The following is a 57671-nucleotide window of genomic DNA, read 5'->3' as shown; positions in this document are numbered from 1 at the left end:
CGTCTCGCTCAACGGTCATCAGGATGACCTTCCGCGCGGGCCCCCCCGCCTCGAGTCTCCTGGTCGTCGCCCACTGCTTCCGGAAGCCGCACTTCAGAAAACACCTGACGGCAGGGACGTTCTCGCTGAACACTCTCAGATAGACCCGGTCCAGCTTGGTGTGGGCAAAGGCATGCTCAAGCATGCACCTGATTGCATCTTGTCCGAAACCCTTGCCTCTGTATCGGTGGTCACCGATTCTCACGACGAGCTCAGCCTCGCGCTTGCGCCAGCTTATCTCCACTAGTCCTATTTCGCCAATGAGCGAGCCGTCGCGGGTCTCGATGGCGAACACCTTTGCCGTCCGGGATCGGAGGATCTTCTCGTAATCCCTTCGTTCATCGAGGTGCCGGTCGTCTCTCGGTCCAGGTACTGCTGCAACATAGTAGTCCGAGTCCCATCCGCAGACAATCTCAAGGTCCTTCTCGCCCAGCGGGCGAAGCACCGTCTTAGCTCCCTCGATCACTTGCGCGACACCTCTATTCCGTTCTTCACCTCCTCACCTGTCGCAAAGAAAGTTCGACCACTCGAGGTCAATACCTTCATGTAATTAAACCCGCTTCTAGCAGCCGCGCCCATGAACGCGTCCCCGACTCGTGAGCCATGGCGGCGCCGCGGTTGCCCCTTACCTGGGCTGTACTATAAGCTTAATCGCGGTGCGCTCCTCTCCGTCGATCTCGACATCGGCGAAAGCGGGTATCATGACGAGGTCCATGCCGCTCGGCGCCACGAAGCCCCTCGCTATGGCGACGGCCTTCACCGCTTGGTTGAGCGCCGCTGCCCCTATTGCCTGAACTTCGGCGAAACCGCGCTCTCTCAGCACGCCTGCCAGGGCACCCGCAACCGAATTAGGATTCGACTTTGAGGACACCTTGAGAACCTCCATGTATAATTCCTCCTAACATGGTGGGGACTACCTGCTGCCATCTTCATAGTTATATGCTCGTACCCAAAATCCTGCTAACCGCATATTCAGATCCTGAAAAAAGCTGGGCCGCGCATGCGCGCGGCCCAGCTGCCCTTCGAGGCTATTCGTTTTCCGCTACGAGCACTCGTTCGATATCCTTTGCCTTCCCTGTCCCCGTGTCAACAGTCACAAGAGCCCCGGAAACCTGCGCCCGACCAGACGCTGTTTCGAACTTCGCGGGCAGCCCGGACAGAAACCGCTGGACGATTATGTCCGTTCGCACTCCGATGACCGAGTCAACGGGCCCCGTCATGCCGAGATCCGTGATGTACGCGGTTCCGCCTGGCAGGATCCTTTCGTCGGCTGTCTGGACGTGTGTGTGGGTGCCGACTACGCTCGCGACACGGCCGTCAAGATACCAGCCCAGCGCGACCTTTTCGGAGGTTGCCTCGGCGTGGAAGTCCACGACGAAGAGGTCGCAGCTTGGTGACAGCTCCTCCAGAATTCTGTCAACCGTCCGGAACGGACAGTCCACGGGCGCCATGAAGACCCGGCCAGCAAGATTCACGACACACAGGCGCACTCCCCCGGCGACCTGAAATACCGCCGCGCCCCTCCCCGGGGCACCTGGGGGATAGTTGGCCGGTCGAAGCACGCGCTCGCTCGCGGCCAGGACCTGATAGAATTCTCTCTTGTTCCACACATGGTTGCCGGTGGTGATGACGTGAACGCCGCAGCCTAGAATCTCCTTTGACGTGTCGGCCGTCAGGCCGAATCCCCCGGCCGCATTCTCTCCGTTGGCGATCACCGCGTCCGCCCGCAGCCGCTGGACAATCTCCGGGAGCAGGGTCTGGCACGCCCTTCGTCCCGGCTTTCCCACGATATCGCCGATGAAGAGAATTCGCAGCATCATGATCTGGTGCGCTCGCTCCGCTTCTCAGCTTGTTTGTTGAAGACCAACACGCGCCCGTCGTCGCGGAAACCGATGAGCTTCCTGTGTTGTATGGTCTCCTTGAGATCTTCGAGCATATTCTCGATCATCTCGTCCTGGAACACCAGATCTCCGTCGAAGGCCGCCTCATCGGCCACACCCTCGGTCACGAGCGAGGGTCCCAGCTGTTCCCTGGCGAACTCGATTATGAGCGATATCTCCTCCTGGGTCAGAGTGGCAGCGTCCCTGGAGATTTCGATCAGCGATACTCCCTCGTAGTCTCGCCGCACCACTTGCAGCATGGGAGACATGCCGTGGACGAGCGCCGCGTATCCTTGCACGCTTTCGCGCAGGCCGTCGTGGAAGGCCTTCCACACATCATCCGAAAGCGGTGTCGACGCCATGAACGTGAACTTCAGCACCTTTCCCTGGGGGACGAAGTTCACCGTAGCGATCTCTGGGTACCGCACGAGTATGGAGATGAGAAGGCTGACGCTGTTCGCGGTGCTGTCGTCCACCCCGCGAGACTCGCCAACACGCCCTGCCACTTTGACCACCTTCCCTCAACACCTACAACAGGATTCTCTGCATTCAGCCAGACTCCTGCTTGACGCTCTTTCAGAAGGATATGGCAGGGTGAGACGCTGCCACCCTGCCTCCATCCTCAGACCTGAGACCTGCCCATCACTTCGCATAATCGACCACTCGTGTCTCCCGGATGACGGTGACCTTGATCTGACCCGGATACTCGAGCTCCTCTTCGATCCTCTTCACTATGTCCCTTGCAAGCCTCACCGCAGCCAGGTCATCTATCTTCTCGGGCTTCACCATTATCCTGATCTCGCGACCGGCTTGGATCGCAAAAGCCTTTTCCACACCGTCAAAGGAGTCGGCGACCTCTTCGAGCTTCGTCAGGCGTTTGATGTAGGCCTCCAACGTCTCGCGCCTAGCACCGGGCCGAGCCGCCGACACCGCGTCCGCGGCCTGAACCAAGACAGCCTCGATGGTTCTCGGCTCCTCGTCTCCGTGGTGAGTGGCAATGGCATGGATGACCTCCTGAGACTCCCTGTACTTGCGAGCGAGATCCACGCCTATCTGGACGTGTGGGCCTTCCACCTCATGGTCGACCGCCTTACCGATGTCATGGAGCAAGCCCGCCCGCTTCGCCACCGCAATGTTCGCACCGAGCTCAGCAGCCATGCCTGCCGCCAGGTGGGCGACCTCGAGAGAGTGCTTGAGGACGTTCTGCCCGAAGCTCGACCTGAATTTCAGCCTCCCCAAGAGACGTATGAGTTCCGGATGGAGACCGTGCACGCCCGCTTCGATGGCGGCGCTTTCTCCTTCCTCTTTTATGACAGCCTCCACTTCCTTCTGGGCTTTCTCTACCATCTCCTCGATTCGCGCCGGATGAATCCGCCCGTCGGAGATGAGCTTCTCCAAGGCTACCTTGGCTATCTCGCGTCGCACGGGATCGAACCCTGACAGGATGACAGCCTCGGGCGTGTCATCTATGATGAGGTCTATTCCCGTCAGCGTTTCGAGAGCCCTGATGTTTCGGCCTTCCCGTCCGATGATCCTGCCCTTCATCTCGTCGTTGGGAAGAGATACCACCGATACGCTCGTCTCGGCCACATGATCCGCTGCACACCTCTGGATCGCGGCCGCCACTATCTCCCTGGCACGCCTGTCTGCTTCCTCCTTAGCCTGGGTCTCTATGTCTCTTATCATGACTGCGGCTTCGTGCCGGATCTCGTTCTCGATATCCCTCAGAAGGAGCGCTTTCGCTTCCTCGGAAGACAACCCTGATATCCGCTGGAGCTCTGCCCTTTGCTCCGCATGCAGCTTCGCGAGCTCCTCTTTGGCCGCTTCGAGTTCCCGCTCCTTCCTCGAGATGGACTCCTCTTTGCGCTCGAGCACCTCCAGTTTCCTGTCGAGGCTCTCCTCCTTTTGAAGAAGCCGCCTTTCTGTTCTCTGTAGCTCGGCCCTTCGGGTCCGTTCTTCCTGCTCGATCTCGGTGCGGAGTCGGTGCGTCTCCTCCTTCGCCTCCAAGAGAATCTCTCTCTTGGCAGCCTCGGCCTCTTTCTCAGCCTCCTCGACGATCCTCTTTGCCGCGAGCTCCGCTGACTCGATCTTGGCCTCCGCCAAGGTTTTCCTGGCCAGATACCCGAGAGCGGCCCCAACCAGGACTGAAACGACGACTGCTACTATGACTCCGATAATACCGAATTCACCTCCCTCTCATGAACAAAGCCGAGCATGAACTCGGCCACTAGATGGAAGACACGTTATATGTCGTCATGAAGTCTAGTGCCGGAGCGTCTTCTCCGGCCGGAACCGGAATTCACGCTTATTGTACCTTTTCCGCCTGGCGGTGTCAAGGCAATCGCCAAGCGCCGAATCAAGCGGGCACAAAGGCAGGCGGCGGCGCCCGTTCGAGCTGGCGGCAGAGCGCCTGTCTCAACGAGCCACTGGGTCAGCGGAGCGCCGTCGAGTCCTCCTCTGGCCCGCCGAGCGAGCCCAGCACTTCGCGGAGCGCCCTTTCGACGACCTCCAATGAGAACCCGCGTCGGACGAGGAATCCGCACAGCCTCCGTTTCGCGGCGCCCAGGTCTTCCCCGGATGACGGACCGTGCCGCTCGAGCCAAGTTCTGGCGGACGCGAGCGCTATCGCGCTTTCTCTGTCCGCATCAAACGCAAGCCTCAAAGCATGCTCTATGAGGCTGTCGGGGACGCCCCGGCGGGAAAGCTCGGCCCGAACGCGCATGGGGCCGATCCCCCGCCTCTCCGCGCATCCCTCCGCGAACCTTACCGCCAACTTCTCATCGTCGAGATACTCAAGCCTCGTCATGTCCCTGACGATCTCGACGACGACCTCCTCTGGGAAGCCTTTCGCGCGAAGTCTTTCCTCGAGTTCCTTCACGGTTCGGTCGCTCATCGCCAGAAGCCTGAGGGCATACTCCCTCGCCTTCCGGCCCGGATGCGCCGGACCGCCATGCTTGATGTAGCCCTCCTCTACGCCCATCACCCTCTCCTCAAAGACTTGTCTCGTGAGCGTTCACCTACGCGACGCCACGCCCGGGCGCCGCATCCCGTCCCTTCAGAATACATTATCGGCCCCTTGTGCCATCCGAATGCCCGACCGCGCCCGCCTCCGTCACCCTTGGAACGGAATGCCCGAGGCGTTCGCCGAATGAATGCGTTCGCCGCTCAATGACTAGACGTTCTCGTCTTCATCGAAAACTCCTTCTAGGTCCCCGCTCTAGGAGCGGTCCCGTTGCCACGTCTAGGCACAGCCTCGCGGCGCACCTTCGCGGAACGGCTCGGAACAGTCGAAAAGGGGAAGAGCTCATCACCCTCCCCCTCTCGCTGACCGCAAGTCTTCGACACCACGTGCGTCCGACGCTCCGCGCTCTGCGCTACCTCAGCTCGTCTCGCCCTCGGTCGTGCTCGGCTGGCTGGGAGCAGGCAGTTTGAGGCCTGCCAAGTGCCTAACCTTGCTCTCTATCTCCGCCGCAAGATCCGGATTGTCCCGCAGGAACTCGCGGGCGTTTTCCCTTCCCTGTCCCAACTTGATGTCGCCGTACGAATACCAAGTGCCGCTGCGCGCTATGATGTCGTTGGCTTCACCCAGATCGAGTATGCTACCCTCTCGTGAAATGCCCTGACCGTAAATGATGTCGAACTCGGCCTCGCGGAAAGGAGGCGCGATCTTGTTCTTGACGACCCTTGCCCTGGTGCGGCTCCCGATCATCTGCTGACCCTGCTTGAGCACCTCAACCCGCTTCACCTCGAGCCTGATGGTCGCATAGAACTTCAGTGCCCGCCCTCCTGGAGTGACCTCGGGGTTTCCGAACATCACTCCCACCTTCTCACGAATCTGATTGATGAATATGGCGCAAGTGCGCGATTTGCCTATGGCTGCAGTGAGCTTCCGGAGGGCCTGCGACATCAGCCGCGCCTGAAGCCCCACGTGAGCGTCTCCCATCTCGCCCTCGATCTCCGCTCTGGGTGTGAGGGCCGCCACGGAGTCGATGACCACCACGTCCACCGCGCCGCTCCTCACCAGAGCCTCAGCGATCTCGAGGGCCTGCTCTCCTGTGTCGGGCTGGGAGATCAAGAGGTTGTCCACGTCTACGCCGAGCTTCTTCGCGTACACCGGATCAAGGGCGTGCTCGGCGTCGATGAACGCAGCGATGCCCCCGGCCTTCTGCGCCTCGGCGATGACGTGTAGTGCCACGGTGGTCTTGCCCGACGACTCAGGCCCGAATATCTCTATGACTCTCCCCCGAGGCATCCCGCCTATTCCAAGCGCGATGTCCAGCGAAAGAGCCCCGGTGGGGATCGCCTCGACGCCAAGTCGAGCGTCCGCCTCGCCCAGCCTCATAATGGAGCCCTTTCCGAACTGCTTTTCTATCTGCGACAAGGCCATTTCCAGAGCCTTCTCCTTCTCCATCGTCTTCCTCCTTCTCAGGAACACGTCCCGTGATCAAACCATGACCGACGTGGCCCAACCGCCGCACGCATTGCGCCCCGCGTCTTCGGTGCCCGCCTCCCTCGCTTGACCCGATCGAGCCAGGCGCCCGGCGGAGACACCTCCCGCATCTCCGCACGAGGCTCAGGACCGCCCGACCTGGGCCAAGCCTGTTGGGAGGACCGTACGTTGCCAGACCAGACAACACTCACCCACGTAATTGTACCTCATTCCGTGAGGCCTCACAACACGCGCGGACAGCCGTTCCACTGATGAAAACGCCGTGCCTACGCCCGGATGCGGCAAGAACACGTGTTCGCTTGAATATCCTCTCGTGTTCTCCGTGTGGCTTGTCCCTCCTACCTCTTGCCCGAGGCCGTCGTGCCTCTCATTCCTCGGCGCGCATCGTGAACGCCCCGCGGCCGCCTTTCTCGGCAGCCTTTACGTTCTCCCACGAAAGAGCGATACCGTGGCCACGGGACTGTATATCGGTCCGCTGCTCGTGAGCTCGCTTGCTACCAGCTGGATCTCGTCGACCCGCATGGCGCCCTTGAGAGGCGCGCAGCTCAAAAGCCGCTCCACCAACACGCCGAGATTGCGCCCCGATCTAGTCCTGCCCACGGTAAGGTGGGGCGAGAAGCCCTTGCCCTCACGCCTGAAGCCCTCCGCTTTCATAGCCTCCTCGACCGCGGAGGCAAGCGTCACGAAGGGCTGCTTCCCCGCTTCGACGCCAACCCAGATGATCCGCGGATCCTGAAGCCTCGGGAACGCTCCGGCGGCCCCCAGACTCAGCTCAAACGGGCCAATTCCGCCGGCGCAAGCCTCTAGAACCGTGGTCAAGGCCGCAAGCCTCGATTCCTCCACATCGCCCAGGAACTTCACGGTAAAGTGAAGGTTCTCAGCCTCCACCCATTTCACGTCAGCCCCACTCTGGGCGAGGTATCTCTGAAGAGCCACCACCTGCGGCCTCAGGGTCGGACTCAAGAAAACGGCGACGAAGCAGCGAACCATCCTCAGACTCAAGACGCAACCCCCCGAAAAGAGACTGATGATCTGTTCCACGTCCGACGCTGATTTCCTGCTTTTGCCATGTAGATCTCAAGGATTTTCGTTGGCCTCAGTGCGGCTGGCGTAAGACTGTCCTACGATCCTCCGCTCGAGATCGAACCCATGTCGTTCGCCGTGGATTCGTATGGTGTCCACTGCTACCAGTCGGACGGGCCCCGGGGCATCGCGTCCATTGGCTTCGCCCACCGCAAAGTGCAGGAGCGCAACGCTCATGGGCACTCCCCCCTCCACCTTGAACCCCCGCAGACCGGCTCCCCCCGTGGTCCCAGCGTTCACGCAGACTGTGGGCCCGCGTATTGAAACGGCGAGACGATGGTCATGACCGCTCAGGACGGCACCAACCTTGCCGATCGCTCCCTCGGCCGCTCTCGCATCGTGAACCGCCACAACGTCAGGTGCCCTGGCCGAACCGTCTCCAGACGGCGTTACGATCTCATCCAACCGCGCCCTCGCCAGCTCCAGCTCTTCATGGCTCGCCGGCGCCATATCGGCTCGAAGGGCTCCGGGATCCTGCACGGCGGCGATGCGGATCCCCATGAAGTCCACCACGCCCTCGGAGAGGAGGATCGCTCCGCCCTCGGACGACATAACCCTCGCGACCTCGGGTGAATCGTGGTTTCCCGGAACGAACAGGTAGGGGACGCCAAGCTCCCTCACCATGCGCGCGGCCATTCTCGCCTCGGGTAACGTGCCGAAGTCGGTGATGTCCCCCGTGTCGATGACGAGATCCGGCCCGAAATTCTCGACCACCTGGGCTACGAAATCGAAGGCTTGAGGGTTGTCGTGGATGTCCGACACATGGAGCACTCTCACCAACGGCTGACCGCTTTCGAGCTGATGAAATGATTCGGCCTTGTCAAAGAACGCGCGGATGTTGGCTGCGATGGTGTGCATGCTCCCCGCCACCTCGCCAGCCTTGAGAAGGCTGCCGTCCAAGAGGCCCAACATCCACGGGGCCGCCTCGATCACCCCTTCGTAGCGCGGGTTCGCGAGCCTTTCCCGATCGAAAGTGGCATAGGTGAGCCCGAGGAGCGTCGAGCTTGCCGCGAGACCTACGGCGGCCCCCACCAGCGCTCTCCTCGGGCTCAGCCCCGACATTGCCGCAGCGCCGAAAGCTCCTCCCGCCGCGGCCAACGCGGCTATGCGCAGCGCGAAACATGCCACGACTCTCCCAGAATCCGTCCTGAACTGCTCGCTGATGCTGGACGGCACCTCACCGCGCGCCATCGCGTCCTGAAGCGCGCCCGGATTGATGTTTTCAAGGGTCGCCTCGAGCTGAAGTGGAACGGCGTGGGTACTTGCCTCGACTCTGCCGATGGGGGGAATCGCAAGTGCGCTGTATCCCGGTATTCCGATTCGCGCGGATATGTGTACGTCGAGACCCGCAACACGATAAGAGATGGACCCAAAGAGGTTGACTGCCGCGTAGACGCTCGCGAAGGTCACGACCGCCCACGTGACTGCGGCCTTCGCGATTTCACTGCGCTGATGCCACGCTCGCGGAGTCGCAGGAGACCCGCCTGCGTATGTCCCGCGGATACTGCTCGTCGCCGTGGCTGGGCCACCCACCGCTCTGCCCATCATCTTCGCAGAAGGCGCCTACGCAGGAGGTCCAGCGCCTTCTTGGCGGCTCTCTCCCGGATCTCCGTCCGCGTACCGAACAGCATCAATCTCGTGCATGCGACCCCGTTGCGCCAGGCGAGCCCCACGTAAACCAAACCCACCGGCTGCTTCTGTCGGCCTCCAGATGGCCCCGCCAGCCCTGTGGTGGACACGGCCACATCCGCGCGTCCCAGGCCGAGCACCCCTCTCGCCATGGCCACGGCCACCTCGCGGCTCACGGCTCCATGCCTGTCCAGGAGCTCCGCCGGAACCCCCAGGACCCTCCTCTTTGCGTCATCACTGTAGCTCGTGACCGCCAGCCCCATCACGGCGGAGCACCCGGGCACCTCAGTGAGCTTGTGGGCAATGAGCCCCCCGGTCACGGATTCCGCGACGGCGCACGCCAGCTTGCGCTCGGCAAGAAGCCTCACTACTACTGCATGGAGTTCATCGTCGTCCGCTCCGTACACGTCTTCGCCCAGCCTCGCCCTGATCTCCGCCTCGACCGGCGCGATCATGGCCTCTGCCTCTTCAGCGGACCTCGCTTTCGCCGTTATCCTGAGCCTCACCTCACCAAGCGACACCAAGGGTGCCACCGTCGGATTGGCCCGGCCATGGAGAAGATCGCGAACCTCGTCTTCCACCGCCGTTTCTCCTCGGCCACAGATCCTCAACTCTCTCCAGCGGATGACGGTGCCGGCGCCTCCCGCCCTGTCTCTCAAATAGGGCACGACTGTGGACTCCATCATCCCTTGCATCTCGCCCGGAACGCCCGGCATCGAGATGACGGCCTTCGCGTCACTCTCCACTATGAACCCACACGCCGTGCCTCGATCGTTATGGATGACCAGCGCGCCCCGCGGTACCCTCGCCTGCGTCAACGCGCTCTCACGCGCGCGGTCCATCGGGTGCCCTGACCTGGCTAGGAGGGACTCGGCGTGGCGAAGGGCCTGGTCCGACACGACAAGAGGCAGGCCCGTTGCCCTCGCGACGGCCTCTCTCGTGGGATCGTCTTCAGTTGGCCCGAGGCCTCCCGTCGTAATCACCACGTCCGCTCTGGCGAGAGCGTCCGCAATCGCCGCTGCGACCCTATCCAAGTTGTCCCCGACCGTGACCCGATGGAACACGTCCACACCGACTTCCGCCAGCCGAAGACAGATGTACGCAGCGTTCGTGTCCACAATCTGCCCTAGGAGCAGCTCCGTTCCTATGGAGATCACCTCGGCCCTCACTGTGGTCACCTCGCGACGATGCGGCCCGGTCAAGGGCTTCCCCTGGGCAACGTCGCTTTCACGTCGCCCTCTGGCCGCGTCTTACCATCTCCCTGAATTCTTCGCCGTCCAGCTTCTCCCTCTCCAGCAGCACCACGCTGGCCTCCGCCAGAGTGTCCTTTGCCGCCTCGAGGATCTGTCGCACTCTTCCCTCTTGAGCCTTGAGGATCGCACTGATCGTCTCGTGATAGAGCTGTTTGGGAAGGTCGTCCACGCCGACCACGCCGAGAGGCGACATGCCGGACCCCACAAGACGCCTCGCGATTTCAAGGGCCTGTTCGAAATCGTTCACCGCGCCCGTGGAACGCACTCCGAAGCGGATCTCCTCGGCGACAGCCCCACCTAGCAGCACGGCGAGCTGGTCCTCAAGCCATTCGCGGGTGTACAGACACAAGTCCTCTTCGTGGCTCTGCCTTGTGTACCCCAGCGCCTTTCCCCTCGGCGTCACTGTGATGGCGGAGACCGATCCTGGACGCAATGTCTCGCTTGCCAGTGCGTGACCGACCTCGTGGAACGCAATCCTCTCGAGGTCCTCGCGGCTGGGACGACGGTCGAGCCTCTCGCCCATGGCCACCTTGTCCACGGCTTCCTTGAACTCTCTCGCTCCGATCGCGTTCTTGCCCTGACGCAGCGCCAAGATGGCCGCCTCGTTCACTAGGTTCTCGATATGGGCACCGGAGAACCCCAGCGCATCCTTGGCGATTTCCTTTAGATCTACATCCTCCGCGAGTGGCTTGTCCTTGGTGTATATTCGAAGGATGTGCAGCCTCCCCTCTAGGTCCGGCAGATTGACCTGCACCACGCGGTCGAACCGTCCAGGCCTCAAGAGCGCGGGGTCGAGGAGGTCAGCTCGATTGGTGGCCCCTATCACCAGGATCCTAACGTCGTCATACGGGTTGATTCCGTCCATCTCGACCAGCAGCTGATTGAGGGTCTGGTCGTACTCGAGATGGCTGGTATGCTTGCCTCGCTTTCCTCCGAGCACGTCGATCTCGTCTATGAATATCATGGCGCTGCCGCGCTTTTCACGGGCTGCACGAGTCCTCGCAGTCGCGAAGAGCTGGCGCACACGCTGTGCCCCCACCCCTGCGTACATCTCCACGAACTCCGATCCGCTCGCGGCAAGGAACGTACTCCCTGTGTAGCTGGCCGCAGCCTTGGCGAGCAGCGTCTTTCCCGTGCCGGGCGGGCCGGTGAGCAGGATGCCCCGCAATGGACGAATGCCCAAGGCCTTCGCCTTGTCGGCATTGACCACGAACTCGAGGGCTTCCATGAGTTCCCGCTTTGCGACTTCCTGCCCTCCGATGTCGCTGAAGGAAACGCGCGGGACTCCCGGACCATCCTGGTCGTGGCCCAGCACCTGAAAGCGCCTGCCCACACCCAAGCCTGCGCCCGCCTGGACGTACCAAAGCACCGCCGCTATGCCCACCACGAGCAGCAACGGCGTGATGTCGTAACCGGACACGGCGAGGAACGTGGCAGCAGCGAGCGACGCCCCCACACCGACTTCCTTCATCATGGTTGGATTCACTCACCCTTTCCTCCAGCCCGGGGCGCGCCCACCGGCAACCGGCCGTGTCACGCGTCTCCGGGGACGGGCTCTCTCACGTCCACACCCAGGGACTTATCTCCGCGGTCCTCCGCGCGGACTCCGCCAAAGGGAATGGTCCCGCCGGAGGACGGGCGCTCGCTCATCGCCGAGCGGACACCCCAGACAGGCTCGAAGCTGTGTCGTCGGGAAGCGCCGAGGCCTTTCGTCTCGGTATCACTTCGTAGAGATAGCGTTCACCCTTGTGCAGTTGCAGGTACACGTTCTGAGAGTCTACGTACACGCCGCACCTGTCCAACCCCGCCTCTATGGCCTGGGACTCGATTTCCTGCGCCATCTCCCGGAAGGTACCGCGCGCTATCGCTTCCTCCACTGCGAGGCGCATCCGTTGGTATGTCTCAGTGAGTTCGGCATTTCGGGTGTCCTCGACGACTAGTCGGAACGCCCCCCGCGTCATCCCTGCGATATCCTCGCCGAGATCCAGCAGAGTGGTCTGGATGTTCCGAACGTCTCGCAGCACCACACGCACCTCGACGTCAGTCGGCCCATCGCTCTTTACTAGACGCCAAGCCGCCACGTCTGAACGCCCTTCGAGCAACGCTTCGAGGGGCCTCTCTACTTGGATGTGGTACGCCGCGATCCGCCCTCCGGTGAGAACAGCCAAGGTCACGAAGAACGCAGCGGCGATCTTCCTCGCATCGAGCCCGAACAGTTTCACCTGCTCTCCCTCCCAAACGGGCTAGCAGGAATTATAACACAACGCCCTCGCCTCGCGCGAGGGCAAACATCAGGCAAACATGGCAATGTGCTCGCTCGGGACGCGTCTTGACAGGGCAGTCAAGACACTCCGTCCGTCAGCAAGACGGGAGGGCTGACAGCGCGCTCCTCCTCAGCCGCTGGATATTGTCACACGGGCTGCCCCCACCGAACACCGAGGTTCCCGCGACGAGGACGTTCGCCCCTGCCCGCACCGCAAGCGGCGCGGTGGCTTCGTAAATGCCCCCGTCGACTTCGATGTCGATCCGACGGTCTGCGGCCTCTATCATGGCCTTTACCTGCCTCACTTTAGCCTGCATCCCGCCGATGAATTCCTGGCCGCCGAACCCCGGGTTCACCGTCATGACGAGAATGAGGTCCACGAGGTCAAGGACGTACTCGAGGCAGTATGCAGGGGTAGCGGGACAGATGGCGACACCGGCCTTGACTCCCGCGGCTTTCACCGACTGGAGCGTTCTGTGCAAGTGAGGCGTCGCCTCAGCGTGCACTGTTATCAGAGTAGCGCCGGAAGCGGCGAAGCGATCGACGTACGCGTCTGGGTTTTCTATCATCAAGTGAACGTCAAGAGGCAGGCGAGTCGCCCGCCGCAGTGACGCCACGACCGGCGGCCCCACTGTGATGTTCGGGACGAAGTGTCCGTCCATGACGTCGACGTGCAGCATGTCTGCGCACGACTCCACTCGGGCTACCTCGTCAGCCAGATGCACGAAGTCCGCAGAGAGTATCGACGGCACGATTCTTACCAAAGCTTCCCTTTCCTTTCCGCCTCGATGATCTCTTCGAGAAACTTCACGTAGTGCGCATAACGCGAAGGGGACACTTCCCCCGCCTCCACGGAGGCTCTCACCGCGCAGCCAGGTTCCTTGTGATGGAGGCATCCCGCAAACCTACAGCCGTTCCGCCTCGCCACGAGCTCGGGAAAGTAGTCGTCGAGAGCCTCCCTCCGAAGGCCCGCGAGGTCCAGCTCCAGCCTGGAGAATCCCGGCGTGTCAGCTACATACCCACCAGGGCGCACTTCGAGGAGGACCGAGTATCGCGTTGTGTGCCTCCCTCGTCCGGTCTTCGCGCTCGTCTCACCGCAGCGGAGCCGGAGACCCGGCTCGAGAGCGTTGAGAAGCGCGGACTTGCCCACGCCGGAGGGCCCCGAGAAAACCGAGATCTTTCCGGCGAGCGCCTTACGCAGGGGCCGGAGGCCCCAGCCTGCCCTCGCGCTTGCCCGGACTACCGAATAGCCCGCGCGCCGGTAGGGCTGAGCCATCTTCCTCGAAGCGTAGTCACTTACGAGGTCCATCTTGTTGAAGCAAATCACCGTCTCCAGACCCGCGGACGCCACGGCCACGAGCATGCGATCGAGCAGCTCCAGGTCTGGATCCGGGTCCGCACAAGCCATCACGATCACAGCCTGATCAACATTGGCGACCGGGGGCCTCACCAGACGCGACTTTCTGGGGAGAAGACCCTCGATGACGCCGCTGTCGGGACCGGTCACGCTGAAGGAGACCATGTCCCCCACCAAGATCTCCTTCCCCTCCTTCCGGAGCCTTCCCCGGACCGCGCAGTCAACGGTCTTCCCACCCGAATCGACGTAGTAATGCCCGGCGTAAGCCCTAGTAACCCGTCCCTCAGGCACTTGTCGACCTCCCGCTATCCCTTGGGAACCCACTCGTCCTCGTACAGCACCCCGGCGATGTACACCCTGATCCTGACCTTCCTGCCCCACGCGTTCACCTCTTTCTCGACGCGCTCGCCTGGGGAGTGCATCCCGACGTAGTAGTCCCTTTCACCGTAGTAGTCGTTTATTCTGATCCTGACCTCCTGCTGGTCAGCGCCCGGAGGCACGAGGATCGTGACAATCGTGGACACGGGAGTTATGGCGTCGAGAATCGAGGACGGTTCCTTCGATCCGGCGGACACCACGAGGTTCACAGGTGTGCCGCGCTCCACTTCCTGCCCAGCCGCGGGGACCTGACTGAGGACTATGCCGGGATCCTCGCCTTCGCGCGGCTGCTCGACGACATCGCCTCTCACGAGCCCCGCCGATGCCAGCATTGACTCGGCCTCGGAGACTGTGGTGCCCACAAGTTCGGGCACGACTACGACGTTCGGCTGAGGGCCCGCCGAGAGCACGATGTCCACGGGAACGCCCTTCTCGACGCGCCTCCCGGCGTCTGGCGATTGCGAGAGCACTCGCCCGCGCTCGATCTCCGAGCTGTATTCCTCTGATTGGCTCCCCGCCTTGAGCTCCAACCGCTCGAGCTCCAGAAGAGCCTGACGGAGGTCCATGCCCTTGAGATCCGGCACCTCCACCATCTCTTTTCCGATGCTCACCACGAGAGTAACCCTGCTATTGAGCTTGACCTTCTCGTACGGAGCAGGCCGTTGGGCGATCACCGAGTACGGCGGGGCCGAATCATCGTAGCGTCTATCAGGCTCATCCAGACGCAGGCCCGCTTGTTCCGCTATGATTCTGGCCTCGTCCAGAGTCTTCCCGGTGAAGTCGGGAACTCGCACCTCCTCAACGTACAACCACTCGGGCAACCTGATGACGGCCACTGCCGCGAGGACGAGGAGAGCCACCGTGAACGCGATGATGGCCAAGATGGCCTTGCCGGGGCCGTGCGAAGCCTTGGCGGGTCTTGCCAGAGTATCATCCACTCCCTTCGAGCCTCCGCCGCGAGTCACCTGAGGCACCCTGAATACCTCTGTGGGCGCCTCGGGTGCGCCCTGTCCTTTTCCTCCTGCCCCGACCGCAGTCTCCTCCTCGACTTCCTCACCAGCCGGAACAGAGGAGTATTTCTCCAGAGCCCTCATCATCTCCCTGGCCTGTTGGTAACGGCGAGCGGGATCCTTCTCGAGGGCTTTCATCACGACCCGGCTGAGGTCAGCCGGCACCCTGGGATTGAGCTCCGAAGGAGGGATGGCGGTGCCCTGAAGATGCTGAAGGGCGATGGCAATGGGCGTGTCGCCACGAAACGGCACCCTGCCTGTGAGCATCTCGTACAGCACCACGCCAAGCGAGTATACGTCGGAGCCCACGCCCGCCGCCTCGCCCCTTGCTTGCTCCGGAGAGAAGTAGTTCACCGTGCCGATTATGGTGCCCGTCTCAGTGAGCGCAGAAGTGCTCTTGGCTCGGGCTATGCCGAAGTCGGTCACCTTCACCCTGCCTTCGGGGGTCACCAGGATGTTGTGAGGCTTTATGTCCCTATGAACGATGTTGTTCTTGTGAGCGTGGTCGAGCGCGGCAAGGATCTGCGAGGCTATCCAAGCCGCCCTCTCCGGGCGGAGCGGCCCCTGTTCGCGGATGAGGTCCTTCAGGCTCTTGCCGCTTACGTACTCCATGACGATGTAATAGCGGTCGCCATCATGACCCACGTCGTATATGCTCACGATGTTCGGGTGGGAGAGACTCGCCGCGGCCTGCGCTTCCCTGCGGAACCTCTCGATGAATTCCTCGTCGGACGCGAATTGAGGCCGCAAGACCTTTATGGCGACGATCCGGTTGAGCACGGAGTCGCGTGCCCTGTACACCTCGGCCATGCCGCCCTCGCCCACCCTCGAGAGGATGGTGTACCTTCTCCCGAGAACCTCCTCTGTCATGGTCTCACCTCGCCTGCGTCACCGCCAGCTGCTCCCCAGCGCCGCACGCAGGATTTCACGCCCCACCGGCGCCGCGACACGTCCGCCTGACCCTCCATTCTCTATCACGACCGCCACCGCGCAACGCGGCTTCTCCGCTGGCGCGAACCCCACGAACCACGCATGGGGCTCTCCGTGGGGGTTCTGGGCCGTGCCAGTCTTGCCCGCGACCCTCACTCCCGGCAGGGCAGCCGCTCGAGCAGTCCCTCTCGAAACCGCCTCCACCATCATTTCCGCGACCAGCCGTGCGGAGCTCGCGGAGGCCGGCACTCCCAAGATTGCACCAGTCACTCTGCGAAGAGGCGTTCCGTCAGGGGAACGCACTTCGCGGACCACATGCGGTCGACGCATCACACCGCCATTGCCGATCGCCGCAATGGCGCACGCCATCTGGAGAGGGCTCACCGCGAGCGCGCCTTGGCCGATAGACACCTGGGCCACGGATGCCCTGTCGAGAGCGGGAGCCCCCGCGGTGATGGTCCCCGCGGCGGTCGGCACGTCAAAGGGCAAGGCGGTTGCAACATGGAAGCCCCGAAGACCATTATACAGCTTTTCCGAGCCGGCGCGCCAGCCGATCTGGGCAAAGGCGACATTGCACGAAAGAGCGATGGCCGAAGCGAGGTCCACGTCGCCGTGGGCAGTGCCGTCAGGGCACGCCACTTTCCGATCGTCGTCGTCTCGGACCCCCACCCCTATCGCGCCTTCGCACCGGAAGACTTCATCCGCGCCCACCGCCCCGCAAGAGAGAGCTATCGCGGCTATCAGCGGCTTAACGGCGGAGCCAGGCGGGTAGAGGCCGAGAGTGGCCCTGTTGAAGAGCGGGCTGGTCTCGTCCTTCACGAGGCTCTCCCATTGGGACGCTATGCGCTCGGGCGCAAACCCCGGGTTGCTCACCATTGCGAGAACCGCGCCGGTCCTGGGATCCAGCGCGCAAGCAGCGCCTCGGCGGCCTGCCATCGCTCGCTCCGCGGCTCGCTGCACGGTGGCATCCACCGTCAGGATGATGTCGTTTCCTCGCTTGCCGCCTCTGGAGAAGACGTCCCTCGCGATCCTCGCGAGCAGGCTCTCCCCGCCCAGCCCGAGCAGCTCAGAGTTGTAGCTGGCCTCGAGCCCCGCAGTGCCGTACCTCGCGTCTTCGTACCCGATGAGGTGCGCGAGCCCGGGCGGACCCGCATACAGCCTCGGCCCTCCGGGCGCGCTGTCCCTCGCCACTAGTTCGCCTCCAGAGAGATATATCCCTCCGCGGACGATGTCACGCCTCGCCTCCGCAAGCCTGGGATTTCTTGGGTGGGCGGAGAGGTCCGGCGCCTGCAATATACCCGCGATGATCAGCCTCGCCGCGAGCACGGCGAATGCGGCAAGAAATGCGATGAAGATCCGGCGGAGGCTATCCGTCAACTCCCACCCTTCTTTCCTCTCTTGCCCGCTCCTCGCGCTCCTCCCATGCGATTCGCAAGAGGAGCCCGAGTGCGACAAAGGAAGTGATCATGGAGCTACCGCCGTAACTTACGAACGGCAAAGTCACGCCGGTGAGCGGCACCAGCCCGAGCACGCCGCCGATGATCGTCAATGACTGCAGCCCGATGAGGCATGTCAGGCCAGCCGCCAGGAGCGCCCTGAAGTCGTCGCTCGACCGGGAGGCCCAGAGAAGCCCCCTGTGCACTAGGAGCGCGTACGAGGCGATCACGGCGAGCCCTCCCACAAGCCCCATCTCTTCGCAGATCGCGGCAAAGACGAAATCCGTAGCGCTGGCCGGGATCACGTGCGCCATCCCGCGCCCAGGTCCCACCCCGATGAGCCCACCCGCCGCCACGGCGAACATGGACTGAACATTCTGGTATCCAGACGAATCCACGAACCGCCATGGGTTGAGCCACACGACGAACCTCGCCCTCACATGCGGAAACATCCAGGAACACGCGAATCCGCCCACGGCCAAGAGAGCCGCCCCACCCAGCACGTATGAAACCCTCCCCGAGGCCGCGTACATCATCAGCAGAAAGACGCCGAAAAACAGCAGAGCTGCGCCGAGATCTCTCTGAAACACCAGAAGGACCAGGGCAAGAGCCCACATCATGGCAAGGGGCCCTGAGTACGACAGGTCAGGCAGGGGTAGGCCCAGGAGCCTCCTTGATGATCTCCTCAAGAGCGCCTTCGTGTCCTTCAAGTAGCCTGCGTAGAACGATACCATGAGGATCTTGGCGGCCTCCGACGGTTGAACGGCAACGAACCCGAGGTCGAGCCACGACTTGGCGCCGCCCACTTCGACACCGAACGCTATTGTGCTCGCCAGGAGCAAGCAGGCCGTCGCAGCCGCGATGAACCTGTATCTCTCGAGCACCCGGATCCCTGGAGTATACCTCACCAGCATCCAAGTGAGGCCAGCCCCCACCGCGAGATGTCCCACCTGCCTCACAGCGAGTCCTGGGTCGAGCCTGAGCACCTCGGCCAAACCCAGACCGGAGAGAAAAGCCACCAGCGAGAAGATCACGGGGTCACCAGCGCGGCGCCCTCTGCCCAACAACACGTGACACGCAAGAAACACTCCGAGGAAGCTCGCGACCACAACCCATCCCGGCGATCGATCGGGTTTCCCCGACGCCACCGTGGCCATGACCATGCCCATCATGCCCGGGAGGAGGGCCGTGGCAAGCAGTGTATCGGAATAACCCGGTTCATCCCGATCCCAGGTCGCCTGGTGCATCTCGCGCATCATGGCAAGTCCAAGAACACCGCTACAGCGGTGATATTGTCGTGACCTCCTCCGTGCATCGCCAGCTCCACTAGCTGGTCCACGGCCGACCCGGGGTCGGAGGCGGAAGCCATTACTCTCAAAATCTCAGAATCGTCCACCGCGCCGGATAGACCATCGGTGCAGAGGAGGAACCGGTCACGCCCCGCGAGCTTGCAATAGCCCACCTCGACTTCCACGTCCGGTTGCGTGCCGATTGCACGAGTGAGGAGGTTGCGCTGTGGATGAGCCCGCGCTTCGGGCTCTGAAAGCAGGCCCATGCGGATGAGCTCGCCGACGATGGAATGGTCCTCGGTGAGCCTGCATATCTTGTTCTCTCGAATCAAATACGCCCGGCTGTCACCCACGTGGCCTATGTATGCTTTGTCGCCCGCAATGAGCAACGCGGTAAGGGTCGTGCCCATCCCTTCGCACGAAGGATCGTCCACGGATCTCTTGTACACGGCACGGTTGATTCCCTCCAATGCCTCCGCCAGGGCAACCCCTGGGTCTCCGTCACCAGGAGGTCTGAACTCCCTCAACATGCGGATGGCCATCCGGCTTGCGATCTCACCCGCCTCATGGCCGCCGAGACCGTCGGCAACGGCGAAGATTCCGTCGCCGACGAGATAGTCGTCCTCGTTAACGGACCTGACAAGACCCACATCCGTACGGGCAGAGGCCTGCATAACGCTCACCCCCGGAACCGAAATACGGTGTCGCCAACTTCCAGCCGGTCTCCCCTCCGCAGGAGCCTTTTGCGGCCGAGTCTTCTGCCATTCACGTAAGTCCCATTGGCACTTCCGAGATCGCGCACGAAGAACCCCGAGCCCGAGAGGACGATCTCGGCGTGTCTCGCCGACACATACGGGTCGAGGATCACTATGTCGCTCTCGGGCGACCGCCCGAGGACTGTGACACCTCCCAGGTCGAACCACTCACCTGGTGACGGGACCCCGGGTCCGGTCTCGACCTCGAGTCTACCTTGGCTCATTCCCCGTTCCCGCACGCGAGGCTGCCGATCGCCGCCTCTCACGAGGCCCCCCGCCCTCGCCGCCCGGTAGAGAAACAAGCACGTGAGACCCGCGAGGACGACGCGCGCGAGGAACCAAACGAACGCCACCCGTCACGCCTCCCTGAAGCGGGCCGCGACCTTGCCGAAACTCACCACGTCCCCATCGGCAAGGAGGTGCCGCGACACTTTCCTGCCGTTGACGTACGTGCCGTTCGTGCTGCCAAGATCCGCCACGTAGAAACGACCGGACTCCAGCCCGATCTCGGCGTGACGCCGGGACACGCCGGCATCTTCGATGACGATGTGGCACGAGCTCGACCGACCCACTATCATCCTCTCGCCCGAGAGCGGAACCACTCGCTCTCTGCTCGTCCCATACATCAGCGCAAGATGAGCAAACCCTGGCTGACCTCGTTCCAGGTGGCCCGGAGAGTCCTGACGTGCGACTGGAGCGCCTGAACCATCCGGTAGCTGGGCCGCCAGCTTCAGGTCAGCCCGCGCCGACCCATAGTCGTGGACTTCCCCAAGGACCGGGCACCGACGGGTCGAGCCGCCGTCTTCTTCACCGCCGGCCTCGTCGTCCTCGACGAACAGCCCGTCGACCCGTATGTCCCCCGGTTTCGCGTCTTCGTCCGCCTCGAACTCCACATCTACCCGCCCTACGAATGAATAACCCTGCCTACGTGCGCGTGCGATTACGTGGCCCGAGAGCTCGCGCGATAAGGTGCGCGCGAGCGGCCCAAGGTAATCGACATCCCTTGCGTGCAGCTTCACCCTGTAGCGATTGGGCACGTAGGTACGCGACACCGAGATCCTCTTTTCGTCCTCCATCTCGCGCACGAGGTACCGCCCTATCTCCACAGGATGGGTGGCGTCGCGGGCACGGCGGAAGATGCCCTCGACTACCTCCTCGATCGCCCGTTCAACCCGTGTGAGGAAGCTCATCACCAAGCCCCCCGAACCTTCCGGCAAAGCCGTGCGCGTGTTCCCAGTCGCAGTATATCTCCGCCGATGCTCACCTGCAATATCTGCGGCGGAGCTGCCCGCACGCGGCGTCGATGTCGAGACCGAGTTCTCGTCTCACGGACACAGGAATCCGCGCGCGCTTCAGAATGGCGAAGAAACGCATTGTCGTCTCACGAGACGAGCGCTGAAAGCCCTTTTCCGTGACGGGGTTCAGAGGGATCAGGTTGACATGGGCGAGCATGCCTCTCAGCAGTCCAGCAAGCTGACTTGCCTGCTCAGGGCCGTCATTGACCCCTCGAATCAACGCGTATTCGAAAGTGACTCGTCGCCCCGTGCGGCCCGCATAGAAAGACGCGGCCTCCATCAACTCCGGGATGGGGTAACGTTTGTTGATCGGCATGATCTCGTCGCGCAGGTCGTCCGTAGGGGCGTGCAAGGATACTGAAAGAGTGACGGGAATCCCTTCTTCGGCAAGCCGCCTCATGCCGGGGACCAGGCCGCACGTAGACACGGTCATGCGGCGGAAGCTCAAGTTCAGGCCCTCCTTGGCGTTGAGGATACGGAGCGCCTTCACGGAGGCACCGTAGTTGTCGAGCGGCTCGCCTGTTCCCATCAGCACGACCCACCCCACCCGTGACCCCTCCTGGGGCGCCGGGGCAAAGTCCGCGTTCATCTTGAGGACCTGGTCCACTATCTCGCCTGGGCCCAGGTTCCGCACGAATCCCCCGACTCCAGACGCGCAGAAGGCGCATCCCATCTTGCAGCCCACCTGCGTCGAAACGCACGCCGACGTGCCGTACCCGTACTTCATCCTCACCGCCTCCACGCAGTTGCCGTCGGCAAGCCCCAAGAGATACTTGACCGTGCCCTCCGCCCCAAGCCTCCGCGAAATGATCTCGAGGTTCGTGATGCGCGCGACCTCGCCGATTCTCCGGCGCAGCGCGAGCGGTATGTTCGTCATTTCATCTAGCGACGAGACGCCCTTCCGGTGTATCCACGAGAAAACCTGCGTTGCCCTATACGAGGGCTCGCCCATTTCCACTAGGAAATCGCGCATCTCGTCCGGAAGAAAGCCTTTGATGTCCGGCTTGACACCGGGTTTAGAACCAGCCCCTTCGCCTGAAGTAGACAAGGAAACCTCCCCCTACGAGAAGCATCACGATCCATGCCATCAGGTAACCGTACCGCCATTCGAGTTCCGGCATGTACCTAAAGTTCATGCCGTACACCCCCGCGATGAACGTGAGGGGCAGGAACACCGTGGCGACTATCGTGAGTCTCTTCATCACCAGGTTGGCTCTATGAGACGACATGGACATGTAGAGCTCGAACAGGTTGGCGACCGCGTCTCTCGCCGAGTCGAGCATGCCGTGGATCCTGAGGGCGTGGTCTGAAACGTCCCTGAAGTACCATGCGGCTTGTTCCGATATGAAAGCCACGTCTCGCCGGGCCAACCTTCCCACCACTTCTCTCGTGGGCGTGAAGCTCTTTCGAGCTCGGAGGATGCTCCTCCTTATGGCGGTAAGCCGCTGAAGAACGTCTCCGGTGCGCCCCATGAGAAGAGCCTCCTCGGTGTCCTCGAGCAAGTCGTCCCATCGGTCGAGCAGAGGCACGAAAGCGTCGACCAACTCGTCGAGAAGCGCGTGAACCAAGAAGTCGGGCCCCATCGCAGGCGTCTCGGGATGCTCCCGGAACCTTTCGATGCACCGGTCCACGATGGCGGCGGGCCGCGTGTGGACCGTTACGACGAACGCCTGCCCCACGAATATGTCGAGCTCTCCGATGGAAAGCCTGTCACAGGTCTCGTCGGCGGCGCACTCCACATAGTGGGTTACTACGAACAGATAGTCGGAGAACTCATCCACCTTGGGGAACTCGCTGTAGGCTCGGCAGTCCTCGATGGACAGAGGATGGAAGTGGAAGACGCGCGACAGCATCTGGAATTCGTCCTCCTCCGGGGCCTGAAGATCAACCCACAAGACGCCCTCCCCACGCCGGGTGGCCCGTTCTATCCCGGACTCGTCCTCCAGAGGAAGCGAGGCCCCGTCGCGACCGCCGAAGAGGAACGCCCGCACCATGTCCCCTCACCTCACCTCCTTTGGATTCGTTGCCAAGACCAAAGCTCCTTCCGTGAGTATCTCCCTTTGGCAACAGGTAGTATGCCGGCTCGCGGCTTGTCGCGCCCAAGCGCTGCCCTCATCTTCGCTCAGCAGGAGATTGACAGGAGGGCGTCGAAACGCACGACAGTCTGTCACGACGTCGTCACGTTGAGGAGGCTGAGGATGCCGGTGACCACTCGAGTGTTCCTTGTGAGACACGGAGAAACCGAATGGAACGCAGCCCACCGATTCCAAGGACATCGCGACATCCCTCTCTCTGCTGGAGGGGAGCTCCAGGCGGAGAGGCTGTCCCACAGGCTAGCGCGGGAGAGCCTCGCCGCCGTGTACGCGAGCGACTTGTCTCGGGCGGTCGCGACTGCTCAGGCCATAGCGAGACCCCATGGCGTGCCGGTCGTGGAGTTGAGGGAGCTGCGGGAGATAGACATGGGGGAATGGGAAGGAATGAGTTTCGAAGAGCTCCAAAGGACCCGATCTTCGGATGTCTCGCGATGGCTCGAGGACACGACAAACAACCCCATCCCAGGAGGCGAGTCTTACGCCAACCTGATGGACAGGGTTGTGCCGAAGGTCATGGAGCTCGTCTCGGCCCATCCGGACGCCTCAATCTGCGTCGTGAGCCACGCCGGCCCCGTCAAGATGGTGCTGTGTGACGCGCTGGGGATAACACCCGACTCTCGCCATAGGATACGCCTAACAAACGGGTCTCTCTCCGCCGTCGAATACTGCCCCGGGAAAGCCCCAAGGGTGCTTCTCATGAACGACTCATGCCACCTGCGAGCCCTTACTTGATCACCAGGCCGAGCACGGCCACGGCTGCCAGGAGCACCTTGAGGAGGCCGTTCTCCTTCCGCAGAGAGTCCACGTCCTTGGCGGTCTGCGCCTTGTACGCGGCGAAGTCGGCAGCGAGGTCCGCAAGCGCCGTTTGGAGGGACGTGTCAGTCGACAGTCTCGCCGCGCGCTCCGTCGAAAGGCCTTGTTCAAGCGTGAGCGCCTTCCCGGCGACTTCACCCAAGCTCTGCTCCAGCTCTGCGTCAGCCGCGTTGAGCTCGGCCACGCTCATGCCGACCTCGGCTTGCAGTCTCCTCACGTCCTCCTGCAAAGCGGAGAGCCCGTTCTTGGTTGCGAGGAGGTCGTCGTTGGTCGCGGAGAGACCCAGACTGAGGGTCTCGATGCTCTTCCCGAGGTCGCGCTTGGCAGTCACCAGCCCCTCCGTGACCAGCGCGAGCTGGGGTTCAACGGTGCTCAAGCGCAAGATCGCCGCGGAAAGATCCTCGTCGAGCTGCGAGAGCTTTCCGTCGTGAGCATCTAGGCGGCCGGAAAGGCCCTTGTCGGCCGCGTCCATTCGACCGGCGAGGTCCGCGATGGACGCCTGGGCGCTGTCAAACCCCTTCACGAGCTCATCTGCCAAGCGGCTGACTTCGCGTTCGTTCTCATCTATCCTCGCGGAAAGCCCCTCCTCGGCCTGACGGGCTCTCTGGTCTGCGGCGGCCACGCTCTTTGCCGTCGATGCGGTGATTTCCGCGATCATCTTCTGCACTTCGGCCCTCATCTGACCTTGGGTATAGGTGAGCCGGGCGAGGTCCTCTTTGATGACGACCTGAGCTCGCGCCTGCTCGTCAAGGGATTTCTTGAAAACGCCCAGATCGTTCGCTACCTGGACGAGTTCCTGCCGAAACTCCCCGGACAGCTTTCTGAGGAGTTCGACGTCTTCGGGCGTCGCGCCGACCTTCCCCGTCTCGATCTCGTTGAGGATCTTCGCTATCACTACGGCAAGCGTGTACCTGTCGACCGATCTTCCGCCTTGAAACGTTCCGTCTCCGTACAACGCTAGATAGCCCTTGTCCACGAGCATCTTCACGGCCTGGTATGCCCAGTGATCCTTCGGAACGTCCTTTACTTCGGCCGCCATCCCTGCGAAAGGCACGGCGACGAGCGTCACCGACATCACTATGATGCACAGCGCTTTCGCAGGTAGGCCGATGCGCGTTTTCGTGCTCATTGCATTCCCCCCAATACAGCTAGGATCCGCTGTAGTCCGCCCGTTGTGTTCCGCCTCTTCATCGTCAGTCGTGGTTTCGCACTGTCACGGAGGCGCCTTGCACAGAGACCGGAAGAGCCGCCCCACCGCTTCGGGCGAGCAACACGTTCTCCAGCAAGATGTGGCACGCCCCTGGAGTCCTCGCGCGGAAACTGATGGTCGCGAGGATGCCCGTGACGTCCCGCGCCTTCCGGAACCGTCCTGAGACTCCCTTCACAACACCCGTCGAGTTGTCGATCACCCCCTCCTCCCAGGAGGCCACCGCGTCTTCGTCCACGAAAGCCGTTCCCTTGGATACAAAGACGGCCTCGAGAATAGAGGGATCAAACCGCACGTCCAGGCGCATCTCCTCAAGACCCGCCAGATTCCGTCCCACCACGTCCACGGTGAAGAACTCGCCCGCCTCCCGCATCACCGTTGGCGCCTGCACGAGGATTCGTGAAGCAAGCTCAGGCACACGCACCCGTCCAGTCGCGAACCTTTCTTCTGCGCTGCGCGACTCAACCTTGACCACGTAATCGAAATCCCCCGACTGCCCGGAGGGTGCTATCTGCCACACCTCCGCCCACCTCTCACCCGGGGACACCGTGCTCGGGAACCTCGATGCCTTCTCTCGCTCCGCGAGCCGGATTCCCTGGCCGAGGGCGAGCACCGCCTTCACCCCATATGCGGGTGCGCCGCCCACATTCTCGATAACCGCCTTCACACGCAGCAAACCGGGATCGAACTGGTCATCCTTCACAGTGAACTCCGGCGCCGCCTCCACTCTAACCCTCAAGTCGGGGGGTGCGAGGACTCTTACAGAGCGTCTCACCCGGTTGGCCTCGGCGTTCTCGGCCTCCACCGCCACCGAGTACTCGAGGTCCGCCTGTCCAAGTACGTCGGGCACAATCTCCCATGCGACTTGCGCGGTCTCTCCCGGCCGGAGGTCGCCTACGGCCCGCCCCGCCTCTTCTCCGGCAGCGAGCGCAAGCCCCTTGGGAAGCTCGATAGCGACACGGACGTTCAGCGCAACCGTGGGACCCGAGTTCTCAACGTAGGCCACCACGGGGAAGGTCGCCGGCCTGTCCCTGCCCAACGTGACCTCGGCGGGCGACGTCACCCCTATGGAAAGCACTCCAGGCGCTACACTGATGCCTCCCATTCCGTAGAGCGTCGTGAACTCCATCGATTCTCCGGGAGCTAGAGGTCTGGGATCCCAGTACATCGCAATCGCGCTGTCAAGCTCGTACTCACCCGTCCTAGTGAAGTCTCGACCGGGTGAGACGTCGGTATCCCAGACTCCGTCGGCAAGACTCCCCCAGTTCGTGAAAAGCACGCGATCGGGCGTCGTTACCTCAGACCCTCCTAGCGTCCCCTGGCTCGTCACGGAAGGGCTTGACAGCGAGTCGAACGCCTGCCAGAAGCGGGGCATCTCGTTTGACCCCAATACGGTGTCGGAGACAATCGCCCTGTCCCCCGCGCGAAAAGGCGCTCCGTCATTCGCTCCGAGCATTGTGTCGAGCATCATGCGAAGCCCCACCTCATGCGCAATGGAGCCCAAGTTCGTAGCCACGTACGTGATCCTCGCGGTGTCCAAGAGCCCCGTGGTGGTGCTCCTCACAATGGAGAGCACCTGAGAGACCTCTATGTCGCCGAACCTCCAGGCAGCGACGATGCTGTCGCCGGACACTGCGGGTGCGACGACCTCAGTGCCGTAATTGCCTGTTCCTCCGGGTCGACGTTGCGTTCGACCGCCGAAGACGTAATCCTCGCCGTCCACCCTCACGGTGGTGTAGGATGTCCAGGGACAAGGCCGACCGTACACGAGCGGCTTGTCATCGTCCGCATCGTTCAGTGGATCTCCACCTGTGGAGTCCACGGCGAATCTCGCGGTGCCGTCGTCCGTCGCGTTCACAAACACCTTTATGTACTGGTTGCCAATCTCGAGATTGGGCACCGAGCTCAAGCCCGTCCCCTCGACCTTCATCGCGGCAGGCCACGGCGCGATGAAGCCCCCCATGCATGCGACGACCGTCAGGGCAACCCCAACGAACGGGCGGGTCATCTTGGCTTTCCAACTGGTCACTCGTCAACCCTCCCATGCGACTTGGCGACATGCCGCACTCGCCCTCAGTCGCCCAGGATCCTCACCCCGCCAAATGCTACCTCCACTGACGACTCCCTGAAGGTCACTCGGACCGACAATTCGTACGGCCACCCAATGGCCTGGAAGCGCCATAGGCGTGATATCGCGCGCATAGCCGCTTCATCCAGGCGTGGATCGCCTGACCCTTGTATCACGACGACGCTCGTTGCGACGCCAACCGAGTCCACCTTCACCGCCAGCGCAACTACGCCCTCGACCCCTTCGTTCTGGGCGTTCTTCGGGTAGACCGGCGGAACGCCTGACAAGACGAGCGCTCGCCCCGAGCCAAACTCCTCGCCACGCGGTTTCGCAGGGCCGGCGGCCGAAGAAGACGTCTCGGGCTCAACGGGCCCCGTGCCCCCTGCCGTCGCGTCGGTCGCAGCTGCCGCGCCCTGGCCCGCTCCAGCAGGTGGGCCGGGTGCCGGGGTCGTGCCCGATGCCTCCGCCCCGGCTCCTTGGGACGACCCTGCCGACGCAAGTGGCATCGGTTCTCCAGACTTACCCGTGAGAACGCTCTCACTGGTCGCCCCCCCTGCCCCCGTGGGCGTCCCGTTCCCCTGCGTCTCGCCCGCGCCAGCGGCTTCACGTCGCGGAGCTGTGGGTTTCGCGGAGGGCTCAGACTGGCCGTCGCCATTCGTCGCCTTCACGCTGGACACGGCCCCTGCCTTGGGGGACTTCTCGCTCTCCTGAGAGGCAGAAACCTGCGCCTTCCCAGGTGCGGGCGTCTTCTGTTCCACTTTGGGAGCGGGCTTGAGCGAAACCGTCCCTTCGGCCTTCGATTCGGGTGCCGGCCTGGGAGCGGTCTTCGACTGGGGCTTGGGCTCCGGTTTGGGCGTCTCCGTCGCGGCGACTTGTGCTTCTGACCCGTCGCCCTGAGTCCCCGAAGCGGTATCTGCTGAGCCCGGTCGCGGCGCTGCGGCCACTTGTCCGTCCTGACTCCCTTCCCTCGGAGCCTCGAACGCCTGTTCTATCTCACCGAACTCAACCGGGAACACCACGACTCCTCCAGGGCTCACTACCGGCACGAGCAGTATCACGGCAGCGTGAACCAGGAGCGAAACCATGAAAGCCAGCCCCATCCTCGACCTCCCCTTGCTACGCTCCACCTACGCCACCGTCCTTTCCCTCCTGGCCCTCCGCTCTCATCGTCCCGACTCCGTCATGTCGTTCGTGTCTCCAGGCCCGTCCTATTCCTGCGCTCCCTCCACACGCTTTCTCTCCGCGGCGAGCGCAAGTCTAGTGGCTCCAGCCAGCCTTGCAGCGTCCATGACCTCGACCAGCTTGGAGTACCTGGCATTGCTGTCCGCCCTGATGATCACGAACTGGTCCGGATTCGCTTGAACGCTCTTTTCGATGTCTTGTCGCAGCGAGTCCAGGGTCATCCTGCGGTTTTCAAGGTAGACGTCTCCAACCCTGTCTATCACGACTGTTATGCCCGCGGATTCCTGTGGAGTCGCCGTCGCCGCCTTCGGAAGCCTCACGGTTAGTCCCGCGGGATTTGAGCGAAACGTCGTAAACAGCATGAAGAACGCGATGAGGAACATCATCACGTCCACCATGGGAACTAGATCAACTCGAGGCCTTCTGCGGCTGCTTCTGCGAAATTCCACCTTCGCTCACCCTTTCCGCAAGGAGGTTCACCAGGCTCGACCCAAACTCGCTCATCTCGACGAGCCTCCTGTCTATGAGCCCTGTGATGTACACGTGGAGGACAAACGCCGGGACGGCGATGACAAGCCCAGCGGCCGTCGTGATCAAGGCCTCGGCAATGCCTGCGGAGAGCGCCCCCGCTTCGAGCATCTGCGGCGTCCTCGCAAGGACCTGAAAGTTCTTGATCAGCCCCGTGACCGTGCCGAGCAACCCCAGGAGTGGGGCAACCGTTACCACCATGTCCAGCATCGGAAGGTGACTCTCGAGGAGGAACGCCTCACGCTCTCCGGCGGCCTTGACTTCCGCTTCAAGCTCTGCCTTGGGCCGGTTTGCGTTGGTGAGCGCCACTGTGGCTAGCGCTCCGACCTGCCCTCGCAGCTGCTGTACGGCAGCTACAGCCTCGGCCATCCTGTCACGATCGATGGCCACCGAAATGAGCCGCAAGGCTCGCTCAGGGTCCTGCGACGTCCTGAGCATGTAGAGGATGCGTTCGAAGGCTACGGCAAGCGCCAGGACCGAGCAGATAAGCAGTGGGATCATCACCGGTCCGCCCTTGATGAGAACATCAACCATGTCGTGCTCCTCCAATCAACAATGGGTCAGGATCTCATGCTCATTGAGCGTGTTTTCGACACCAGGTTCCATACTTCCTTCACGTGTTCCAAAGACCTTGAGGTTTTTCCACATAGAGGGCATCTGCCATTTCGTGGCACAGAGACAGAGAGGCCGGGAGAGCGGCTCTCCGCGGCGCGGCGGCCGTGCTCCCGGTCTCTTCGTGCCCTTCCAATCCTGGTCAGCGACGCTAATTCTGTCGCTCGTAGGGGACACCGCTCGCGGCGGGCGGGACCGCCTTCCCGATCACCCCAGCCAGCGCGGCCATTGTCAGGATGTATGGTGCCATGAGCAGGAACTCCCGCGGGATGATCATGATACCGAGGGTCTGCGACAGGATTTGCAGCGCGTCGGCGAACCCGAAGAGGAGGCAGGCTCCGAGCGACCCGAATGGCGTCCACTTCCCGAATATCATCGCGGCGAGGGCTATGAATCCCCTGCCCCCAGTCATGTTCTCCTGGAACTGGCTCAGGAAGCCTAGAGACAGAGACGCGCCGCCGATGCCCGCGAGGGCTCCGCTTGCGAGCACGCACATGTACCTGATCTTGAACACGTTTATCCCCACCGTCTCGGCGGCACGAGGATGCTCTCCCGCCGCTCGTATGCGAAGCCCCAGCGCCGTCTTGAAGAGTATGAAGTGCGCGACTATCACCGCGGCCAGCGCAATGTACACAAACGGAGTATGCTTGCCTATCATCTCCCCAACAACCGGGACCTTCTCCACTATTGGGATGGTCCAGTCGGCTACCTTGGGAACGGGCGGGGACTGCCCCGCGTGCTGAAACACGCTCCGAAGCATGAAACCGGTGAACCCCAGCGCGAATATGTTTATGGCGACTCCGCTCACAACCTGTTCGGCTCTGTACTTGATCGACACGACGGCGTGAATCGCGGCGACACATACCCCGGCCACCGTCGCGCCGAGCACCCCGAGCCACGGCACTCCGGTTAGGTGAGAGACGAGCATCGCCATGAAAGCTGCAACCAGCATTATGCCCTCGAGTGCGATGTTGACGACTCCCGACCTCTCCGAGAACACGCCGCCCAACGAGGCAAGGATGAGAGGCGTCGCCATGCGCAGCGTCGACACGACGAGAGCTATGTATACGGTGACGTCCGTGAGCCTATGCAGCATGATCATCCCCCCCATCCACTCCGTGCGCGAAAGCCTCGGCCGCGACCGGCACCTTCTGCCTTCGCCTGGGCATGACCAGCCGCCTTATGATCTCGTCAGCCGCCACGATGAGCACTATGGTCGCCTGCATTATCCCGATGATCTCCTTGGGTATCCTCGCTATGCTCTGCATGAGGATGGCTCCCCGCGCGAGGGTCCCGAACAGGCAGGCAGCGGCGAGCACACCGAGCGGGTGATTCCGGCCCAAGAGCGCCACGGCTATGCCGTCGAAGCCGTACCCCGTGAAGCTGAATATGTCGAGGAACTTGTACTGAAGCCCCAGCACCTGAACGGCCCCTGCTGCCCCCGCCAGCCCTCCGCTCATTAACATCGCCAGCACGATGTTCCTACGAACGCTGATGCCCCCGTAACGCGCGGCTTCCGCGTTTTCGCCCACGGCCCTGATCTCGAACCCCAACGTGGTCTGGAAGAGAACATAGTACACCAGCCACACAGCCGCAATGGCCAGAATGACCCCCAAGTGCAGCCTGGTTGGTGGAAGGAACCTCCAGAGCTTTGCCGTCGGCGCGATGGTTGGCGTCACAGGTAGAGGGCCTGGCGCTTTCAGCGGTCCTATTACGAGATAGTGGCTGAAGTACAGCGCGATGTAGTTCATCATTATCGTGTTGATGACCTCGTGCACCCCGAGCCTCGCCTTTAGATAGCCGGGCACGGCGCCCCACACCGCCCCCGCGGCCACACCGGCCGCCAGAGCGAGGGGCATGTGCACGAACGCAGGAAGACCGGTGAGGGAGAAACCCACCCAAGCTGACACGATTTGCCCCATGATGAGCTGGCCCTCAGCACCAATGTTGAAAAGCCCGCACTTGAACGAAAGAGCAACCGCGAGCCCGGTGAAGATGAGCGGAGTCACGTTGATCAGAGTCTCGGCCAGATTGCCCAGACCTCCGAAAGCACCGCGCACGAGAGCCCCATAGGCGGCCGCAGGGCTCTTGCCACCCAGTGTCACCAGGATGGCGCCTAACACCAAAGCCAGCATCACGGCTATGACCGGGATGAAGAGCTCCCTCGTCTCTTCACGTTGCACTAGCCTGCGCCATCCCGTGAGCACCTTCGTGCCTTGTCCCGGCTCGGGCATCACGCTCACCTCCCGCTCGCGGCACCGCTTGCGAGCTTGTCCCCTCGACTGGCCCCCGGCGGCCGCCGGCCATCAAGAACCCTATCTCCTGCTCCGTTGCCTCCTCGGCTTTCATGCTACCGACTATCTGACCCTCGTAGAGGACGAGTATCCTATCGGAAAGCGACATGATCTCGTCGAGTTCCAGCGAGACGAGGAGTATGGCTTTCCCCTCGTCGCGCTGGGAAACGAGCCTTCTGTGCACGAATTCTATTGCCCCGACATCCAGACCCCTGGTAGGCTGAGACGCAATGAGGAGTCGGGGCTCCAGGGAGAGCTCCCTTGCTACCACGACCTTCTGCTGGTTCCCGCCGGAGAGCGCTCCAACTCGAACGTTCTCGCTTGGCGTTCGGATATCGAACTCCGATATGAGCTGGCGGGCGTAGGTCCGGACCGCCCTGTAGTCCAGGTTGACCCCTCGCGCGAACGGTGGCTTGTAATACCTCTCCAAGATGAGGTTCTCAGCTATGGAGAAGTCGAGAATGAGGCCGCGCCGCTGCCGGTCCTCCGGAACGTGTCCAACCCCTCTCTCTATCACTTGTCGAGGAGGCCTATTCGTGACATCTACGCCGCCCACCAAGATCCGCCCAGCGCTCACCTTGCGCAGCCCTGTGAGCGCTTCCACGAGTTCGCTCTGGCCGTTCCCCTCTATCCCCGCGATGCCCACGATCTCTCCCGCCCTCACTTCGAACGATACGCCTTTCAGGGCGGGCAAGCCTCGCGAGCTCCTCACGTGGACGCCCTCGACCGTGAGAACCACGTCTTTGACCCGAGGCGGGCCCTTTTCCACGGAAAGCACCACGTCACGCCCCACCATCATCCGCGCCAGGTCCTCCGGTGTGGTCTCACGCGTGGGAAGCGTCCCCACGACCCTTCCCCGCCTGAGCACGGTCACCCGGTCGCTTATGGCCATGACCTCCTTGAGCTTGTGTGTGATGAACACTATTGACTTCCCTTGGCTCGCCAGGTTGCGCATGATGCCTGCGAGCTCATCAACCTCTTGCGGCGTGAGGACCGCGGTGGGCTCGTCGAGAATGAGCACCTCCGTGCCCCGATAAAGAGCTTTCAAGATCTCCACACGTTGCTGCATTCCCACGGATATGTTCTCGACCCTCGCGCTCGGGTCCACCGCAAGCCCGTACTTGGCCGAAAGGTTCTTCACGTTCTCCACAGCGCGCCGGGAGTCGAGAACGCCGCCGGCCGCCACCGGCTCCGTCCCCAGGACGATGTTCTCCGCCACGGTGAAAGGCGGTATGAGCATGAAATGCTGGTGCACCATGCCGAGGCCGAGCTTGATAGCGTCGTTGGGGTCTCGAATGCTCACGGTCTTGCCCCTGACGCGGATCTCTCCTCGGTCTGGTCGGTAGAGACCGTAAAGCACGTTCATTAGGGTTGTCTTCCCTGCGCCGTTCTCCCCGAGGAGTGCCAGTATCTCGCCCGGGTACACATCGATGCTCACATCGTCGTTTGCGACGACGCCCGGGAACGTCACTGTGATACCTCGCATCTCAACCACGGGAGCATTCCCACGTTCTGACAGCGAGCACACCTCCCTTTTCAAAAGTGCCAGGCGCCGCCGCTCGCGCGAGCCGGCACCTGGCACTTCCTGCCGCTCCCCCTCGCGGGGAGCTGCGCCGCGCTTGCGTACTCTCGCCGCCGGGCGGCTTACAGCGCGGGCGGCGTGAAGGTCTCGAGGTCAGCTCTGGTAGCAGGGATCACGAGCTCCCCACCGACGATCTTGGCCTTGTAAGCGTTCACCTTGTCCAACACGTCCTGCGGGACGTGCTTGGAGGTCTCGTCGCACGGGCCTACACCGTCTTCCTTGAGGCCGTACTCGTAGTGGGCCGCCTCAAACGTGCCGTCCTTCACCTTCGCGGTGACGTCGTACACCGCCACGTCCACACGCTTCAACATGCACGACATGACGTTGTCGGGCGCGAGGTGATGCTGGCAGGAGTCGACTCCCATGGCCCAGAATCCGGCGCCCTTCTCCTTGGCGGCCTCAATGACCCCTATTCCGCACGCGCCGGACGCATGATAGACGATGTCAGCGCCTTGGCTGAACTGCGCGAGGGCTACCTCTTTGCCCTTGGCGGGATCGTCAAACTTGCCCGTGTAGCCTATGAGGACCTTGACGTCGGGGTTCACGGTGCGGACTCCCGCGAGGTAACCCACTTCGAATTTCTCAATGACCGGGACATCCATACCGCCCACGAACCCGACCGTCCCCGTCTTCGTCATGCTAGCCGCGATGATCCCCAGGAGGTAGGAACCCTCGTGCTCCTTGAAGGTCGCTGACGCGACGTTCGGCTGCTCAACAACGCTGTCGATGATGCCGAACTTGAGGTCCGGATATTGGGGGGCAACGTTGTTCATGGCGTCAGTCATCAAGAAGCCGATGGCCCAGGTTATGTCGTACTTCTGATCGCCGAGGCTGCGGAGGTTGGGCTCGTAGTCGTCCATCTTCTTGGACTCTACGACGTTGATCTCAGCGCCCAGCTCGCTCTTGGCCTTCTCGAGACCACGGTAAGCCGCATCGTTGAACGACTGGTCCCCAAGGCCTCCGATGTCTGTCACCATGCCCGCCTTGAACGCCTTCGCTTCCTCGGCCTTCTGCGCCGTCGGAATCCCGCGAACTGCTATATACACCCCAGCTAGTACGACGATTACAGCGACCACCACGATCCAGGTGGTTCTCTTGGACATACTGAAAGCGCCTCCTTTCACGTTGAAGAAGCCCCGCGACGCTAATTAACGCAAGTCACGGACCGTGCCGCCCGCCGCATCCCTCCCTTCGGGCCACGCCGGCCGGACGACAGGGAAGACTCCTTCGGAGTGCTTCCGCCATGCTGGCCACGTTCCCAGAAGATATGGATTCTACGCTCGATCCGTTTCTTCCTCCCCACAGTCACAATTTGTCCCGCTGCTTGCCAGGGCACGGAAGACCCGCCTCACCCGTCAGTGGGTTGAGGCGGGCCGCGATTCCACAGGGAAACCCGTCGCAAGCCAAACCGCAGGAACCCCGGTTGGGAGCGCCGGCCCCCGAGCGATGCGCCTGGCAAGATGCCGGATGCTCATGCCCTGAACAGGAACTGCTCGCGCCACCATCACGTCGCGGAGACGACGCTCGCTCACCTTGCCAGCGCGGGCCTCACGGGTAGATGCCTCTCAACCTCTCGGCCTCGGCAACCCTCGAGATGGCGAGCATGTAGGCAGCGTTCCTCATGTGGACCTTCTTTTTCTGTGCCATGTCGAGCACGGCTTCGAAGCTGTGATTCATGATCTGCTCGAGCTTCCCGTTGACTTCCTCTTCAGTCCAGTAGTACACCATGAGGTTCTGCACCCACTCGAAGTAGGAAACGGTCACGCCGCCTGCGTTCGCCAGGATGTCGGGGATGACCATGACTCCCTTGTCATAAAGGATGTCATCCGCCTCCGGCGTCGTGGGCCCGTTCGCTGCCTCCGCCACGACCTTTGCCTTCACGCGCGGCGCGTTGTCCGCCGTGATTTGGTTCTCGAGAGCAGCCGGCACCAGCACGTCACACTCCAGCTCGAGAAGGCCCGCGTTGGATATGGGTTCAGTCCCTTCGGCTCCCACAACGGAGCCGGTGAGATTCTTGTGAGCAAGGACCTTCGCGGGGTCGAGGCCTCTATCGCAGTATACACCGCCCTTGGAGTCCGAGACGGCCACGATCTTGCAGCCGTCCGCGTGCAGGAGGGATGCGGCTATGGAGCCCGCGTTCCCGTACCCCTGGATCGCGACGCGCAGACGGTCCATGGGTACACCGATGTGCCTGGCTGCCTGTCTTATAGTGAACACGCAGCCTCTCGCGGTAGCTTCGTTCCGCCCCAGCGATCCGCCCAGTGGAATGGGTTTGCCCGTCACAACGCCAGGCGTGAACTCGCGCTTGTGAGTGCTGTACGTGTCCATTATCCACGCCATCACCTGAGCGTTGGTGTAAACGTCTGGCGCCGGGATGTCGGTGTGTGGCCCTATCACCCCGCTAATCTCGCTTGTAAAGCGCCTGGTCAACCTCTCGATCTCGCCCTGCGACATCTCCTTGGGATTGCACACGACACCGCCCTTCGCGCCACCGAACGGGATGCCCACCACCGCGCACTTCCACGTCATCCACATAGCGAGCGCCTTCACTTCGTCGAACGTCACACCGGGATGGTACCTGATGCCGCCCTTGCCCGGGCCCCTCGCGGTGTTGTGCACAACCCGGTACCCGGTCACGACCTTCACCGTGCCGTCGTCCATCCTGACGGGAAACGCCACTTCCAGGCTCGTCTTTGGATGGCGAAGGAGCTCACGGATTCCCGGGTCGATGTCCAGCCTCCCCGCAACCGCATCATACTGCTGCAGGGCGATCTCGTACGCGCTCTTGGGCCTCGTCTCCGCGCTCATGCCGCATCCCTCTCCTCTCTGGTTTGTTGAGTTGCGCACTCCTCGAGCCACACAGCGGATCCCCATCTTCCGTTGCCGTCATCACACAGCCTGCAAACCACGTGCCAGCGTCTCTCCGCACCGGCTCACCTCGACACCGCCGCAGCGCTGCCCTGACTCCCGCACAAACCGCTGCCTTGCACCGGGCTCCAGCGTTCCCATCGCGGGACGACGCTCGCCAGTGCAAGACTCTGCATTCCGCCATGCCAAGATTGCACTCTCTTGCACAAACCACGTCCCGCCCTCCAAGGGCGCCGAACTCTTGATCCGGCGAGCTTGATTTCACGACGCCCGTCGGAGATCGCCCGGACGGAGGGGGCTTCTTGAGCCACCTCATCGAGGCAAGCGTCCTGCGCCACGAAGACCCAGGCCTATGAGGGAGTCAGGCCCCTTCCTTCCTGGCCCCGCCGTCCTTCGCGCCGGTCGGCAGAATCTCGCCGACGAGATCGTGGTCGCCCGCATCGACTATCCGCACTCTCCGGAACTCGCCCGGCGGAGGGTGTTCGTTGCCGATGTAGATCAAACCGTCGATCTCCGGCGCTTCAGCCTGGGAGCGGCCCACAGTGACGAGATCGCTCTCCTCCGACCTTCCCTCGATGAGCACGTCGAAGACTCTGCCCACCCTCGCCTCGTTCTTCTCACGAGAGATGACTGCCTGGACTTCCATGGCCTCCCGGCGCCGTCTCTCCTTGATCCTTGAAGGCACCCGGCCCCGGAGCCTCGCGGCAGGCGTGCCCCGCTGCGGCGAGAACGCAAAAACCCCGACCCTGTCGAGGCGGACCTCCCTCAGAAAATCGAGGAGCCGCCCGAAGTGCTCCTCGGTCTCTCCCGGGAATCCCACCATGAACGTGCTCCTGATGGTGACGTCGGGCATGGCTTGCCTGAGCCTGGCGATGATCTCCCGCGCGGATTCCAAGGTCCCTTTGCGGTTCATGGACCTCAGGATGTCGTCGTCTGCGTGCTGGAGGGGCAGGTCGACGTACTTGCAGATCTTTGATTCAGACGCCATGACCTCAATGAGCTCGTCGGTCACCCTCGATGGGTACATGTAAAGCACTCGCACCCACCTCGGGCCATCGACCTCGCAGACCTCCCGAAGCAAGCCGGCCAAAGACGGTCTTCCGTAGATGTCCTCTCCATACCTCGTTGTATCCTGAGCGATGAGGATCAGCTCTTTGACCCCATGGCTGGCGAGACGCCGAACCTCGGCGACCACAGACTCACTCGGCCGCGACCGGTATGGGCCGCGAAGCTCCGGGATCACGCAGTACGAACACCGATTGCTGCATCCTTCCGCGATCTTTACATAAGCCATGTAGGGCGGAGTCGAGAGAATGCGCGGTGCGTTCTCGTCGTGCAGGTAGCACGGAGTCCCCACCTTCGCGATTCGCTGCCCCGCGAGAGCTTGTCTTACCACTCCCGCGATGCCGGGGAAGTCTCCTGTGCCGACTACAGCGTCTACCTCCGGCATTTCGGCGAGGACTTCGGACGCGAACCTCTGGGCGAGACACCCCGTGACTATCAGAGCGCGGCACTTCCCTGTTTTCTTGTACCTGGCGAGGTCAAGTATGGTGTCGACCGCCTCCTGCTGAGCTGCGTCTATGAACGCGCATGTGTTCACGACTATGACGTCCGCGTCCTCCGGGCACGACGTCAAAAGATACCCGGCCGAGCTCAGCAAACCTGCCATTACCTCGGAGTCCACCAAGTTCTTCGCGCAACCCAGGGACACCAGTGCTACAACCTCGCCCATGGCCCTCACGGATGTATCGCGGCTAGCCCCCTCGGAATGAGAGTGAATTCCATCGACTCCTTGACGAACACTTCGCCGTCCATATGAAGCGGCACAGGTGCAGACGAGCGAATCGAGACGTACCGCGCCCGCATCATCGTAGTCTGTCCCATTCTCGTGTGAGACCCCGTGAAGACCTTGGGGAGGTGGTACAGAGTCTCCAGGCTCCCCATGGACTCCACGACGCACACGTCGTACAGACCATCGTCGGGCACGGCATCCGGGACGATCTTCATGCCCCCCGCGTACGTCTTGCCAATCCCTACAGCCACGAGGAGAGGCCGCACTGTCATGACCTTATCGTCGACTGTCAGGACCATCTCGCAAGCCTTGTATTCCGCCAGAGTCTTCAAGACCGCTATCACGTAGAGAGGGGCCCCGCGCACCGGAAGCCATCTCAAGTCGCTGCTAGCCGCTCTCGCGGCCGTGGCGTCGAACCCCACTCCGACGGCGTTGACGAAGTACCTTTCGTTGACGCGCCCGAGGTCGCGCCTACTAGCCTTGCCCCTGACAAGCACGCGGCACGCCTGCTCCACGTCTCTGGGAAGACCCAAGCTAATCGCCATGTCATTGCCGCTTCCACACGGTATGACACCGAGGGCAGCCTCCCGCCCGGCTATTCCGTTGGCAACCTCGTTCGTCGTCCCGTCCCCGCCGGCCGCCGCGATCACCTCGTACCCCTCATCAACCGCTTTCCTTGCCGCTGCTGTGGCGTCGCCGGGGCCTTTGGTCACGTAAATGTCGTAGTCTGCCCCGCCTTGCTCGAGCGCTCGACAGATCACCGGAACGGCTCTGACCGCGCGCCCCCGCCCTGCCATAGGATTCACTATGATCTTGACCCGCAACCCATCGACCCCCTGCATACACCCTGCTAAGTGCGCGTCGCGCGGCCTTCGAGCGCGAAGACGGGCGCGCCCGCTCTCGGCGCTGTTCGCCCGGCGGCCACAGGCCTCCGGGCGCTCTCTGCCACGAAAGCTGCGGGTCTACTAATTCTACACGAAACACCACATTCCTACCTCAAACGCAAAAAACACCTCCAGCGCTCGATGCCTGGCATCGTCCAGCAGAGCGCGGGATTCGTCCCTGGGCCGCTGGCACTTCTGCGCCCAGCCGCTCAACAGCTGAGGGCGCAGGGCAACCAAGACCGGCCAGTCCTCACACCACACTGCCCCACGTCCTGCCACGCGGCACGAAGCGCCCGAACCCGGGTTTCCCCACTATCTCCCTATCTCGGACCACGACTTTCCCCCTCACGATCGTGGTCAACGGGATTCCCCTGACGACCGTGCCTTCGTAAGGAGTCCAGCCGCACTTGGATTTCACGCCCGCGTTCGCAAGCGTCTCCGAGGCGTTCATGTCCACCAACACGAGGTCCGCATCCGAGCCCACGGCAAGGCTGCCCTTGCGCGGGTACAACCCGTACAGCCTGGCAGGATTCGTGCTCATGCAGGCGACCAGGGTGCCCATGTGAATCTTCCCCTCGGCCACGCCGGTGAGCATTAGCCGGAGACACGTCTCGACCCCCGGGATTCCTGGAGGTGCCGCCCACATGTCATCAAGCCCTCTCTCTTTCCGCTCCTTCTCGAACGGGCAATGGTCGGAGGAGATTATGTCCACCAGGCCGCGCGCCATGGCTTCCCACATGCGCTCCTGAGTTCCCGGTGGTTTCACGGGAGGAGCGAACTTCACCCAAGGCCCTTTCTCCCGGAGGGTCTCCGTGCTGAGGTAGAAGTACTGCGGGCACGTCTCGGCGTACGCCTTCACGCCTCTTGCCCTGGCTTCCTTGATGATGGACAGGTTCTCGGGCGTGCTTACGTGGGCAAAGACCACCCGCGCTCCGGTTCTCTCCGCCATGAGGAGGGCCTGTCGAATGGCAAGCGTTTCAGCGAGCTCGCTCCTGGCCTCGTAGTGGGTCATGTAGTCCTTGCGACCCGCTGCTCGCAATGCCTGTTCGTTGGCGGACACGATCCCGTCGTCCTCAGCGTGGATGAGAACCGTCCCGTTCATTCGCGCGATCTCCGTGAAAACGTACTGCTGAAGCCCAACGTGAATGGCGTCTGCCCCGTGAAGGTAGCAAGTGAACATCTTGAACGCCGTGATGCCGCGATCCCACATCTGCCTGAGTTCCCCGAGGTTACCGTGGGAGATTCCACCCTTCAGCGCGAAGTCCACCAAGCTTCTCCCCTCCAGGTGCTGGCGCTTGCGCTCGAGCTCCTTCCAATCGAAAACCTGGGGATCGGTGCGATGGTGCTCGATCACCGTGGTGGTGCCGCCGTATGCCGCCGCGGTCGTCCCTGTTGTGAAGTCTTCTCGTGACGTGTAGCCCGGATCCATCATGTGGACGTGGCCGTCGACCGCGCCTGGGAGGACCACGAGGCCGGTCGCGTCTATGATCTCACTGGCATCGAAGCCCGTGCCCAGTCCGCATATCGTCTCTCCGCTCACCGCCACATCGGCCTCAACCAGCGAGCCGTCCAGAAGCGCGATCCTGCCCCCCTTGATCACCAAGTCTACATGGGTCATTCGAATACCCCCTCCGTTCCGAGTGCAATCGTCGACATTCGCGTGGGCGACCGAGTCCGCCGTGGACCTTACGATCCGCGTCTACTGGCGACCGACAATCAGCAACCAGCTTTGACGGGCGTCAACTCCGAGCTGATTCGACTAGCAGGCGATAAGACATGGGCTGGCGACCGAGGATCGCATCGGTGCCCGGCACGATGGACTTGCAGCGCGCCTCGGCTGTCACCAACGTCGCGGAAACGGCTTGTTCTCGTCCTGCGAAGGCTTGAGCCAGAACCGCCCCCTGGGGGCTCGCGATGAGGCTAGCTCCGATCCCGTGCCTGCCGACGGCATTGGCCGCCACCACGAAGACACGGTTTTCGGCTGCTCTCGTCCGGGCGAACCACTCATAGCGATCGCCGGCGAAGCGGCACGGCCACAGGATGACATCTGCACCCCTCAGCGCAAGGATCCTCGCCACTTCTGGCAGCAAACCCTCGTACCCAAGCATGATTCCGAAGTTGCCGCGCTCACCGCAGACGACGGGGTACGGCCCCGACCCGGGACTGCAGATCCCTTTCTCGCTTGCATCCAGGTGCACTTTCCGGTACCTCGCCGTCACAGCACCCTTCTCGACGAAAAACGCAGTTCGGTACCTAGCCGTGCCGTCGATTTCGTCTCCCGTGAATACGACGGCCAAGCCCGTATGGGCTGAAGCCCTCGAAACGAGGCGCAACAGGGCCTCGTTCTCTTCGATAGGCCGCTCCCTCGGAAACGGCTCCGGCAGGATCACCAGCTCCACGCCTTGCACGGCAAGGTCGCGCAGCCGTCGCTCGATCTTCGGAGCGAGCAGGTCAGTGCTCTCATCCATATCGAGCTGGAACGCGGCCACTACGGGAGACTTCTCCCCCGGAACCACGCTTTCCTCGATGGTGGAGGATACAGTGAGCTCCTCGAACGGGCGCACGAGATCGCCGTAAGTATCCGGACGGCGCGCAGCAAGCGGTTCGAACACTCCGTCCACCGCCCCGGAGCAGTCAAGCGGCAGCGGGATCTCGGCGGTCACCACCTCGGGAATGTGTGCGCTTCCTTGCGCGACTACGTCGCCCTGCGGCGAGACCACGAGACTGCGACCGCAGTAGACTATAGTGTCGGCTTCCGTCCCAACTTTGTTGGCCATGACGATCCACGCCTGGTTCTCGATGGCCCTCGCTTTCAGCATGTACTCCACTTGGGCGCTGGTGAGCCGCGTCTCGTCCTTGCTGGCGGCAACGAGGTTGGTGAGGTCGATGAAAAGACGCGCGCCTTTCAGTGCGAGCGCGCGCGGTATCTCCGGTAGACGCCCGTCGGCGCAGATGAACATGCCTACCCGGCCCCAGGGGAGCTGGACGGCGTCACCCATTACCCCGGGAGTGAACCACCGGGCATCGAAGTGCCATAGGAACTGCTTTCGCGCGCTTCCTGCGACCCTCCCTTCGGGGTCGAGGAGGAAACCGCTGTTGTACGCCTCTTTGTTCTCGCCGGGCGGTTCCTCTGCTATCCCCACTGCTATGTAACACCCGTACCTCCTCGCCTTCTCCGCGAAGAGGCCCAGCACTTCGGACGCGGGTCGAAGGGAGCTTCGCCTCGACGCCCAGTCCGCCAAGTAGTACGCCGGGTAGGCGCACTCCGGCAACACCACGAGGTCCGGCGCGGCCATGGCCGCCTTGTCCACCATTCCCAGGGCGTGGGCCAAGCCCTCCTCAGCACGTTCGAGCGGAAAAGCACTCAGTTGTACGCAGCTCACCGTCAGCTTGGATTTCATGTCGCGCTCCCTCCCCACTTGATCGGCAGCCCCCGCGCTACGAAGAAAGGCCCGGACGCCGATCCCCAAAGACAGTCGGAGGCGGACGGGTGCCGCCCGATGTGGGCCCGCCGCCTCCGACGAACGCGCGTCCGCCGCTAGAACTCAGCCCAGTGCTCGAACATGGTGAGCCGCTCAGGGCCCTTGTCGGTCACGACGACGTCTTCCTCCAGGCGCACGGTTTGCGGCAAACCGGGGTGTCCTGCGAACGTCTCTATGGCGAAGCACATGTTCTCCTTGATCTCCACCGGGTAGTCGAGTGAGTACGCACGGGAGATCCACATGCCCTCGTACAGTGACAGGCCTATGGAGTGCGCGAACTGCTGCAAGCTCACGCTGCCGTACTTGTCATCGTCGTACACCGGGAACTTCAGAGCGACGTCGCGCGTGGTGTTGCCCGGCTTGAGCTCCGCGAGCGAGGCGTACAGCGAGTCGTAGCACTCCCTGTAGAGGTCCTTCTCCTCCTTGGTCGGCTTCGTGTCCACTTTGAAGCAGCGCACGAAGTCGACGAAGTATCCGCCGGGCCCGATGGCGTTGATGTCGACGATGACGAGGTCGCCCTGGCGGATGAGCTTGTCGGTGTGCCACCGCCTATACGGACTGGTGTTCCCACCCGACGCCACGATGATGTCGTACACGAAGTCAAACCCCTCTTCGTAGAGGTACTCGTTAACCTTGGCCGTGATGTACGACTCCTTCACCCCGGGCTTCAGCCACTCGTACTTTATCTTCCACATTGCTGCGTCGCCGAAGGCGGAGGAGATCTTGAGACACTCGATCTCATCGCGCGTCTTGACGACCCGAGCCTCAGAGAGCGCCGGCCACCCGTTCACTATGTTGAGCCCTTTCCGGGACAGAGCGTTGTACGCCCTCATATCCATGATGTCGATCCCGATCTTCTCTTTCTCCACGCCGCTTTCCTTGAGAGCTTGATACACGCTCTCCGCCATTCTCTCGGCCATCATTTCCTCGGCCGACTCCGCCCACTTCCACGTGATGGCGGGCCGTATCCGTCCCTCCATCCAGGGAGCGTCTATCTTGGCGCACTCGAGGTCCGAACCCACTGTCTCGAAGAGGATCGGCTCGCCTCCGCGGGGGAGCACGCAGTAACGGATGAAAATGTTGTTCTTCCAGTTGCCCTGCCACACGCTGGTGATGTACCGCACGTTCTCTCCGACGAAGCACACCAGCGCGCCCAAGTCGTGCTTCTCCATCATCTGCTTGGCGCGAGCCAACCTCTCTTTCCTCATCCGATCGAAGTTGACGCGCTCCTGCCAGTCCGTGCCCGATGTGCTGTACACACGCCTGGGTGAGTACTCGTGGGGTCGCTTGATGAACGAAAGCTCCATTGTCCTACCTCCCTTTATGTGCACGTTCAGCTACCTGCACGCTCAGGTACGTGGTCTTCCTCGCCCTCAGATCTCGATGACGACTCTCAACACATCGCCCGGGCTCGTCTCCACCTTGCCGAACGCGGCCTCGAGCTCGTCCAGCGCATAGGTGTGAGTCACTATGGAGCCTAGGTCGATCGCGCCTCTCTCGACGGCCTTGATCGCGCCATCGAAGTCCTCCGGCAACATTGCGCGGCTCCCAACAATGGTCAGTTCCTTATAGTAGAGATCGAAACCGTCGAAGTCCTCAAGGCGCGGCGGCAGGATGCCGAACGCCAGGACAGTTCCGCCTGGGCGCGTCATCTCCATCGCGTGCCGGAGGGTCTCCGCCTTCCCGGCGCACTCGATGGCAACGTCGACTCCGATGCCGTCCGTATGCTTGAGTACCTCTCTCACCACATCACCTCCACCGATCGTGACGTCGGCCCCGCGCCGTCGCGCGAGATCGAGCTTCCAAGCGCTGCGCGAGATGCCGATCACCGGATGCGCGCCCGAAGCCTTCGCAAGCTGGGTGTGGAGGATGCCCGCAGCACCCAGGCCAACCACTGCGACGCTGTTCCCCGCCCGGATTCCGGCGAGTCTAGCGCCCGCAAGAACCGTGCTCAGCACGACCAAGCTGGTCGCGTCGGCAAAGCTGACGGTGTCGGGCAGGCGATGGCATCGGTAGTCTTCGACTGCCACGAATTCAGCGAAGGTACCCGGCCTCTCTCGACCCATGAGCCCTCCCTCGAGACAAAGGTTAGGCCTGCCCGCAAGGCAGTACCGGCATCGGCCGCAGAAGAGAAGGGGGTTCAGGACCACTCGATCCCCAACGGAGAGACCTCGAGCCCCAGGCCCCAAGGCCACTACGGTGCCGCTCGATTCGTGGCCCGGGATGAGAGGCATTCTCGCCCGCGACTTGCCCATGTATATCCCGAGGTCAGTGCCGCAAATGGCCGTGGCCCTGATCCGAACCAGTGCCTGCCCGGGCCCAGGTTCAGGAGCAGCGACCTCCTCGATGTCCAGCTCTCGCACACCTTTGAGCACCGCTGCCTTCATTCCCAGGACCTCACTTCACTACCTTCGCCACGAGCGACTCGAATTCCGGTTGAGTCATTAGGCGTTTGTGCTCGTACGCGAAGTCCTTGACCTGCCAGAGGATGGTGTTGATTTGCTCGTCCGTGGCCTTTACGCCAATGCGGTCAAGCCAAATCCTGATCGAGTCAGCCCCACTGTTCTTTCCCAGCACTACCTCGGCGGGTTCCTGGCCTACGAGGTCCCATCTGAACGGCATGAGCTCCACCGCGTTGCCCAGCCCGCAGTTCCTGAACCAACTGGAGATGATCCCGGACTCTATCTTGAATATCATGTCTCCTACGATCGGCCTGTTGGGCCGCACCTCGATGCCGGCGAGTTTGCGAACCAGCTTGGACACGGCGTACATCTTCTCGGTCTTGATCCCCGTGTCGACTCCGTACAGGACCTTGAGCCCGAGAGCCACGTCCTCGTAAGGAGTGTTGCCCGCCCGCTCTCCGATGGCGGTGACCGTCGTGTGAGCCACGTCCGCGCCCGCGGCAAGGGCGATGATGGTGTTGGCCGCGCCGAGGCCGAAATCGTCATGGAAGTGGGTCTCAAGGGGCTTCTTCACCCGCTCCTTGATCTTGCGCACGAGATAGCCTACGGCGTGCGGAGATATCCCTCCGAAAGTATCCACGATGCCCAGGGCGTCCATGTGGCCGTCCCTGGCCACCGTCTCTATCAGGTTGAGGAACCAAGAGAACTCGGCCCGGGTGCCATCGATCGGGAAGAACACCGTGTACAGGCCCTGTTCCTTTGCGTACCGCGTGGCCTCCACCGAGAGATCGATGGCCTTCTGCAAGGGCCACTTGTATGCATACTCGATTATGTGCGTGCTCGAAGGGATCTCCACCACAACGCCGTCCACACCGCAGTCAACGGCGCGCTTGACGTCCTCCACCATGCAGCGGGAGAACGCGAAGATCTTGGGGCCGAGCTTCCTTCTGACTATCTCTTTGATCGCCTCTTCGTCCTGCTTGGACACTGCGGGCATCCCCGCCTCGATACGGTGGATTCCCGCCTCCGCCAGGCTCTCCGCTATGCGCACCTTGTCGTCCTTGCTGAAAGTCACTCCAGCCTGCTGTTCCCCGTCGCGCAGGGAGACGTCATGGAACTGAATCTTGTTGCTGAACGTCATCCCCTCGCGCACTTCGGGATCGTAGTTCCACGGGCTCACGAACCACTTGTCGCTTTTCCACGGTGTCTCACTCATGCTGTCCAGACCTCCTTGTTCAGCAAGTACTTGGGACGCTCCCCCTTCAGCGCTGCGAGCACCTGTTCCGCGGCCTTGCGCTGCAGCTCCACGGTGGATTCCTCCGAATAGAAGGCGGCGTGGGGCGTGATTATGACATTGTCGAAGCGCAGCAGCTTGTTCTTGGAGACGGCCTTCTCGTCAGTTAGAACGTCGAGTGCGGCACCGGCTATCTGTCCTGTCTCAAGCGCCTGCGCCAGCGCCTCTTCGTCGATTATCTCCCCGCGAGCCGTGTTGATCACGTACGCGGTCTTCTTCATCTTCCGGAACGCTTCCGTGCTGAAGGCATGGCGGGTTTCGGGAGTCAGGGGAGAGTGGATGGAGATGAAATCCGACGTCGACAGGAGCTCATCCCACGACACTAGCCTCACGCCCAAGGAGTCGGCCAGGTTCTGGGGCACGAACGGATCGTGGGCGATCACCTGCAATCCCAAGCTCTGTGCTTTGGGGGTGAGAGCCTGGCCGATCTTCCCCAAAGCCATCAGCCCTAGCACTTTGCCTTTCAATCTGAACATGGGGCGCCACCCCTTGAAATCGAACAGACCTCCTTTGACAGTCCGGTCGAGCTGGGGAATCTTCCGTGCGAGCGCAAGGAGCAATCCGAGCGCGTGGTCTGACACCTCGTCCACGCAATAGTCCGGCACGTTGGTGACCAGGATCCTCCTCTCGGTCGCTCTCCCGATGTGCACGTTGTTTACCCCGATCCCGTAGCGCGCGATTATCCTGCATCGGTCCAGGGAATCTATGACCCGCGCGGTCACCGGCGCGTAGCACACCAAGACGGCGTCCGCTCCCCGGCATACGTCGATCACTTCGTCCTCGGTGCGACACTGAGACGACACTATCTCAGCCCCGATCTCCGAAAGCACCCGATGCTCTTCCTCCAGGTTTGGAAACACGTAATCGGTGATCGCCACCCTGTACCTGCGTTCCACATACAACCCCCCAGTATGCCCATCTGCACCTCGCCGAGCAGATGATACGCTAGTCTGATGGTCTGACCGCGGTTCTTCCACACATCATGTGCAGTCGGTCATCGACCCATCCATCCTCGACAAGCCCTCCTCGTCCCGGATGTCGCCCCAGACTCGCCGGGTCAATGCGACACTCTCAGGACCACCCTTCCGTTGACGGTTCCCTCCCGTAACATGGATAGGGCTTTGTTGGCTTCCTCGAACGGAAGCACCTCGCCGATCACCGGCTTGACCTCTCCCTTGGCTATCAGCCCCAAGCATTCCTCGATGTCACGCTTTGTCGCGGCCCTCGAACCCATGACGTCAAGCTCACTGAGCACCGCTTTCAAGCTGTCCACACGAAGATCGGCGGAGTACGCCACGAGCACCAACTTGCCTCCCTTCCTCAGCCCGACTATGCCGTTCCTCACAGTCTCCACGCTGCTCACGAAATCGATCGCGTTGTCAGCGCCCCTTCCGCCGGTCAATTCGCGGATCGCCGCGCCCCAATCTGGGTTCTCACGCACGTCGATGACCTCGTCCGCCCCGTAGGTCCTCATCAGCCGGAGCTTCTCACTGGACGCGTCCAATCCTATGACGACGTTCCTGAGGCTCTTCGCGATCTGGATAGCGTGAAGGCCGAGGCCACCGCCGCCGCCCACGACCACGGTAGCGTCCCCCTCGGCGACCGCGGCCCTCTTGCGCAGTGCGTGGTACGGGGTGGCCACTGCGTCGGAGACGATGGCCGCCTCCTCGAACGATAGGGTCGGCGGCTTCCTCACGAGGCAGCTTGCAGGAACTGCTACAAACTCCGCGAGCCCGCCATCAAGCTCGAATCCCAGCCTTCCCTTGAGGTTCTCGCAAATCGTGTGCCTGCCAGCCAGACACCACTTGCATGTGTTGCACGGGACGTAGAAGGAGATGAGGACCTCGTCACCCTCGCCAAAGCCCTCGACAAGCGCTCCTTTCTCCACAATGACCCCTGAGAACTCGTGGCCGAGAGTTACCGGCAGACGTTCGAGAGGTATCTTCCCCGCCTGGAGCTTCAAGTCGGTTCCGCACACGCCCGCCGCTCGAACCGAGACGAGCACCTCCCCAGGACCGCAGGCGGGCCTGTCCAATTCCTCCAGACGGAGGGGTTGCCCTATCTCAACGAGCCTCACAGCCTTCATCCACTTCTCACCCCGTATCCACGTCCCAAGTTGCCCACACACCAGCGCCCCGTCTGCGGCCAGGAATCGTCGCGAAACGCAAAGGCCTCCACACTGTCAGGGCCGCGCCCCAGGCCCCGCCCGGGACCCACCGCAGCACACCGCGACCGAGCGCAGTCGTGCTATGTCCCGGACCCGCCTGAGCCGGTCAAGTCGATAGCAGACCGACTAGCCTTTTCGTAGGCCTGCGCGACTCCGTCGAGGTGCTTCACTACCTCTTCGTAGGCGAGCCTCGGATTCCGCGAGGCAATCGCACTGGCTATGGCAAGATGGTCCTCGTAAGCTCTTTTCATCACTCCGGGAACCTGAACGGTGAGTCGTTCCTGGGCAACGAGCATGTCTATGACGGCCATGTAAAACCTGGAAAACACCGAGTTGCCCGACGCCCTAACCAGGGCGATGTGGAACGCCACGTCATTTGGGATGAACTTCGCTCCGTCAGTGATACACTCCCCAATTCGAGCGGCAATCTTCTCGAGCGTTCTGCACTCGCTGGCTTTCGCGTGGGTCGCCGCAAGAGACGCAGCTTCCGCCTCTATGACTTTGCGAAGGTGCAGCAGCTCCAGAGTCTCGCGCTCACTGATACGTAGAAGGCTGCTCACGGAGACCGGTCTCAGGAAGTAGTCCACCGAGAGTCTGCCGGCGAAGATTCCCTCACCGGCCTTGACCTCGATGAGACCGTCCGCTTCCAAGAGCCGGAGCCCCTCTCTGAGGGATGTCCTTCCCACCCTCAGCATCTCGGTGAGCTCCCGCTCAGTGGGCAGCCGGTCCCCCGGCTTGAGCTGGTGCTCCTCCATGAAGTGCTTGATCTGCTCGGCCACGAGAGACGCGGTACGGTGTTTCTGAACTGGCTTCATGATTCTCCCCCTGCTCAAACGGGCCCCGTCCTCAGCCGACAACAACATAGTGAGTATCCTGCGTCAAAGCACCGGTCATCCGCTACCCCGTTCGATCTACTAAGAAAGCTGGCTTCAGGCGGCAACTACGACTGTGGCTGCAAGGCCTCCCATTGGTGTCGACCCTGGCACCTCTCCCGCACGGAGGCCCAATAACGCCCGAGCTCGCGAACGCCCCGGAATGCCGACAAGTCATGATGCTTCGGCGCCACCCCTGGCGAATCCTCCTATCCGCCCTGAACCATCCCGCTCGAAGCGGAGATGGTCATGCCGTCCGCCATCCTCCGCGCATGTTCACCGTCCGATTTCACGCCCATCCCATCTCGGACCGCGGCCCATGGCCTGCCTCACGGCACGAAGCCCTCCGGAAGTCGCCTCGCGTACTTCGCCAATATCTCCTCGTCGCCAAGACCGATGAACGGCATGAGACCATGGAGGCTGAGCGAAGGACATCCCGGGAGGAAAATCCCCTTGTCCCTATGACGGCTCGCGCAGTCTCCGATGACAAAGGTATACGACTTCGGAGGGTGGTGCTCGGTCCGAATCTCGAGGGGATTGTCCTTGCCGATTATGAGCGTTATCTTCTCGACGGTGTCAAAGTCCTTGAGCTTCTCCTGGTCTGCAAGCCAGGGGTCGAGCCCGGTTCTCGTGAAATGGCAGCAGCCTTTGCAGCTGCCACTCAAGTACACGTCGATCTTGGGGTGAAGCCCTATCAGGCTTATGTCTCCCCTGCGAAAGCTCCTCTTTATCCGCTCCACGTCCTCGCCCTTCACGTCTATCCGGTCCGGCCTGCCCTCTCCGAGGCCCGCAACGGTTGCGTCGCGGATGTACGCGACCTCGAAGATCGGGTCGAATCCCATGAGCCTTGCGCACACCGAATCCACAGCAACCGGGTCTCGACCGAGAACGATGGTATTGAAATCCCTTATGAGGTCCTCCCTGTAAGGCGACCCCGGGCCCTGGCCCTGCATCGGCCAGAGAGCGTCCACGATCGACAGATCCGGCCTCACCAGCCGAAGCAGGTCGACTATCTTCTGGTCTATGTCGTTTCTGTGGTACTTGATCTGCTCGCTCCACGGAAGCATGCCCTGGCTCAGCTTCATGGCGGCGGTTATTCCGCAGACTTTGTGTGTTTTCATCTTGGCGAGGTACACGATCTTGTCCGCCTCGACCACGCATCGTGGCAAGTGAACCTCGCCGCGCAGCACCTTAGCGCCGGGTATCGTGGCGCTCAGCCTGACGTCCCTTTCAAGGGGCACGATTCTATCTGCTCCCTCTCTCAAAGCCGCATCGTACACCCCCGACCGTTTGAGCGACTCGAGTGAGTCGGCCTTGATGCTGGATCGCTCGGCGACAGTGACGCTCCTGGCTTTGCCCGCATTCTTCAGATACCGAACCACCGCGGCGACCACTCTCGGGTCGCTCGTGATTCCAGAGTCAGGGGAAACCGGCCAGCAAGCGTTCACTTTCAGAAGGACCCTGTCGCCCGGGCTTATGACTGACTCGATCCCGCCCGTCAGGCGCACGCCCTGGTCCAGCATCTCGTATACGGCGCTCACTGCATCTTCATCGTACCGCGCGGGCGACCCTGGTATCAGGTCGCGATGGACCACAGCCACTTCCGCCACTCTCACCAACTCCGTATCCTACCAGCTTATCCCGTCGGTCCGCCGGGCTCGCGCTCCGCGAAGCCACGAGTCCTGGACTCTCCGCCCATCCCACGCTCGAGCCGTCAGGCCTCAGCTCGTCGAGCGTCGACGCGCCCAGTCCGGGTCACCTCTTCATCAGCTCGCTGCCGTAGAGTCCCGTCGGCTTGACCAGGAACACGAGCAGCATGATGACGAACGGAGCCATGTCAGCAATGGGCGCCCAGATGAGAAAGCCTAGCGACACAACCTGCCCTATGAGCAGCGAAGAGATGAGAGTCCCCTTGATGCTTCCAAGACCTCCGATGATAACAATCATGAACGCGGTCGACATCAACCTCAGACCCATGTGTGGATCCACCATGATGAGCGGCGCGTGAAGCCCCCCGGCGAGCGCGGACAGGCTAGCCGCTATGAGGAACATCACCGTGAACATCTTGTATATGTCCACTCCAAGCCCCTCGGTCTTCTCCGCGTCCTCGATACCCGCTCGGATCGCCTTTCCGATTATGGTCTTTTCTAGGAAGAGCCATAGGCAGACATACAGCACGGCCACGAGCCCGATCACGAACAAGCGATACGTCGGCACCTCCGCCCCAAACAGGCCTATCTGCCCAGCGATAGGGGTGGCCACTGGACGGGGAACGAGCCCCCAGATGTACTTGGTGACACCCACGCCTGTCAGGAGAACCCCGAACGACGTGATCATGCTGAACATGATGCCTTTCTCGTATATCCGCTTGAATATGCTCTTTTCGACTATTAGCGCGACGATGCAGCTCGCTACAATGCCCACCAAGGCTCCCAGCCAAAAGCTGCCAGACACCGAGAACACGGTGAAGGTGAGGTACGCCCCCACAGTGTAGTACAAGAACTGGTCGATGCTGATGATTCTCATAAGGCCGTAGCACAGCGACAAGCCTATCGACAGCAGAAAGTATATGCTTGCCATGCTAAGCCCGAAGATAATCGCGGATATCAGCCTGCTAAGATCCATCACTTACCCACCCTCTCTGCCATGCCACGGTTACGTGGTTACCCGGGGCGCTCAGCCCCACGGCGGGTCGGCCGTTCCCTCACGGGCTCCGGCCGCCCGCGATTGCGCGACGAGGCGTCTCGCGGGACTGGCCTCTACATGCCGTGTCCCTGCTCAGGGCGCTAGCGTCGGAGGTCCACCGCCAGCTCTAGGGTCGCTCCGCCCCAGCGCGAGCGCTCGCAGTCGCACGCCTCCCTGCAAGCCGGCCGAGCAGAGGCTGGAGCGTGCCGACTATGCCCCTCTCTCCCGCCAGCATCACGAAAATGAGCAGAAGCCCGACGACGAGCTCCCAGTACGTTATGAACTTGCTCGTCAGGTCCTTCATGCCGATGTACACGAGCGCCCCGACGATCGGCCCGAGCAACGTGCCAACGCCACCAAGAAGCCCCACGATGACGACCTCTGCTGCGCGCGTCAATTCGGTGAGGCCGGGAGAAACGAATCCGAAATACACGGCGTACAGAGATCCAGCCAGGGCCGCCACCCCGTTCGCGATCACGAACCCGAGCCACTTGATCCTGAAGGTGTTGTAGCCCAGGAACTGCAACTTGGTCTCGTTCAGCTTGGCGGCAAGGCAGCTCGCCCCGTACACGGTCGTGTCGAGGTATCTGAACAGCAACCACACCAGAACCGCCACTACGAAGACGAAGATGAACAGATCATTGGGGTTCTTGAAATCCAGCAAGAGACCCTTCGTCATTCTGAAGAGGTACCACAGCCCCGTGTCACCGCGTGTGATCGAAACGAGGCCCTTCTGGAACAAGAAGAACACTATCGCGCAAAACGCCAGATTGGCCAGGGTGAAGTAGCTGCTGCTCAGCTTCACCAGGAACAGCCCCACGAGCATGCTCACGACCAGACCCAGCGCTATGCCGGCGATGATCCCCACGTATGGGTTCGTTCCTATGTAGCTCAGGTACAGCGCGGCACCGTACGCGCCTAGACCGAGATACGCCGGCTGTCCGAAAGAGACAAGCCCGAGGTGGCCCATTAGGAAATTGAACGCCATCGCATATACGCCGAATATCAACACGTCCATGATGAACGGCCTTGGGAGAACCAGCCGCAGCAGCAGGACGGCTCCGAAAGTCAGCACAATGCTCCCGTAGTCTTTGAACAGTTTGGTCATTCCGCCTATCCCCTTCGTTTCACGACATGAATCTAGAGCAGGTACTTCTCGAATGAGAGCGTCTTGATCTCGTTCGCGTCCGAGACCTCGGCGGATATTCTCCCTTCCCTCATGATGTAGAGCCTGTCGGCGACCTCCGCGACAACAGAGAGGTTCTGCTCAACCAGCACCAGGGTCATGCTCTCCTTGAGCTCTTTGAATGTGCGGGCAAGGTCCTGCACGACGCTTGGGGAGAGCCCTTCCGTGGGCTCATCAAGCAGGAGGACGTCGGGTTTGCCCAGAATGGCCCTTCCGATCATGAGCATCTGGCGCTCTCCGCCGCTGAGGTACGCTCCCTTCCTGTTCATGAGTTGCTGTAGCTTCGGGAAGTAGTGGGTCACCTTGCTCCAATCGTAATCCTTCATAGCGTAGCTGGAGAGCTGGAGGTTTTCCATCACCGTCAGGTCCGAGAACACCCCTTTGTCCTGGGGAATGTACTTCAGGCCCTTTCGCACTATTTCGTACGAGCGCAGCCCCACGATGTTCCCGCCCTTGAAGTTCACCGAACCGCTGGACGGCTTCAGGAACCCGCCTATCGTCCTCATGAGGGTCGTCTTCCCTGCGCCGTTCCGCCCCACTACGCCAACGACTTCCTTCGCGTACGCCTTGAGGGAGACATCGAAGAGCACTCTAGACTGCCCGTACGATACGTTCAGATCCTTGACTTCCAGAATCGGATTGCCGGTCATGTCTTTCTCCGTCCTTATCGTAATATCACTCAGACAGCTCATCGCAAAGGCTAATCGATCTGCCAATAGCTCTTCCGCACCGCCGGGCTGCGGAGTACTTCTTCGAAGCCGCCGTCAGCTATGATCTCGCCGCTGGCGAGCACGGTGACCCTTTCGACGAAGGTCTTCAGCTTCGTTATCTTGTGCTCCACAATCAAAATGGAGATCTTGTGCACATAGTCCCTGAGGATGTCTATGGTCTCGTCTATCTCTCTCTCGCTGAGCCCCGCGAAGGGCTCGTCGAGCAGCAGCACGGTGGGTTTGCCGATGAGCGCCATCGCCATTTCCAGCTTGCGCTTGTCGCCCAGGGACAGGTTCCTGGTCGCCGTCTCGGCCACACCGCTGAGCCCAAACCTTGCGAGTTGATCCACTATCGCCTTGTCTGCGATGGAGTCCATCTTGGTGCAAAGCATGCTTGCGATGGAGCTCCCCTTGTACGTCCTGAAGTAAGCGAGCTTCAGGTTGTCGACGACCTTGAGGTTGTCGAACGTGGAGGCCAGCTGAAACGTCCTCCTCACACCAAGGCTCACCCTGCCTTGCGGGGGAACCTTGGTGACGTCCCTGTCTCCGTAGAACACCGATCCCTCGTCTGGAATGTAAGCCCCCGTAATGAGGTTGAAAAATGTCGTCTTGCCCGCTCCATTGGGTCCGATTATCCCCGCGACTTCCTTCTGTGCGAGGCTATATGTCACCTTGTTGACAGCCGTGAATCCCCCGAACGTCTTGGTTACGCCCTTCGTCTCGATTGCTGCGTTGCTCGTGCTCATTCCCCAGACCCCTTTTGCAGCCCCTTGCCGGGGCGACTTCTGACCGGTCGACGGAACCCTCTTAGGAAAGCCATGCGATCTTCCCGGCAGCTCCCTCAGAACCCCGCGGTTGCTCCTCCGGCGGCCCCTAGGCCCCCCTGTGCCAGCCGGCCTCCCTTGAGCTACACCCGGCGCGTCGCGCCCGGGAGCACACCGAAGCGCGGTTCGCTTCTGATTCCGATCAGAGCTGGCGGAGAGAGGTGCCGACGCGCCCGGCGCAGTGACCTCCTCCCGCGCCGGTGCGGCCCTCGCCGCGAGCGAGGGTCGCACCGGCCGGAAGCATGCTCGAGGTCGCACCCGAATCCCAATTCGCGGCTTTCGCCTGCCGCAAGCCTCGGCGGCCCACTCGGAAAACCTAGTGATGGGCTACGTGAGAGGCCACCGCGCTTCCCGCGGCTGGCTAAACCATGTCTCTAGTACCCCAGGTCCTTCAGAGGCGGCATGACGCTGTCGCCACCCTGCGAACCCACTATCGTGAACAGATCCCAGTTGTCCTTCCTATCCTTGGGGCTCTTGCCCTTTACGAGGAACGCGGCGTACTTGAATACAGCCGAGTGGTCCTCGCGCCACTTCGCCGGGCCCTTGACGGTCATGAACTCGGGGTTCTTCTTCATGTATTCAGAGACCTTAGCCGCCTCGAACGTTCCTGCCTTCTGGACCACGTCAAACAGGTGCTTGGCAGCGACGTATGCGATCGTGGCATAGCTGTCAGGCGGGTAACCGTACTTCTTCCTGAATGCCTCGACGTACTGGGAGGCCAGCTTCGCCACTTCCTTGTCGGCGAAGCCGCTCATATCCCAGTAGAAGTAGTGCATACCGTACAGCCCGTTGACGGCTTCAGCAGGTAGGCCCTGGGCGACCACGTTCGTGAGGAAGCTGTTGAAGATGGTCATTTCCTTGTAGAGGCCCATGTCGTACGTCTGCTTCAGCAGTGCGATTGCATCCCCCGCAAACTGGGCGGACATGAACACGTCAGGCTTAGCCGCCCGCACTTTCTGAAGGATGGTCACGAAGTCGCTCGTGCCGAGAGGCGCCTCCTCATAGCCCACTATCTCGCCACCGTACTGCTTCGCGGCCGCCTTCACGCCTTCCCATATGTCCCAACCCCAGCTGTCAGAACGCGCCAAGAAGAATATCTTCTTCTTGCCCAGGGTGTTGATGGCTGCGGAGCCGGCCATGTATCCGACGGTCCACGGGCTGTAGGCCACCGCCCAAGTGTAGTTGGACAGCTTGCCCTTGACGAACGCCTCCTTTGCCATGACGGCCACTGGGAAGTACGGAAGCGGGTATTGCTTCACCATCTCGTTGAGGGAATATGCTAGCGGCGCCCACGTCTGACCAACCACAGCGTTTGCGCCGCTGCCGGCCATGTACATGAATCTCCTCACGCCTACATCGAGGCTGGCCTCATCGTCTGCCACTTGGTGCTTGACTGGGACCTTCCCCCAAGGCATGTTCAGGCCGCCAGCTGCATTGATCTCATCCACCGCGAGCAGAACGCCTTCTTGCTGGGTCTTGGCGACCGCGGCGAACGTGCCCGTGAGAGGAAGCAGTATCCCCAAGTTGAACTCCTTGGGCTGCGCTGCCGAAGAGGCCACTGAGCCGATGCCTACTACCAATAGACACACAATGGACAGCACGACCGTGAATGCTCTCTTCATCTGGGCGTAACTCCCCTTTCGTTCCCGATGTACCAGGTCGGACCACCTACGGCTGACGCACAGAACACCTGAATCACCGTGCACCTGAGCCTTTAACGCGCTCGTGTGCCCTTGCCCCACCTCCCTTCTGCGAGGAACATACGATCCTCTGCACTAGACACCACCCGCGGGCAGACTGCCACAGACATAGCTTACGCAGCCCGTATCGGTCAACACCGGTCGACCGTGTGCGGTCCGCGCGAGAGCAGCTGGATCCGACGGAGTTCAGTTGATCAGGTAATCTGATGGTCTGATAAGATGATGTTATCACAGCCGCTCAATGTCGCTATTCTACGCTCGCCCACGAATTCCTTCAAACCCAAGACTTTTTTCAGGAACCCGCGCTCGACCTGGGCAAGTCCACGCGAACCCACTTGCTTCGCGTTCAAGCTCTCGAAATGGCTGAACCCTAAACTGCTCCAGAAACCTGCCGATAAGTTGACAGAGAGGCTGGATGTCCCTTGGTGAATAATGCGCGACACCTTGAATGGGAGGGTACACCATGAGGCTTCGGACGCACTTCGGTCTCGGTTACAGGATTGTTGCAGGTTACGCCCTGCTTCTTCTTCTCATGGCTGTGGTCGGGTTCTTCGGGCTTCAGGGAGTTTCGGGCGTCAATTCAGAGCTCAATTTGATGCTCGACCAGGAAATTCCGCGACTGCTGCATATCGAGCGTTTGAACGGAGCAATAGAGAGATTCTCCGTCGCCCTGCGCGGGTACCTGTTCATGGGAGATCCCAAGCTGCGCGAGGCACTCACAGCCGCGGACGCCGAGATTCGAGAGCAGTTCGCCGCGCTATGCGGCGAAGGGCCCGCGCCCGAGTCAAGTGGCTCCTCCGCGGCAGGACCCGCGCCGGCCGTTGCTCAAGTCCCGGACGAAGGCGACAAGGAAGTCCAGCGAATACGCGACGCATGGGAACAGTGCAGGACCAGCGTGTTCGGCTATCTTGACAGCGGACAACGAGGCGAAGTGATGCTCTACATGACGGACCAGGGCGACGCCGTCATAGAACAGATCCGCACGGACCTCGCCGCGATGCTCGCGGCCTTGCGAGACTCCACCGCACAAGCTGGCGAAGCAGCGAAGGCCACGGTCTCGGGGGTCTGGACGCGCACCTTGGGCACCCTCGGGATTTCCGTCGCGCTAGGGATCATCCTCGCCATCTCCCTCTCCGCGAGCATAGTGCGGCCGACGGGGGCTCTCGCGCGCGTCGCCCAGGAAGTCGCCTCTGGCCGTCTACAAGTGAAGGTGCCCGGCACCGAGAGACGTGACGAGGTGGGCGCCACGGCTCGTGCTTTCGCCGAGATGGTTGGGAGCCTCCGGACGGTGGTTCAAGAGATATCGGGCCACGCGAAACAGGTCGCGTCCACCGGGCACGAGCTCGCCGCGAGCGCGGACGAAGCCGCGACCGCCACGG

The 57671-nt window shown here is 62.0% G+C and carries 49 protein-coding genes and 1 pseudogene (1 of these 50 running past the window's edge); 2 read left to right on the top strand and 48 right to left on the bottom strand.

The annotated features are described in order from the left end of the window. The 22 genes from NUW12_11050 to corA all read right to left on the bottom strand — a co-directional run. Positions 1-505, bottom strand: the 5' portion of a protein-coding gene (locus NUW12_11050; GenBank protein MCR4403289.1) for a GNAT family N-acetyltransferase. Its footprint begins 38 nt before the window's first position; the window shows 505 of its 543 coding nt (coding positions 1-505); it begins with the start codon at positions 503-505; its stop codon lies beyond the left edge, outside the window. Positions 506-664: 159 nt separating this feature from the next. Further along, positions 665-925, bottom strand: a complete 261-nt coding sequence (locus NUW12_11045) for a stage V sporulation protein S (GenBank protein MCR4403288.1) — start codon at positions 923-925, stop codon at positions 665-667. 142 nt (positions 926-1067) lie between these two features. Further along, the gene (locus tag NUW12_11040; GenBank protein ID MCR4403287.1) at positions 1068-1859 is read right to left on the bottom strand and encodes a TIGR00282 family metallophosphoesterase; all 792 of its coding nucleotides are present in this window, start codon (positions 1857-1859) and stop codon (positions 1068-1070) included. Next, on the bottom strand, positions 1856-2425 hold the full coding sequence (locus NUW12_11035) for a hypothetical protein (GenBank protein ID MCR4403286.1): 570 nt from the start codon (positions 2423-2425) through the stop codon (positions 1856-1858). Before NUW12_11035 ends, NUW12_11040 begins: the two co-directional genes overlap by 4 nt. Before the next feature lie 136 nt (positions 2426-2561). Beyond that, positions 2562-4097 (bottom strand): ribonuclease Y, encoded by a 1536-nt coding sequence (gene rny, locus NUW12_11030; GenBank protein ID MCR4403285.1) that lies wholly within the window; start codon positions 4095-4097, stop codon positions 2562-2564. 253 nt (positions 4098-4350) lie between these two features. Next, positions 4351-4899, bottom strand: coding sequence for a recombination regulator RecX (locus NUW12_11025; GenBank protein MCR4403284.1), 549 nt, complete (start codon positions 4897-4899; stop codon positions 4351-4353). 399 nt (positions 4900-5298) lie between these two features. Further along, entirely contained in the window at positions 5299-6330 is a 1032-nt protein-coding gene (gene recA / locus NUW12_11020; protein ID MCR4403283.1) for a recombinase RecA, read from the bottom strand. A 459-nt stretch (positions 6331-6789) separates the two neighbouring features. After that, on the bottom strand, positions 6790-7371 hold the full coding sequence (gene thpR / locus NUW12_11015; GenBank protein ID MCR4403282.1) for an RNA 2',3'-cyclic phosphodiesterase: 582 nt from the start codon (positions 7369-7371) through the stop codon (positions 6790-6792). A 75-nt stretch (positions 7372-7446) separates the two neighbouring features. Then, positions 7447-9000: a metallophosphoesterase family protein gene (locus NUW12_11010; GenBank protein ID MCR4403281.1), complete on the bottom strand. Its 1554-nt coding sequence runs from the start codon at positions 8998-9000 to the stop codon at positions 7447-7449. After that, complete coding sequence (locus NUW12_11005) at positions 8997-10250, bottom strand: competence/damage-inducible protein A (protein MCR4403280.1); 1254 nt, start codon at positions 10248-10250, stop codon at positions 8997-8999. The genes NUW12_11010 and NUW12_11005 overlap by 4 nt, the downstream gene beginning before the upstream one ends. 58 nt (positions 10251-10308) lie before the next feature. Further along, a complete protein-coding gene (locus NUW12_11000; GenBank protein ID MCR4403279.1) occupies positions 10309-11808 on the bottom strand; it encodes an AAA family ATPase in 1500 nt (499 codons plus the stop codon). 172 nt (positions 11809-11980) lie between these two features. Beyond that, positions 11981-12556 carry a hypothetical protein gene (locus tag NUW12_10995; protein ID MCR4403278.1) on the bottom strand — a complete coding sequence of 192 codons (576 nt, stop codon included), beginning with the start codon at positions 12554-12556 and terminating at the stop codon, positions 11981-11983. A gap of 136 nt (positions 12557-12692) precedes the next feature. Beyond that, on the bottom strand, positions 12693-13361 hold the full coding sequence (gene rpe, locus NUW12_10990) for a ribulose-phosphate 3-epimerase (protein MCR4403277.1): 669 nt from the start codon (positions 13359-13361) through the stop codon (positions 12693-12695). Further along, positions 13355-14245 carry a ribosome small subunit-dependent GTPase A gene (gene rsgA, locus NUW12_10985; protein MCR4403276.1) on the bottom strand — a complete coding sequence of 297 codons (891 nt, stop codon included), beginning with the start codon at positions 14243-14245 and terminating at the stop codon, positions 13355-13357. The genes rpe and rsgA overlap by 7 nt, the downstream gene beginning before the upstream one ends. A 14-nt stretch (positions 14246-14259) precedes the next feature. Then, positions 14260-16212: a Stk1 family PASTA domain-containing Ser/Thr kinase gene (gene pknB / locus NUW12_10980; GenBank protein ID MCR4403275.1), complete on the bottom strand. Its 1953-nt coding sequence runs from the start codon at positions 16210-16212 to the stop codon at positions 14260-14262. 18 nt (positions 16213-16230) lie between these two features. Next, positions 16231-17649: a penicillin-binding transpeptidase domain-containing protein gene (locus tag NUW12_10975; GenBank protein ID MCR4403274.1), complete on the bottom strand. Its 1419-nt coding sequence runs from the start codon at positions 17647-17649 to the stop codon at positions 16231-16233. Beyond that, on the bottom strand, positions 17639-18955 hold the full coding sequence (locus tag NUW12_10970) for an FtsW/RodA/SpoVE family cell cycle protein (protein ID MCR4403273.1): 1317 nt from the start codon (positions 18953-18955) through the stop codon (positions 17639-17641). The genes NUW12_10975 and NUW12_10970 overlap by 11 nt, the downstream gene beginning before the upstream one ends. An 8-nt stretch (positions 18956-18963) precedes the next feature. Further along, on the bottom strand, positions 18964-19671 hold the full coding sequence (locus NUW12_10965; protein MCR4403272.1) for a Stp1/IreP family PP2C-type Ser/Thr phosphatase: 708 nt from the start codon (positions 19669-19671) through the stop codon (positions 18964-18966). Positions 19672-19676: 5 nt separating this feature from the next. Then, positions 19677-20105, bottom strand: a complete 429-nt coding sequence (locus NUW12_10960) for an FHA domain-containing protein (GenBank protein ID MCR4403271.1) — start codon at positions 20103-20105, stop codon at positions 19677-19679. Between the two features lie 3 nt (positions 20106-20108). Next, positions 20109-20942, bottom strand: a complete 834-nt coding sequence (locus NUW12_10955) for an FHA domain-containing protein (protein ID MCR4403270.1) — start codon at positions 20940-20942, stop codon at positions 20109-20111. A gap of 70 nt (positions 20943-21012) precedes the next feature. Then, on the bottom strand, positions 21013-22044 hold the full coding sequence (rlmN, locus tag NUW12_10950; GenBank protein MCR4403269.1) for a 23S rRNA (adenine(2503)-C(2))-methyltransferase RlmN: 1032 nt from the start codon (positions 22042-22044) through the stop codon (positions 21013-21015). A gap of 19 nt (positions 22045-22063) precedes the next feature. After that, positions 22064-23041, bottom strand: coding sequence for a magnesium/cobalt transporter CorA (gene corA / locus NUW12_10945; GenBank protein MCR4403268.1), 978 nt, complete (start codon positions 23039-23041; stop codon positions 22064-22066). A 204-nt stretch (positions 23042-23245) separates the two neighbouring features. On the opposite strand from corA, the gene NUW12_10940 reads away from it, so the two are divergent. Further along, positions 23246-23872: a histidine phosphatase family protein gene (locus tag NUW12_10940; GenBank protein ID MCR4403267.1), complete on the top strand. Its 627-nt coding sequence runs from the start codon at positions 23246-23248 to the stop codon at positions 23870-23872. On the opposite strand, the gene NUW12_10935 is transcribed toward NUW12_10940, so the two are convergent. The 26 genes and pseudogenes from NUW12_10935 to NUW12_10810 form a co-directional block, all read right to left on the bottom strand. After that, complete coding sequence (locus tag NUW12_10935) at positions 23865-25082, bottom strand: S-layer homology domain-containing protein (GenBank protein ID MCR4403266.1); 1218 nt, start codon at positions 25080-25082, stop codon at positions 23865-23867. The two genes, NUW12_10940 and NUW12_10935, sit on opposite strands and share 8 nt — an antisense overlap. A 64-nt stretch (positions 25083-25146) precedes the next feature. Beyond that, positions 25147-27189, bottom strand: a complete 2043-nt coding sequence (locus NUW12_10930; GenBank protein MCR4403265.1) for a cellulosome anchor protein — start codon at positions 27187-27189, stop codon at positions 25147-25149. Positions 27190-27233: 44 nt separating this feature from the next. Continuing rightward, entirely contained in the window at positions 27234-28355 is a 1122-nt protein-coding gene (locus NUW12_10925) for a TonB family protein (protein ID MCR4403264.1), read from the bottom strand. 81 nt (positions 28356-28436) lie between these two features. Then, positions 28437-28808, bottom strand: coding sequence for a biopolymer transporter ExbD (locus NUW12_10920; GenBank protein MCR4403263.1), 372 nt, complete (start codon positions 28806-28808; stop codon positions 28437-28439). Between the two features lie 10 nt (positions 28809-28818). Continuing rightward, positions 28819-29472, bottom strand: a complete 654-nt coding sequence (locus NUW12_10915) for a MotA/TolQ/ExbB proton channel family protein (protein MCR4403262.1) — start codon at positions 29470-29472, stop codon at positions 28819-28821. Between the two features lie 229 nt (positions 29473-29701). Then, on the bottom strand, positions 29702-30652 hold the full coding sequence (locus NUW12_10910; GenBank protein MCR4403261.1) for an ABC transporter permease: 951 nt from the start codon (positions 30650-30652) through the stop codon (positions 29702-29704). Next, positions 30636-31784 carry an ABC transporter permease gene (locus tag NUW12_10905; protein MCR4403260.1) on the bottom strand — a complete coding sequence of 383 codons (1149 nt, stop codon included), beginning with the start codon at positions 31782-31784 and terminating at the stop codon, positions 30636-30638. The genes NUW12_10910 and NUW12_10905 overlap by 17 nt, the downstream gene beginning before the upstream one ends. A gap of 64 nt (positions 31785-31848) precedes the next feature. Then, positions 31849-33330, bottom strand: a pseudogene (locus tag NUW12_10900) (ABC transporter ATP-binding protein). A gap of 158 nt (positions 33331-33488) precedes the next feature. Further along, positions 33489-34529: a BMP family ABC transporter substrate-binding protein gene (locus NUW12_10895; GenBank protein MCR4403259.1), complete on the bottom strand. Its 1041-nt coding sequence runs from the start codon at positions 34527-34529 to the stop codon at positions 33489-33491. 445 nt (positions 34530-34974) lie between these two features. After that, positions 34975-36234, bottom strand: coding sequence for a Glu/Leu/Phe/Val dehydrogenase (locus tag NUW12_10890; protein MCR4403258.1), 1260 nt, complete (start codon positions 36232-36234; stop codon positions 34975-34977). A gap of 421 nt (positions 36235-36655) precedes the next feature. After that, positions 36656-38026, bottom strand: a complete 1371-nt coding sequence (rimO, locus tag NUW12_10885) for a 30S ribosomal protein S12 methylthiotransferase RimO (protein ID MCR4403257.1) — start codon at positions 38024-38026, stop codon at positions 36656-36658. 5 nt (positions 38027-38031) lie between these two features. After that, positions 38032-38910: a diacylglycerol kinase family lipid kinase gene (locus NUW12_10880; protein ID MCR4403256.1), complete on the bottom strand. Its 879-nt coding sequence runs from the start codon at positions 38908-38910 to the stop codon at positions 38032-38034. 310 nt (positions 38911-39220) lie between these two features. Next, on the bottom strand, positions 39221-40588 hold the full coding sequence (locus NUW12_10875; GenBank protein ID MCR4403255.1) for a dihydroorotase family protein: 1368 nt from the start codon (positions 40586-40588) through the stop codon (positions 39221-39223). Between the two features lie 121 nt (positions 40589-40709). Beyond that, entirely contained in the window at positions 40710-42371 is a 1662-nt protein-coding gene (locus tag NUW12_10870; GenBank protein ID MCR4403254.1) for a carbon-nitrogen hydrolase family protein, read from the bottom strand. A 137-nt stretch (positions 42372-42508) separates the two neighbouring features. Then, positions 42509-43759, bottom strand: a complete 1251-nt coding sequence (locus NUW12_10865) for a Xaa-Pro peptidase family protein (GenBank protein ID MCR4403253.1) — start codon at positions 43757-43759, stop codon at positions 42509-42511. 66 nt (positions 43760-43825) lie between these two features. Further along, positions 43826-44839: an alcohol dehydrogenase catalytic domain-containing protein gene (locus NUW12_10860; protein MCR4403252.1), complete on the bottom strand. Its 1014-nt coding sequence runs from the start codon at positions 44837-44839 to the stop codon at positions 43826-43828. A 10-nt stretch (positions 44840-44849) separates the two neighbouring features. Beyond that, positions 44850-46070, bottom strand: coding sequence for a pyruvate carboxyltransferase (locus NUW12_10855; protein ID MCR4403251.1), 1221 nt, complete (start codon positions 46068-46070; stop codon positions 44850-44852). Then, positions 46067-47044: a C-terminal binding protein gene (locus NUW12_10850; GenBank protein ID MCR4403250.1), complete on the bottom strand. Its 978-nt coding sequence runs from the start codon at positions 47042-47044 to the stop codon at positions 46067-46069. The genes NUW12_10855 and NUW12_10850 overlap by 4 nt, the downstream gene beginning before the upstream one ends. Positions 47045-47205: 161 nt before the next feature. Beyond that, on the bottom strand, positions 47206-48234 hold the full coding sequence (locus tag NUW12_10845; GenBank protein ID MCR4403249.1) for an alcohol dehydrogenase catalytic domain-containing protein: 1029 nt from the start codon (positions 48232-48234) through the stop codon (positions 47206-47208). Between the two features lie 161 nt (positions 48235-48395). Continuing rightward, on the bottom strand, positions 48396-49130 hold the full coding sequence (locus NUW12_10840; GenBank protein ID MCR4403248.1) for a FadR family transcriptional regulator: 735 nt from the start codon (positions 49128-49130) through the stop codon (positions 48396-48398). Between the two features lie 386 nt (positions 49131-49516). Beyond that, positions 49517-50803 carry a DUF362 domain-containing protein gene (locus tag NUW12_10835; GenBank protein ID MCR4403247.1) on the bottom strand — a complete coding sequence of 429 codons (1287 nt, stop codon included), beginning with the start codon at positions 50801-50803 and terminating at the stop codon, positions 49517-49519. Positions 50804-50942: 139 nt separating this feature from the next. Beyond that, the gene (locus NUW12_10830; GenBank protein MCR4403246.1) at positions 50943-51812 is read right to left on the bottom strand and encodes a branched-chain amino acid ABC transporter permease; all 870 of its coding nucleotides are present in this window, start codon (positions 51810-51812) and stop codon (positions 50943-50945) included. 187 nt (positions 51813-51999) lie between these two features. Beyond that, positions 52000-52980, bottom strand: coding sequence for a branched-chain amino acid ABC transporter permease (locus NUW12_10825; protein MCR4403245.1), 981 nt, complete (start codon positions 52978-52980; stop codon positions 52000-52002). Between the two features lie 32 nt (positions 52981-53012). Next, positions 53013-53750 (bottom strand): ABC transporter ATP-binding protein, encoded by a 738-nt coding sequence (locus NUW12_10820; GenBank protein MCR4403244.1) that lies wholly within the window; start codon positions 53748-53750, stop codon positions 53013-53015. A gap of 8 nt (positions 53751-53758) precedes the next feature. Then, positions 53759-54514, bottom strand: coding sequence for an ABC transporter ATP-binding protein (locus NUW12_10815; protein MCR4403243.1), 756 nt, complete (start codon positions 54512-54514; stop codon positions 53759-53761). Between the two features lie 452 nt (positions 54515-54966). Continuing rightward, a complete protein-coding gene (locus tag NUW12_10810) occupies positions 54967-56214 on the bottom strand; it encodes an ABC transporter substrate-binding protein (GenBank protein ID MCR4403242.1) in 1248 nt (415 codons plus the stop codon). Between the two features lie 541 nt (positions 56215-56755). Between NUW12_10810 and NUW12_10805 the strand changes: the two genes are divergently transcribed. Then, the coding region (locus tag NUW12_10805) for a methyl-accepting chemotaxis protein (GenBank protein MCR4403241.1) at positions 56756-57671 on the top strand (916 nt) is incomplete at its 3' end.

The sequence above is a fragment of the Bacillota bacterium genome (genome assembly GCA_024653485.1).
In the GTDB taxonomy this organism is placed as follows: Bacteria; Bacillota; SHA-98; order UBA4971; family UBA4971; genus UBA6256.
Note: the sequence above shows the minus strand (reverse complement) of the source record. Positions and strands in the feature narration are given on the sequence as shown.

What these genes read in the sequence shown, in the direction of transcription:
- NUW12_11045 (MCR4403288.1), bottom strand. Translation starts at nt 925, where the DNA reads ATGGAGGTTCTCAAGGTGTCCTCAAAGTCGAATCCTAATTCGGTTGCG.
- NUW12_11040 (MCR4403287.1), bottom strand. Translation starts at nt 1,859, where the DNA reads ATGATGCTGCGAATTCTCTTCATCGGCGATATCGTGGGAAAGCCGGGA.
- NUW12_11025 (MCR4403284.1), bottom strand. Translation starts at nt 4,899, where the DNA reads ATGGGCGTAGAGGAGGGCTACATCAAGCATGGCGGTCCGGCGCATCCG.
- recA (MCR4403283.1), bottom strand. Translation starts at nt 6,330, where the DNA reads ATGGAGAAGGAGAAGGCTCTGGAAATGGCCTTGTCGCAGATAGAAAAG.
- NUW12_11010 (MCR4403281.1), bottom strand. Translation starts at nt 9,000, where the DNA reads ATGATGGGCAGAGCGGTGGGTGGCCCAGCCACGGCGACGAGCAGTATC.
- NUW12_11000 (MCR4403279.1), bottom strand. Translation starts at nt 11,808, where the DNA reads ATGATGAAGGAAGTCGGTGTGGGGGCGTCGCTCGCTGCTGCCACGTTC.
- pknB (MCR4403275.1), bottom strand. Translation starts at nt 16,212, where the DNA reads ATGACAGAGGAGGTTCTCGGGAGAAGGTACACCATCCTCTCGAGGGTG.
- NUW12_10970 (MCR4403273.1), bottom strand. Translation starts at nt 18,955, where the DNA reads ATGCACCAGGCGACCTGGGATCGGGATGAACCGGGTTATTCCGATACA.
- NUW12_10965 (MCR4403272.1), bottom strand. Translation starts at nt 19,671, where the DNA reads ATGCAGGCCTCTGCCCGTACGGATGTGGGTCTTGTCAGGTCCGTTAAC.
- NUW12_10955 (MCR4403270.1), bottom strand. Translation starts at nt 20,942, where the DNA reads ATGAGCTTCCTCACACGGGTTGAACGGGCGATCGAGGAGGTAGTCGAG.
- corA (MCR4403268.1), bottom strand. Translation starts at nt 23,041, where the DNA reads ATGGTGCGGGCGTTCCTCTTCGGCGGTCGCGACGGGGCCTCGCTTCCT.
- NUW12_10940 (MCR4403267.1), top strand. Translation starts at nt 23,246, where the DNA reads ATGCCGGTGACCACTCGAGTGTTCCTTGTGAGACACGGAGAAACCGAA.
- NUW12_10935 (MCR4403266.1), bottom strand. Translation starts at nt 25,082, where the DNA reads ATGAGCACGAAAACGCGCATCGGCCTACCTGCGAAAGCGCTGTGCATC.
- NUW12_10920 (MCR4403263.1), bottom strand. Translation starts at nt 28,808, where the DNA reads ATGGTGGACGTGATGATGTTCCTCATCGCGTTCTTCATGCTGTTTACG.
- NUW12_10915 (MCR4403262.1), bottom strand. Translation starts at nt 29,472, where the DNA reads ATGGTTGATGTTCTCATCAAGGGCGGACCGGTGATGATCCCACTGCTT.
- NUW12_10910 (MCR4403261.1), bottom strand. Translation starts at nt 30,652, where the DNA reads ATGATCATGCTGCATAGGCTCACGGACGTCACCGTATACATAGCTCTC.
- NUW12_10905 (MCR4403260.1), bottom strand. Translation starts at nt 31,784, where the DNA reads ATGCCCGAGCCGGGACAAGGCACGAAGGTGCTCACGGGATGGCGCAGG.
- NUW12_10895 (MCR4403259.1), bottom strand. Translation starts at nt 34,529, where the DNA reads ATGTCCAAGAGAACCACCTGGATCGTGGTGGTCGCTGTAATCGTCGTA.
- NUW12_10890 (MCR4403258.1), bottom strand. Translation starts at nt 36,234, where the DNA reads ATGAGCGCGGAGACGAGGCCCAAGAGCGCGTACGAGATCGCCCTGCAG.
- rimO (MCR4403257.1), bottom strand. Translation starts at nt 38,026, where the DNA reads ATGGGCGAGGTTGTAGCACTGGTGTCCCTGGGTTGCGCGAAGAACTTG.
- NUW12_10875 (MCR4403255.1), bottom strand. Translation starts at nt 40,588, where the DNA reads ATGACCCATGTAGACTTGGTGATCAAGGGGGGCAGGATCGCGCTTCTG.
- NUW12_10870 (MCR4403254.1), bottom strand. Translation starts at nt 42,371, where the DNA reads ATGAAATCCAAGCTGACGGTGAGCTGCGTACAACTGAGTGCTTTTCCG.
- NUW12_10865 (MCR4403253.1), bottom strand. Translation starts at nt 43,759, where the DNA reads ATGGAGCTTTCGTTCATCAAGCGACCCCACGAGTACTCACCCAGGCGT.
- NUW12_10860 (MCR4403252.1), bottom strand. Translation starts at nt 44,839, where the DNA reads ATGAAGGCAGCGGTGCTCAAAGGTGTGCGAGAGCTGGACATCGAGGAG.
- NUW12_10855 (MCR4403251.1), bottom strand. Translation starts at nt 46,070, where the DNA reads ATGAGTGAGACACCGTGGAAAAGCGACAAGTGGTTCGTGAGCCCGTGG.
- NUW12_10845 (MCR4403249.1), bottom strand. Translation starts at nt 48,234, where the DNA reads ATGAAGGCTGTGAGGCTCGTTGAGATAGGGCAACCCCTCCGTCTGGAG.
- NUW12_10840 (MCR4403248.1), bottom strand. Translation starts at nt 49,130, where the DNA reads ATGAAGCCAGTTCAGAAACACCGTACCGCGTCTCTCGTGGCCGAGCAG.
- NUW12_10830 (MCR4403246.1), bottom strand. Translation starts at nt 51,812, where the DNA reads ATGGATCTTAGCAGGCTGATATCCGCGATTATCTTCGGGCTTAGCATG.
- NUW12_10825 (MCR4403245.1), bottom strand. Translation starts at nt 52,980, where the DNA reads ATGACCAAACTGTTCAAAGACTACGGGAGCATTGTGCTGACTTTCGGA.
- NUW12_10820 (MCR4403244.1), bottom strand. Translation starts at nt 53,750, where the DNA reads ATGAGCTGTCTGAGTGATATTACGATAAGGACGGAGAAAGACATGACC.
- NUW12_10815 (MCR4403243.1), bottom strand. Translation starts at nt 54,514, where the DNA reads ATGAGCACGAGCAACGCAGCAATCGAGACGAAGGGCGTAACCAAGACG.
- NUW12_10810 (MCR4403242.1), bottom strand. Translation starts at nt 56,214, where the DNA reads ATGAAGAGAGCATTCACGGTCGTGCTGTCCATTGTGTGTCTATTGGTA.